This window comes from Streptomyces sp. NPDC002076, assembly GCF_053593835.1.
The window spans coordinates 563,960-620,527 of sequence record NZ_JBSFDI010000001.1; the positions used below are offsets into that span (position 1 = coordinate 563,960).

The 56,568-nt window shown below is 70.8% G+C and carries 55 protein-coding genes, 1 tRNA gene and 1 pseudogene (2 of these 57 only partly in view); 18 read left to right on the plus strand and 39 right to left on the minus strand.

The features are described 5' to 3' along the window. Positions 1-35, plus strand: the 3' portion of a protein-coding gene (locus ACWCQS_RS02585) for a WhiB family transcriptional regulator (RefSeq protein WP_388619730.1). It extends 295 nt beyond the left edge of the window; 35 of the gene's 330 nt are visible here — the last part of the coding sequence; its start codon lies off the left edge, out of view; its stop codon occupies positions 33-35. Between the two features lie 176 nt (positions 36-211). On the opposite strand, the gene ACWCQS_RS02590 is transcribed toward ACWCQS_RS02585, so the two are convergent. Further along, entirely contained in the window at positions 212-1,111 is a 900-nt protein-coding gene (locus ACWCQS_RS02590; protein ID WP_451002765.1) for a LysR family transcriptional regulator, read from the minus strand. 80 nt (positions 1,112-1,191) lie between these two features. Between ACWCQS_RS02590 and ACWCQS_RS02595 the strand changes: the two genes are divergently transcribed. From ACWCQS_RS02595 to ACWCQS_RS02605, 3 genes are all read left to right on the plus strand, one after another. Further along, entirely contained in the window at positions 1,192-1,860 is a 669-nt protein-coding gene (locus ACWCQS_RS02595; RefSeq protein ID WP_451002766.1) for an MOSC domain-containing protein, read from the plus strand. Positions 1,861-2,542: 682 nt separating this feature from the next. Then, complete coding sequence (locus tag ACWCQS_RS02600; protein WP_388619723.1) at positions 2,543-3,316, plus strand: SDR family NAD(P)-dependent oxidoreductase; 774 nt, start codon at positions 2,543-2,545, stop codon at positions 3,314-3,316. 578 nt (positions 3,317-3,894) lie between these two features. Beyond that, positions 3,895-4,602, plus strand: coding sequence for an ester cyclase (locus ACWCQS_RS02605; protein ID WP_451002767.1), 708 nt, complete (start codon positions 3,895-3,897; stop codon positions 4,600-4,602). A 653-nt stretch (positions 4,603-5,255) separates the two neighbouring features. Here the strand turns inward: ACWCQS_RS02605 and ACWCQS_RS02610 are convergent. Next, on the minus strand, positions 5,256-8,087 hold the full coding sequence (locus ACWCQS_RS02610; protein ID WP_451002768.1) for a putative dsRNA-binding protein: 2,832 nt from the start codon (positions 8,085-8,087) through the stop codon (positions 5,256-5,258). Positions 8,088-8,422: 335 nt separating this feature from the next. On the opposite strand from ACWCQS_RS02610, the gene ACWCQS_RS02615 reads away from it, so the two are divergent. Beyond that, on the plus strand, positions 8,423-8,734 hold the full coding sequence (locus ACWCQS_RS02615) for a hypothetical protein (protein ID WP_451002769.1): 312 nt from the start codon (positions 8,423-8,425) through the stop codon (positions 8,732-8,734). Here ACWCQS_RS02615 and ACWCQS_RS02620 read toward each other — a convergent pair. The 6 genes from ACWCQS_RS02620 to ACWCQS_RS02645 form a co-directional block, all read right to left on the minus strand. Then, complete coding sequence (locus ACWCQS_RS02620; protein ID WP_451002770.1) at positions 8,712-8,969, minus strand: Txe/YoeB family addiction module toxin; 258 nt, start codon at positions 8,967-8,969, stop codon at positions 8,712-8,714. The genes ACWCQS_RS02615 and ACWCQS_RS02620 overlap by 23 nt on opposite strands. Further along, on the minus strand, positions 8,966-9,244 hold the full coding sequence (locus tag ACWCQS_RS02625) for a type II toxin-antitoxin system Phd/YefM family antitoxin (protein WP_451002771.1): 279 nt from the start codon (positions 9,242-9,244) through the stop codon (positions 8,966-8,968). Before ACWCQS_RS02625 ends, ACWCQS_RS02620 begins: the two co-directional genes overlap by 4 nt. Positions 9,245-9,453: 209 nt before the next feature. Then, positions 9,454-11,079, minus strand: a complete 1,626-nt coding sequence (gene groL / locus ACWCQS_RS02630; RefSeq protein WP_450984263.1) for a chaperonin GroEL — start codon at positions 11,077-11,079, stop codon at positions 9,454-9,456. Positions 11,080-11,203: 124 nt separating this feature from the next. Further along, entirely contained in the window at positions 11,204-11,512 is a 309-nt protein-coding gene (groES, locus tag ACWCQS_RS02635) for a co-chaperone GroES (protein WP_039652762.1), read from the minus strand. 324 nt (positions 11,513-11,836) lie between these two features. Beyond that, a complete protein-coding gene (locus ACWCQS_RS02640) occupies positions 11,837-12,637 on the minus strand; it encodes a polysaccharide deacetylase family protein (protein ID WP_451002772.1) in 801 nt (266 codons plus the stop codon). 59 nt (positions 12,638-12,696) lie between these two features. Next, positions 12,697-13,644, minus strand: a complete 948-nt coding sequence (locus tag ACWCQS_RS02645; protein ID WP_451002773.1) for a polysaccharide deacetylase family protein — start codon at positions 13,642-13,644, stop codon at positions 12,697-12,699. Positions 13,645-13,734: 90 nt separating this feature from the next. Here ACWCQS_RS02645 and ACWCQS_RS02650 point away from each other — a divergent pair, with 90 nt between their 5' ends. Then, positions 13,735-14,922: a THUMP-like domain-containing protein gene (locus ACWCQS_RS02650; RefSeq protein WP_451002774.1), complete on the plus strand. Its 1,188-nt coding sequence runs from the start codon at positions 13,735-13,737 to the stop codon at positions 14,920-14,922. Here the strand turns inward: ACWCQS_RS02650 and ACWCQS_RS02655 are convergent. The 6 genes and pseudogenes from ACWCQS_RS02655 to ACWCQS_RS02680 all read right to left on the minus strand — a co-directional run bounded on the left by ACWCQS_RS02655 (position 14,906) and on the right by ACWCQS_RS02680 (position 21,243). Further along, positions 14,906-16,906, minus strand: a complete 2,001-nt coding sequence (locus ACWCQS_RS02655) for a cell wall-binding repeat-containing protein (protein ID WP_451002775.1) — start codon at positions 16,904-16,906, stop codon at positions 14,906-14,908. The genes ACWCQS_RS02650 and ACWCQS_RS02655 overlap by 17 nt on opposite strands. A gap of 91 nt (positions 16,907-16,997) precedes the next feature. Then, positions 16,998-18,272 (minus strand): RNA polymerase sigma factor, encoded by a 1,275-nt coding sequence (locus tag ACWCQS_RS02660; protein ID WP_451002776.1) that lies wholly within the window; start codon positions 18,270-18,272, stop codon positions 16,998-17,000. 42 nt (positions 18,273-18,314) lie between these two features. After that, a complete protein-coding gene (locus tag ACWCQS_RS02665) occupies positions 18,315-18,671 on the minus strand; it encodes a YciI family protein (RefSeq protein ID WP_451002777.1) in 357 nt (118 codons plus the stop codon). 148 nt (positions 18,672-18,819) lie between these two features. Next, on the minus strand, positions 18,820-19,863 hold the full coding sequence (locus ACWCQS_RS02670) for an LCP family protein (RefSeq protein ID WP_451002778.1): 1,044 nt from the start codon (positions 19,861-19,863) through the stop codon (positions 18,820-18,822). 74 nt (positions 19,864-19,937) lie between these two features. Continuing rightward, positions 19,938-20,096 (minus strand): annotated as a pseudogene (locus tag ACWCQS_RS02675) (endo-1,4-beta-xylanase); the annotation flags it as partial. Between the two features lie 121 nt (positions 20,097-20,217). Continuing rightward, complete coding sequence (locus ACWCQS_RS02680) at positions 20,218-21,243, minus strand: LacI family DNA-binding transcriptional regulator (protein ID WP_451002779.1); 1,026 nt, start codon at positions 21,241-21,243, stop codon at positions 20,218-20,220. 128 nt (positions 21,244-21,371) lie between these two features. Here ACWCQS_RS02680 and ACWCQS_RS02685 point away from each other — a divergent pair, with 128 nt between their 5' ends. Both ACWCQS_RS02685 and ACWCQS_RS02690 read left to right on the plus strand, forming a co-directional pair. Beyond that, positions 21,372-23,681 carry a beta-xylosidase/alpha-l-arabinosidase gene (locus tag ACWCQS_RS02685; RefSeq protein WP_451002780.1) on the plus strand — a complete coding sequence of 770 codons (2,310 nt, stop codon included), beginning with the start codon at positions 21,372-21,374 and terminating at the stop codon, positions 23,679-23,681. Between the two features lie 157 nt (positions 23,682-23,838). Then, positions 23,839-24,708 (plus strand): COG4705 family protein, encoded by an 870-nt coding sequence (locus tag ACWCQS_RS02690; RefSeq protein ID WP_451002781.1) that lies wholly within the window; start codon positions 23,839-23,841, stop codon positions 24,706-24,708. A gap of 40 nt (positions 24,709-24,748) precedes the next feature. Here ACWCQS_RS02690 and ACWCQS_RS02695 read toward each other — a convergent pair. The 5 genes from ACWCQS_RS02695 to tsaB form a co-directional block, all read right to left on the minus strand. Beyond that, a tRNA-Gly gene (locus tag ACWCQS_RS02695) sits at positions 24,749-24,821 on the minus strand. Between the two features lie 88 nt (positions 24,822-24,909). Next, a complete protein-coding gene (locus tag ACWCQS_RS02700) occupies positions 24,910-25,167 on the minus strand; it encodes a hypothetical protein (protein ID WP_451002782.1) in 258 nt (85 codons plus the stop codon). Beyond that, the gene (gene tsaD / locus ACWCQS_RS02705; protein WP_451002783.1) at positions 25,164-26,261 is read right to left on the minus strand and encodes a tRNA (adenosine(37)-N6)-threonylcarbamoyltransferase complex transferase subunit TsaD; all 1,098 of its coding nucleotides are present in this window, start codon (positions 26,259-26,261) and stop codon (positions 25,164-25,166) included. Before tsaD ends, ACWCQS_RS02700 begins: the two co-directional genes overlap by 4 nt. Further along, positions 26,254-26,739, minus strand: coding sequence for a ribosomal protein S18-alanine N-acetyltransferase (gene rimI / locus ACWCQS_RS02710; RefSeq protein ID WP_451003015.1), 486 nt, complete (start codon positions 26,737-26,739; stop codon positions 26,254-26,256). Before rimI ends, tsaD begins: the two co-directional genes overlap by 8 nt. Before the next feature lie 17 nt (positions 26,740-26,756). Continuing rightward, positions 26,757-27,413: a tRNA (adenosine(37)-N6)-threonylcarbamoyltransferase complex dimerization subunit type 1 TsaB gene (gene tsaB / locus ACWCQS_RS02715; RefSeq protein WP_451002784.1), complete on the minus strand. Its 657-nt coding sequence runs from the start codon at positions 27,411-27,413 to the stop codon at positions 26,757-26,759. Between the two features lie 125 nt (positions 27,414-27,538). On the opposite strand from tsaB, the gene ACWCQS_RS02720 reads away from it, so the two are divergent. Further along, the gene (locus ACWCQS_RS02720) at positions 27,539-28,090 is read left to right on the plus strand and encodes a hypothetical protein (RefSeq protein WP_451002785.1); all 552 of its coding nucleotides are present in this window, start codon (positions 27,539-27,541) and stop codon (positions 28,088-28,090) included. Positions 28,091-28,393: 303 nt separating this feature from the next. On the opposite strand, the gene tsaE is transcribed toward ACWCQS_RS02720, so the two are convergent. The 6 genes from tsaE to ACWCQS_RS02750 all read right to left on the minus strand — a co-directional run bounded on the left by tsaE (position 28,394) and on the right by ACWCQS_RS02750 (position 34,540). After that, positions 28,394-28,939, minus strand: a complete 546-nt coding sequence (tsaE, locus tag ACWCQS_RS02725) for a tRNA (adenosine(37)-N6)-threonylcarbamoyltransferase complex ATPase subunit type 1 TsaE (protein ID WP_451002786.1) — start codon at positions 28,937-28,939, stop codon at positions 28,394-28,396. Beyond that, positions 28,905-30,158, minus strand: a complete 1,254-nt coding sequence (locus ACWCQS_RS02730; protein WP_451003016.1) for an alpha/beta fold hydrolase — start codon at positions 30,156-30,158, stop codon at positions 28,905-28,907. Before ACWCQS_RS02730 ends, tsaE begins: the two co-directional genes overlap by 35 nt. 208 nt (positions 30,159-30,366) lie before the next feature. Then, positions 30,367-31,530 (minus strand): alanine racemase, encoded by a 1,164-nt coding sequence (gene alr / locus ACWCQS_RS02735; RefSeq protein WP_451002787.1) that lies wholly within the window; start codon positions 31,528-31,530, stop codon positions 30,367-30,369. Positions 31,531-31,591: 61 nt separating this feature from the next. Continuing rightward, positions 31,592-32,512, minus strand: a complete 921-nt coding sequence (locus tag ACWCQS_RS02740; protein WP_451002788.1) for a L,D-transpeptidase family protein — start codon at positions 32,510-32,512, stop codon at positions 31,592-31,594. A 177-nt stretch (positions 32,513-32,689) separates the two neighbouring features. Further along, a complete protein-coding gene (locus ACWCQS_RS02745; protein WP_451002789.1) occupies positions 32,690-34,123 on the minus strand; it encodes an NAD(P)H-hydrate dehydratase in 1,434 nt (477 codons plus the stop codon). A gap of 45 nt (positions 34,124-34,168) precedes the next feature. Next, positions 34,169-34,540 carry a holo-ACP synthase gene (locus ACWCQS_RS02750; protein ID WP_365580314.1) on the minus strand — a complete coding sequence of 124 codons (372 nt, stop codon included), beginning with the start codon at positions 34,538-34,540 and terminating at the stop codon, positions 34,169-34,171. Between the two features lie 92 nt (positions 34,541-34,632). Here ACWCQS_RS02750 and ACWCQS_RS02755 point away from each other — a divergent pair, with 92 nt between their 5' ends. Beyond that, entirely contained in the window at positions 34,633-35,412 is a 780-nt protein-coding gene (locus ACWCQS_RS02755) for an SDR family NAD(P)-dependent oxidoreductase (RefSeq protein WP_451002790.1), read from the plus strand. A 145-nt stretch (positions 35,413-35,557) separates the two neighbouring features. Here ACWCQS_RS02755 and glmS read toward each other — a convergent pair whose 3' ends face one another. Continuing rightward, positions 35,558-37,405, minus strand: coding sequence for a glutamine--fructose-6-phosphate transaminase (isomerizing) (gene glmS, locus ACWCQS_RS02760; protein WP_451002791.1), 1,848 nt, complete (start codon positions 37,403-37,405; stop codon positions 35,558-35,560). Positions 37,406-37,639: 234 nt separating this feature from the next. Between glmS and coaA the strand changes: the two genes are divergently transcribed. Beyond that, entirely contained in the window at positions 37,640-38,608 is a 969-nt protein-coding gene (gene coaA / locus ACWCQS_RS02765; protein WP_388621021.1) for a type I pantothenate kinase, read from the plus strand. Between the two features lie 65 nt (positions 38,609-38,673). Here the strand turns inward: coaA and glmM are convergent, their stop codons facing one another. From glmM to rplM, 3 genes are all read right to left on the minus strand, one after another. Then, entirely contained in the window at positions 38,674-40,032 is a 1,359-nt protein-coding gene (glmM, locus tag ACWCQS_RS02770) for a phosphoglucosamine mutase (RefSeq protein WP_451002792.1), read from the minus strand. Positions 40,033-40,178: 146 nt separating this feature from the next. Beyond that, positions 40,179-40,691, minus strand: coding sequence for a 30S ribosomal protein S9 (gene rpsI / locus ACWCQS_RS02775; RefSeq protein ID WP_003998795.1), 513 nt, complete (start codon positions 40,689-40,691; stop codon positions 40,179-40,181). Positions 40,692-40,733: 42 nt separating this feature from the next. Next, a complete protein-coding gene (gene rplM, locus ACWCQS_RS02780; protein WP_030345455.1) occupies positions 40,734-41,177 on the minus strand; it encodes a 50S ribosomal protein L13 in 444 nt (147 codons plus the stop codon). A gap of 257 nt (positions 41,178-41,434) precedes the next feature. On the opposite strand from rplM, the gene ACWCQS_RS02785 reads away from it, so the two are divergent. The 7 genes from ACWCQS_RS02785 to ACWCQS_RS02815 all read left to right on the plus strand — a co-directional run bounded on the left by ACWCQS_RS02785 (position 41,435) and on the right by ACWCQS_RS02815 (position 50,332). Then, positions 41,435-42,310: a hypothetical protein gene (locus ACWCQS_RS02785; protein WP_451002793.1), complete on the plus strand. Its 876-nt coding sequence runs from the start codon at positions 41,435-41,437 to the stop codon at positions 42,308-42,310. 65 nt (positions 42,311-42,375) lie between these two features. Then, positions 42,376-42,831: a hypothetical protein gene (locus tag ACWCQS_RS02790; protein WP_451002794.1), complete on the plus strand. Its 456-nt coding sequence runs from the start codon at positions 42,376-42,378 to the stop codon at positions 42,829-42,831. A 10-nt stretch (positions 42,832-42,841) separates the two neighbouring features. Then, the gene (locus tag ACWCQS_RS02795; RefSeq protein ID WP_451002795.1) at positions 42,842-44,212 is read left to right on the plus strand and encodes a glycoside hydrolase family 26 protein; all 1,371 of its coding nucleotides are present in this window, start codon (positions 42,842-42,844) and stop codon (positions 44,210-44,212) included. A gap of 242 nt (positions 44,213-44,454) precedes the next feature. After that, a complete protein-coding gene (locus ACWCQS_RS02800; RefSeq protein WP_451002796.1) occupies positions 44,455-45,906 on the plus strand; it encodes a glycosyltransferase family 2 protein in 1,452 nt (483 codons plus the stop codon). Positions 45,907-45,927: 21 nt separating this feature from the next. Further along, on the plus strand, positions 45,928-47,154 hold the full coding sequence (locus ACWCQS_RS02805) for a glycoside hydrolase family 113 (protein ID WP_451002797.1): 1,227 nt from the start codon (positions 45,928-45,930) through the stop codon (positions 47,152-47,154). Between the two features lie 14 nt (positions 47,155-47,168). After that, positions 47,169-48,269: a sugar phosphate nucleotidyltransferase gene (locus ACWCQS_RS02810; RefSeq protein ID WP_451002798.1), complete on the plus strand. Its 1,101-nt coding sequence runs from the start codon at positions 47,169-47,171 to the stop codon at positions 48,267-48,269. A gap of 35 nt (positions 48,270-48,304) precedes the next feature. Next, a complete protein-coding gene (locus ACWCQS_RS02815) occupies positions 48,305-50,332 on the plus strand; it encodes an acyltransferase family protein (RefSeq protein ID WP_451002799.1) in 2,028 nt (675 codons plus the stop codon). Between the two features lie 4 nt (positions 50,333-50,336). On the opposite strand, the gene truA is transcribed toward ACWCQS_RS02815, so the two are convergent. The 10 genes from truA to secY form a co-directional block, all read right to left on the minus strand. Then, on the minus strand, positions 50,337-51,176 hold the full coding sequence (gene truA, locus ACWCQS_RS02820) for a tRNA pseudouridine(38-40) synthase TruA (protein WP_451002800.1): 840 nt from the start codon (positions 51,174-51,176) through the stop codon (positions 50,337-50,339). Positions 51,177-51,250: 74 nt separating this feature from the next. Further along, a complete protein-coding gene (gene rplQ / locus ACWCQS_RS02825; protein ID WP_450984236.1) occupies positions 51,251-51,745 on the minus strand; it encodes a 50S ribosomal protein L17 in 495 nt (164 codons plus the stop codon). Positions 51,746-51,862: 117 nt separating this feature from the next. Next, on the minus strand, positions 51,863-52,885 hold the full coding sequence (locus ACWCQS_RS02830) for a DNA-directed RNA polymerase subunit alpha (protein WP_003966937.1): 1,023 nt from the start codon (positions 52,883-52,885) through the stop codon (positions 51,863-51,865). 154 nt (positions 52,886-53,039) lie between these two features. Beyond that, positions 53,040-53,444 (minus strand): 30S ribosomal protein S11, encoded by a 405-nt coding sequence (gene rpsK, locus ACWCQS_RS02835; RefSeq protein ID WP_003956432.1) that lies wholly within the window; start codon positions 53,442-53,444, stop codon positions 53,040-53,042. A gap of 65 nt (positions 53,445-53,509) precedes the next feature. Beyond that, positions 53,510-53,890 carry a 30S ribosomal protein S13 gene (rpsM, locus tag ACWCQS_RS02840; protein WP_009300593.1) on the minus strand — a complete coding sequence of 127 codons (381 nt, stop codon included), beginning with the start codon at positions 53,888-53,890 and terminating at the stop codon, positions 53,510-53,512. Between the two features lie 190 nt (positions 53,891-54,080). After that, entirely contained in the window at positions 54,081-54,194 is a 114-nt protein-coding gene (rpmJ, locus tag ACWCQS_RS02845; RefSeq protein WP_003998809.1) for a 50S ribosomal protein L36, read from the minus strand. A gap of 59 nt (positions 54,195-54,253) precedes the next feature. Next, positions 54,254-54,475, minus strand: coding sequence for a translation initiation factor IF-1 (infA, locus tag ACWCQS_RS02850; RefSeq protein ID WP_003948620.1), 222 nt, complete (start codon positions 54,473-54,475; stop codon positions 54,254-54,256). Positions 54,476-54,622: 147 nt separating this feature from the next. After that, positions 54,623-55,459, minus strand: a complete 837-nt coding sequence (gene map / locus ACWCQS_RS02855; protein ID WP_451002801.1) for a type I methionyl aminopeptidase — start codon at positions 55,457-55,459, stop codon at positions 54,623-54,625. 99 nt (positions 55,460-55,558) lie between these two features. Further along, a complete protein-coding gene (locus tag ACWCQS_RS02860; RefSeq protein WP_388619636.1) occupies positions 55,559-56,221 on the minus strand; it encodes an adenylate kinase in 663 nt (220 codons plus the stop codon). After that, positions 56,221-56,568, minus strand: the 3' portion of a protein-coding gene (gene secY / locus ACWCQS_RS02865) for a preprotein translocase subunit SecY (protein WP_388619634.1). Its footprint extends 966 nt past the window's final position; 348 of the gene's 1,314 nt are visible here — the last part of the coding sequence; its start codon lies beyond the right edge, outside the window; the stop codon is at positions 56,221-56,223. Before secY ends, ACWCQS_RS02860 begins: the two co-directional genes overlap by 1 nt.

Genomic DNA, 56,568 nt, shown 5'->3' on the forward strand with positions numbered 1-56,568 from the left:
CGACCGCCGGCGCGGACACCGCCCCGAACCACTGAAGGAACGTTTCAGCACCTACAGCCCGCTGGGTGCGCTCATTTCCACCACCCCAGGGCACGCTGCGTCACCACGTGCGTGCCCTTGACCCTGCCGAAGCCCCCTGCAGAGGCGTGCCTCCGGTCGCACCGCCGGATGGGATGCCCGCCTCGGACGGACGGGATGCCCGCCTCGCCGGTCAGCCGCGCCCCGTCGCCCGGGCCAGTTGTTCCAGCGTCGCCGCCACGGCCGGCACCTGTGCCAGGTCGGGCAGGGTGAGGGCGACGATCTCGCGCCGTACCGCCGGTTCCAGCCGCACCGTGCGCACGCCCCTGGGCCGCACCGACTCCACCGCCAGCTGGGGCAGTACGGCGACGCCCAGGCCCGCGCCGACCAGGCCGACCACCGCGGGATAGTCGTCGGTGGCGAAGTCGATGCGCGGGGTGAAACCGGCCCCCTCGCACACCTCGACCAGCTGACCGCGACAGCGCGGGCAGCCCGCGATCCAGGGCTCCTGGGCCAGCTCTCCGATGCCGACGCTCTCCGCGCGCGCGAGGCGATGCCGCTCGGGCACCAGCGCCACCAGGCGGTCCATCAGCAGGGGCCGTACGACCAGGTCGTCCCAGTCCTCGGCGACAGCGGCGCCCTCGTAACGGAAGGCCAGGGCCAGGTCGCAGTCGCCCTCGCGCAGCAGCTCGACGGACCTCGGGGGCTCGGCCTCCTCCAGGGAGACACGGGTGCCGGGGTGGGCGGCGCGGAGGGCGGCCAGGGCGGTGGGGACCAGGGTGGAGCTGCCGCTGGGGAAGGAGACCAGCCGGACCCGGCCGGCTCGCAGGCCCGCGATCGCGGCGACCTCCTCCTCGGCCGCGGTGAGCCCCGCGAGGATGCCGGACGCGTGCCTGACGAGGGCTTCGCCGGCCTGGGTCAGGCGCATCTCGCGGCCGGTGCGGACCAGCAGCGGGGTGCCGACCGAGGTCTCCAGGGCCTTCATCTGCTGGCTGACGGCGGGCTGGGTGCAGCCGAGCTCGCGCCCCGCCGCCGAGAAGGAACCGGTGGCGGCGACGGCGCGCAGGACACGGAGATGACGGGCCTCGATCACCGTTCGAGCATAAGGGCATCTTGGGGTCGGCGTGCAATATTCGCTCGACGCTTTGAGGTGTGGTCCCGTACCGTGCGGTCATGAAGCTTCTCTCGGTCAATCTGGGCCGCCCGCAGCCGGTGCCGTACACGGACCAGGCGGAGGGCGTGACAGGCATCGACAAGAAGCCGGCCGACGGGCCGGTGCGGGTGGCGGCGCCGGGCCCCAAGGGCGTCGGCGCGAGCGGGCTGGCCGGGGACGCGGTGTGCGAGCTGCGGCACCACGGCGGAGACGACCAGGCGGTGTACGCCTACGCGCGCGAGGACCTCGACGACTGGGAGCGCGAACTCGGCCGGTCGCTGGCCAACGGCTGCTTCGGCGAGAACCTGACGACGGACGGTCTTGACGTCTCCGGGGCGCTGGTCGGCGAGCGCTGGCGGATCGGTTCCGGGGTGGTGCTGGAGGTGACCTCGGGCCGGATCCCGTGCCGTACGTTCCAGGGCCATCTGGGCGAGCGCGGCTGGGTCAAGAGGTTCACACGGAAGGGCGCAACGGGTGCCTACCTCCGGGTGATCGAACCGGGTGAGATACGGGCGGGCGACCCGATCGAGATCGTGCACCGGCCGGATCACGGGGTGACGGCCGCGCTGCAGTTCCGCGCGGTCACCACCGAGCGGGAGCTGCTGCCGCGGCTGCTCGCGGCGGGCGAGGCACTGCACCCGGAGTCATTGGAGAAGGCCCGCAAGTACATGGCGGAGCAGCAGGGCTGAGCAGCCGTCAGCAGTGATACCCGGCGGTCCGCGCAAGCCGACCAGGCCAACCAAGCCGACTGGCCGTCGCGTCCGGCCGGGAGGCCCGGCACGGCGGCCGTCAGCCGCGGACACGGCGGACCGACCGGGGTTCGACCAGACCGACCGGGAGGCCCATCACAGCGCGAGCCCTCCGTCAACCGGAAGGCCCGACCCAGGGCATCCACCAACCGGGCGGCCCGACACGGACCAGGCGCGCCCGCCGGCCGGGAGGCCCGGCACAGCGCAAGCACCCGTCAACAGGGCGGCCCGGCACAGACCGGGGCGCGCCCCCCCCGACGAGAGACCCCGCGCAGGGCAGAGCATCCGGCAACCGGAAGGCCCGACGCAGAGCGCCCACCGACCTGGCGGCCCGACACGAACCAGGGCGTGCCCGCCGTCCCAGAGGCCTCGCGCAGACCGGGGCCAGCTCGCCGACCGAGAAGCCCCGCACAGCGCAAAGCCCCCGTCAACCGGGCGCGCCCGGCGCCGGGCGGCGCGTCCTTCGCCCCGGAGACGGGCGCAAATCAGGCGCCCCGCATCGGCCCCGCCCCGCCAGGGCCCTGCACACACCGTCGTACGGGCCGTCACCCGAACCCACACCGTCCAACTCCCGTGTCCGAGGGGAGCGGACGCGCTCGCTCCGGGTCAATACCCTTGGGCCATGACAACGGCTCTGATTACGGGATCGACCGCGGGAATCGGTGCCGCGTTCGCGCGGCGGCTGGCGGCTGACGGGCACGACCTCGTCCTGGTGGCCCGGGACACCAAGAGACTGCACGAACAGGCGACCGAACTGCACGACCGGCACGGCATCGAGGTGGAGGTGCTGACCGCCGACCTGTCCGAGGACAAGGGCATCGAGACGGTGGCCGGCCGCCTCGGCGACCGGAAGAACCCGGTCGACCTGCTGGTCAACAACGCCGGGTTCGGCAACAAGGGCCGCTATCTCGAGGTGCCCATGGCCGACGAGCTCAAGATGCTCAAGGTGCACTGCGAGGCGGTGCTCCGGCTGACGTCGGCGGCGACCGAGGCGATGCGCGAGCGGGGCCGGGGCGGAGTCGTCAACGTCGCCTCCGTGGCCGCCTTCGTGCCCCGGGGCACCTACGGCGCCTCCAAGGCCTGGGTCGTGCAGTTCACCCAGGGCGCGGCGAAGGACCTGGCCGGCAGCGGCGTCCGCCTGATGGCCCTGTGCCCCGGCTTCGTGCGCACCGAGTTCCACCAGCGGGCCGGGATGGGCACGGACAACATCCCCGGCTGGATGTGGCTGGACGCCGACAAACTGGTCGCGGCGGCTCTGTCCGACCTGGCCCGCGGCAAGACCCTGTCGATCCCCGACCCCCGCTACAAGGCGCTGATGGGCCTGGTGAAGGTCACCCCGCGGGGGCTGCTGGGCGGGATCACGTCGAAGACGGGGCGGAAGTACGGGCCGCAGTAGGCGCGGCCCGGGCCTCGGCAGGCGCCCTGTGTCCGCCGCTCATGGCGGCCAGAGCGATCTCCGCCATGCCGGGGTCCGTTGCCGGCAACTCGGGAAGGCACCGTGGCCACCAGCCACGCTCCAGAGCCAGACCAGGTGCACCCTCGCCCGGGGCCCTGTCACGGTCCGGGCGAGGGTCAGATGCGCCCTGGCCGCCTCCCGTCCCGTGCCGATCCCCCGAGCCAGGTGTTCCGCCGGCTCGGATGCGCCGTGCAGGACACAGGCGTCCACCAGATCGGCCTGGGCCGTCGCCCTGTCGGACAAGCCCGGGACTCTGTCTGCAAGCGAGTCCGCGCGGTCAAAGTCCCCGAGCGCGACCGTCGCATGCACCAGGTCCCGCACCACCATGCGGTTCGCCCGGCCTCCCTCGATCAGCTCTTCTGCCTGGCCAGTTCCCCCGAGCATGCATGACGTCATAGTGGCAAAGGACGGCAAGCGGTCGGCCCGGATGTGGCATCACAGAGCGCTAAGCGACAAAAACCCGCCAGTGAGACAATTGTGCCGTCCTATCCCAGCGAAGGGAGCCGGGAGGCGGCGTCATGACCTTCGTACAGCTCATCGAGTGCAGGACCAGCCGGCTGGACGAGATGAACCGGCTCATGGACGACTGGGTCGAGCAGACCAAGGGGAAGCGGACGGCGACGCACGCGCTGGTCGGGAAGGACCGTTCGGACGCGTCGCACATCGTCGAAGTGGTGGAGTTCCCGTCGTACGAGGACGCGATGCGGAACTCGAAGCTGCCGGAGACCGACAAGATCTTCCAGGGGATGGTCGCCCTGTGCGACGAGGTGCCGACGTTCATCGATCTGGACGTCGTACGGGACGAGCGGCTGGCCGAGGACACGGTACGGCGGTTCTACGCGGCGCTGGAGTCCTCCGGCGAACTGCCCCCGCTCAACGACCTGCTGGACGAGGACATCCACAGCCACGATCCGGTGAACCCGCAGGACACCATCGGACTGGACAACGCCCGCAGCGAATTCCGGATGTGGCGCGGGGGCTTCGACTTCACGTTCACGGTCGAGGACGTGTTCACCCAGGGCGACCGGGCCTGCGCCCGGTGGACCTGGAACGCCACGCACAACGGCGACTTCCTCGGCATCCCGCCCACCGGCAGGCAGGTCACCATGACCGGGATGACGCTGTTCCGCCTCACGGACGAGGGCAAGATCGCCGAGATGTGGTGGCAGCACGACCAGCTGGGGCTGATGCAACAGCTGGGGGCGTTGGACGAGTTGGAGCAATAGAAGGCACACACCCGGGAGCCCCCGGCATCGGGGGCTCCTCCATGACTGCGCACGCCTGCGCTTCGCTCTGCCGACCCCGAACCGAATGTCATAGGGGCGGAACGGGTGGGGCAGCGGGTCGTCGAACTGGCGGAACGGTCGGGTCCGCGTGCCGTCCTGCTCGCCCATGAGGCGGGGCTGATCGCCCGGTGCTGGGAGGCGGGAGGCCGGGAGCTGCTGGCCTCGCTCCGGATCCACGGGCAACGCCGACGCTGGACGGACGGACCGTGGAGGTGGTGGACCGGGCCACGGAGTGGGAGGTGTCGGGCGGGCTGTTTCTGAAGGACCTCCGATCGAGTCCCGTCCGCTCGTGAGGGCATACACCCGAGTGGCTTGTTCCACTCCGTGATTGCCCGGTTTCGCTTGCCAACTGCCGTTACCGGCGACTCACTTGCATGAAGTCCGGGTCCCTACCTCCCCGGATACAGCAAGGCGGCTGACAGATTCGGCTTCGCCCCGTACCGGAACACCTGGCCGGAGGCAGTGAGCCGGGCGACGGCCCTGGCGAAGCCGGGCGAGGAGCACAAGAAGAACCCGTCAACCGGGATGTGGCGCCTGGTACACCAGATCGTGCCCGCTCACCGCCAGGTCCGACCGCAAGGGGTGCCAAGGTCCTACCGTGCCAGGTAGGCGTCCAACCCGGCCGCAGCCAGTGCCGAGAGGGCCTCGCGTTCGGGCCGGCTGCGCAGTCGGACCAGTACGTGGTCGTCGTCGACGAGACAGTCGGTGTACGGCAGCGTACGCGAGAGCAGTTGCGCGAAATCGTCGCAGGCGGCACGCACGTCGACGCCGTCCAGCCCGATCCACACGTGCAGGGTGCCGTCCTGGACGGATAGTTCGACATCAACCGGCGTACCAGCCGCGCCGGCCGCCTCTCCGCACCACCGCAGCGTCTCCTCCAGCGCGGCGAGCTGCGTCGGCAGCGGCTCGAACTCCTCCCGGCGCATGTCGTCGCGGACCGAGACACCGGTGCAGATCGCCTGGTCACACCACCAGTCCTGGACGATGTCACGCACCGTTTTCTCCGGCAGAGGGGCGTCGAGGACTCGCAGCACGGCGTCCGCCGCCAGGCGCCGGACGGTGCTCGCTCCGTCGGTTCCCTCCTCGGCCGTCATCCGGCACAGGGGCGAACGCGGGCCACGGCGGGAGTCGGCCACGACCTGTCGGTACAGCTCGCGCAGTGTGTCGGGCACGTCCACGCCCGGCCCGCCGAACAGAGGGTCGACACGTCCGGACCAGGCCTGGAAGGCCTCGGTGTCCCCGGTCGCGAGGAGGTCGGTGCCGAGGTCGCCCCGGCTGAGCATGCGGGCGCGCTGCCGTTCGGTGGTCTGCCCGAGTCCTTCGATCTGGGCGCGGAGCAGGTAGGCCAGTAGCTCGGTTTCGTCGGGGGTGAGTGCATCGACGAGATCGTCGGCGGGTGCGGCGAGCACGTCGAGGACGTCCTGCGCGGTGGCCTTGTCCGCGTCGGTCTTGGAGCAGGGCCCGCCCGCGGGCACGGTCCACCGGTGGGCGCGGCCTCGCGCGTCGTGCAGCACGACGGTCGAGGTGTGGGCCTGCAGGTGCCCGGTCCCGGAGGCCTCGTGCTCGAAAGCGCAGGTGAGCCCGAACGAGCTCGCCATGGCGGTGAGCACGGTCACCGGGTCGTGCCGGTGCTGGAGTCCGGTGAGCCAGTCGTCGAGGAGGACCGGCCTGCGGTGTACCAGGCGCGTCCCGTGCATGCGCCAGGCGGTGGCGACGACGGCCTGGGCGGCGTCGGCGACCATCGTTTCGCGCATATTGACCGCTCCACGGCCGGTCAGGAGGCCTTCGGCCAGGGCGAGCGCGTCACCGAGCCGGGAGGTGTCGTCGTTTGCGGGCGTGTGGATGCGGGCTTCGTCCTCGTCGGGCAGCAGCCCGTGGGCCAGCACTCGGTGGGCTCTCGCGAGCGTGGCCAGGTGATCGAGGACGACGGAGCCGTGGTGGGCGAGCAGCTGGTTGTCGCGCTGGTGGACGGCGGTCACGTCGGCCTGGTGCTCGTAGGCGTACGAGGCGTGGGTGAGGGCCTGAGCGAGCAGCCCGTCGACCCTGTTGCCAGTGAGTTCGAACATCGCCTTGAGGTCGGCGACGGCGTCCTTGTGCATCAAGGGCGGGGTGAGGTACGGCTGCGGTACGGCGGTGGGCCGTGGGACTGCGGGCCGGGCGGGCGCACCCGTTCCGGCCGTGCCTGCCAGCGGGTATGCACGCAGCAGGGCGCGGGCGGCGGCTGTCCGTGCGGCCTTCTTCGACGGGCCCGTGCCGTCGGCGGTGCGACCGCCGCGCGTACGGGCGACGGCCGTGAAGGTCTTGCTGTGATCGGGCCCCTCCTCGGTGAAGGCGTAGGTCAGATCCTCCTTGGCGAAGCGGACCTGCGCCGCGGTGACAGGGTCGGCGGTCTCGTCGTCAGCGGGCGCGTCCAGGCCGGTGCAGACCGTCCTGACCAGTCGCCGCGCGATGTCGTGGGCGCCGACGAGGCTGAGCGTGCCGAGGATCTGCGAGGCGACGGTCTCCGTGACCGAGGGCGCCGGGTTCTGCGCCTCACCGGCTCCCATGCGGACGAGGCCGTGCTCGGCCGCCCACCGGGCGAGCGTGCTCCGGGCGACCGCCAGGCGCCGGTGGTGTTCGGAGGACTGCGCTCCGACCTTCGCCGGCTGGTTCGCCTTCGTGTAGGCGTCGATCAGGATCACACTGAGGGTGGTGCGGCCGAGCCGGTCGAGCACGCCCAGCACATACGGGCTCACGGCTGTGCGGGCCGACCTGCTCTCGTAGAGGTGACTGCGGTGCTCGGCGGCGAGCCCCAGCCAGGCGATCACGTCATGGCCGGCGTTCCACGAGCCGACGGCCTGCTCCACGGCCGTGTGGACTGTCTCACCGAACGTCCCCACCAGCGCGGCGGGCGGCTGGGACAGCGCAGGATGGGTGACATCGGTGCAGTTCAGCTGTCGTACGACACGGATGTACGGCTGGATCGGTTCGGGAGGTGGCTGGTGGCCTGGGCGGGGCCGGAGCGTGGGGGTCGCCCGGGCGGGGGTGGCTTTCTTGCGGTGCGTGGGCTCGGGCCGACGACGGATGGGGCGCGCGGATGACGGCTTCTGCTTCTGGATGCGCCTGCCGGCGGGCCGGCCGTCCCGATCAAGGGCGTCCTGGAGGTGTCCGGTGAGCCAGCGGGGCAGGTCGACGGGGGGCACACCGCCGTCGAAGAACTTTCCGGCCAGGTCGACGCAGTACGACCATCGGTCCCACTCGGACCTGGCCGCGCACTCCTGACCGACCCTGCGCAGGGCGGCTCGCATGCGGGCGTACGAGACCTGCCGCCCGGCGAGGCTGTACGACGTCCGATGCCGCGCAGCCTCAATGGCGAGCGCGATCCTGTGCACGGGTGTCGGCGCCGCGGTCTCCCGCAGCGACACGATGCCGACCCAGCGGTTCATGTCCCTCCCGGTCCCGGGCCGCTGAACCTCGCCCGGCGTCTCGACGGGTGGCGTCGGCACGCTCCCCGGCGTCGCACGCACAGGCTGTGTCCGCCGACCCGCTGTTCCCCCTCCTCGTTCCGCCGTACCTGGCCATCGCTCGGCAAGTCCGGTGGAACCCCCAGGTGAGCGTATGTCTCCGCCGACCGGTTCGGGGAGGGTTCAGCGAGACGGATCACCACGGCGCGCGGGTCTGGCCTACGAGGGCTGGCTGGGCGTGCCGGTGTCTCAAGTCGTGCCGCTGCCGGCCGTCCTGGGCTTCTTCGACCGCGGACCGCTGGACCGACCTCGAAGCGGTGCGCGGCGAGGAGCGGCTGATCTGCGAGGCCAAGGGTCGCACCAGTGAGAAGGGCATCGACGCCGACATCGCCTACGGGCAGTTGCTGCGCCGCATGACGAGCCAGGACGCCCGGATACGGTACGCACTCGTCGTGCCGTCCTCCTCCGTGAAGGCCGTCGAGCGCGTTCCGGGCCACGTCCGCGATCTGCTGCGGATCGAGGTGTACGAGGTGACGGACGACAACAGGGTGCGTCGACTGTCCACGCCGTCGTACCCACCGGTGTCCCGGTGGCACCCCGTGGACGTCAGTAGCGGTACCGGGCCTTGATGATCACGACTTCCTTCTCGGTGGCCCGGTAGACGAGTCGGTGCTCGTCGTCGATCCGGCGGGACCAGTAGCCGGACAGGTCACCCTTCAGTGGTTCCGGTTTGCCGATACCGGTGAAGGGGTCGCACTGAACCTCGCCGATGAGGCGGACAAGCTTCCGGAACAGCTTCTTGTCAGCTTCCTGCCAGTACAGGAGGTCCTCCCACCCCGTGGGACGGAACCGTACGTCCCTCACTCGCCGTCCTCGGCCAGGGCCTGCAGTTCCTCCATGCTCTTGGTGATCACCGGAGTGTCGGCAGCCTTGTCGGCCGCGACGGCTGCCATGAGGTGGGCGGCGTTGACCGGCGAACGCAGCAGGTAGACGGTCTCCTGCCAGGAGCGGAAGTCATCGGCGGACATCAGTATGGCGTTGCCGCTCCTGGAGGTGATCTCGACGGGCTCGTGGTCGTCGTTGACCTGCTGGATCAACGGGAAGAGCCTGGCTCGGGCCTCGCTGGCGCTGATGGACATGGCCATCTCCCTCCACAGGAACGGCAGGACCGGTACGGGAATGCCGTACCAGTCGCATGGTACAAGCATGTGGTACCAGTCGCACTCACCTCATGTATCAGCCGGTACGTTTCGTCAGGGGCGTCCACGAAGTCGGCACAGGCACAGGGTCAAACGCACGGTGCCCAGTCCCCCGTAGGGAACTGGGCACCGTCGGCTCAGCGCAGCGCTCAGTGGGCGTGGCCGTGGCCGTGGCCCGCGGCGGCCGGCTCTTCCTCTTCCTTCTTCTCGACGACCAGGGTCTCGGTCGTGAGCAGCAGGGAGGCGATGGAGGCGGCGTTCTCCAGGGCGGAGCGGGTGACCTTGACCGGGTCGATGACGCCGGCCTTGATCAGGTCGCCGTACTCGCCGGTGGCGGCGTTGTAGCCCTGACCCTTCTCCAGGTCCTTGACCTTGGAGACGATGACGTAGCCCTCCTGGCCGGCGTTCTCGCCGATCCAGCGCAGCGGCTCGACCACGGCGTTGCGGACGACCGCGACACCGGTGGCCTCGTCGCCGGCCTTGTCGAGGTTGCCCTCGAGGACCTTGGAGGCGTGCACCAGGGCGGAGCCACCACCGGAGACGATGCCCTCCTCGACCGCGGCGCGGGTCGCGGAGATGGCGTCCTCCAGACGGTGCTTCTTCTCCTTCAGCTCCACCTCGGTGGCGGCGCCGACCTTGATCACGCACACGCCGCCGGCCAGCTTCGCGAGGCGCTCCTGGAGCTTCTCACGGTCCCAGTCGGAGTCGGTGTTCTCGATCTCGGCCTTGATCTGGGCGACGCGGCCGTGGACGTCCTCGGACTTGCCGGCGCCGTCGACGATCGTGGTGTCGTCCTTGGTGACCGTCACACGGCGGGCGGAGCCCAGCACGTCCAGGCCGACCTGGTCGAGCTTGAGGCCGACCTCCTCGGAGATGACGGTGGCGCCGGTGAGGATCGCCATGTCCTGCAGCATCGCCTTGCGGCGGTCACCGAAGCCGGGGGCCTTCACCGCGACGGCGTTGAAGGTGCCGCGGATCTTGTTGACGACCAGGGTCGACAGGGCCTCGCCCTCGACGTCCTCGGCGATGATCAGCAGCGGCTTGGAGGCGCCGGCCTGGATGACCTTCTCCAGCAGCGGCAGCAGGTCCTGGATGGAGCTGATCTTGCCCTGGTTGATGAGGATGTACGGGTCGTCGAGGACGGCCTCCATACGCTCCTGGTCCGTCACGAAGTACGGCGACAGGTAGCCCTTGTCGAAGGCCATGCCCTCGGTGAAGTCCAGCTCCAGACCGAAGGTGTTGGACTCCTCGACGGTGATGACACCGTCCTTGCCGACCTTGTCCATCGCCTCGGCGATGAGCTCGCCGACCTGCTGGTCCTGGGCGGACAGCGCGGCGACGGCGGCGATGTCGGACTTCTCGTCGATCGGGCGGGCCGAAGCGAGCAGGTCCTCGGAGACGGCAGCGACGGCCGCGTCGATGCCCTTCTTCAGGGCGGCCGGGGAGGCGCCGGCGGCAACGTTCTTCAGACCCTCGCGCACCAGCGCCTGGGCCAGCACGGTGGCGGTGGTGGTGCCGTCACCAGCGATGTCGTTGGTCTTGGTCGCCACCTCCTTCACCAGCTGGGCGCCGAGGTTCTCGTACGGGTCCTCGATCTCGATCTCGCGGGCGATCGTGACACCGTCGTTGGTGATGGTGGGGGCGCCGAACTTCTTGTCGATGACGACGTTGCGGCCCTTCGGGCCGATCGTCACCTTCACCGTGTCGGCCAGCTTGTTGACGCCGCGCTCGAGGGCGCGACGGGCGTCCTCGTCGAACTTCAGGATCTTCGCCATGACAGCGGGAGCCCTCTCGGAAATCTGTGGGTGAAAGACGAACTGCGCCCCGGGCGCCCGGCTTCGTTATCGGTCGCGGGGGCCAGGGGCGCAGCTCAAAAGCAATGGATTGCTTCGAGGTGGACTACTTCTCGATGATCGCGAGCACGTCGCGAGCCGAGAGGACGAGGTACTCCTCGCCGTTGTACTTCACCTCGGTGCCGCCGTACTTGCTGTACAGGACGACGTCGCCGACCTTGACGTCGAGCGGAAGGCGCTCGCCGTTCTCGAACCGGCCCGGGCCCACGGCGAGGACGGCGCCCTCCTGGGGCTTCTCCTTCGCGGTGTCCGGGATGACCAGGCCAGAGGCCGTGGTCTGCTCGGCGTCCAGCGGCTGGACCACGATGCGGTCCTCGAGCGGCTTGATGGCAACCTTGGAGCTGGCGGTCGTCACGATCCGACCTCCCCCTTCGGAGATCTCACGGGGTTAACTGTCTGAGGTGGCGACCAGGTCGATCCGTCGTCGCGGGTGCCGGACCTGCCCGTCGCTTTGTTGGCACTCTCACCTGCGGAGTGCCAGAGCCGAGACTATGACCGGGGTTAGCACTCGGTCAAGCGGAGTGCCAATGCCGTGCGGCGCGTCGGCCGAATCCTGCCCGCGCGGGGTTACTGGTGGCCGGTGTTGCCCTGCCGTCCTGGGGCTGCCGCCCCCAGACCCCCGCGTCGGGCCTGGCGGCCCTCGTCCTCGAACGCCGGACGGGCTGACTGATGCCGCCGATCAGTCCAGGTAGTCCTCCAGCCGCCCCACCGTCAGCCCCCGCTGCTGCACCCTGCGCAGCACCCGCGCCGTGCGCTCCCGCAGGCTCGGCCCTGTCGTCTCGTCCGGGCCGACCAGGATGATGTCGCCGGGGCGCAGGTGATGTTCGCCGTGGATGTAGACGAGGTCGGTCGGGGTCATCGCGGCTCGCCACAGGACGACCGTGGAGATGCCGCAGCCGGCCGCCGCACGCAGGGTGGTGATGTCGTACGCGCCGTACGGCGGGCGGAACAGGCGGGGGCGCAGGCCGAGGCGGGATCTGAGCCGTTCCTGCTGGCCGCAGATCTCGGCGCGCTGTCCGGCGTACGGCAGTCCGGCGAGCGCGCGATGGTCGAGGGTGTGGTTCTGGATGCCGGCGCCGAGCCGGTGCAGACGGGCGAAGTGGCCGTAGGCGGGGCCGGCGATGCTGTCGGTGAGGAACATGCTGACCGGCAGTCGCAGTTCGCGGACCATGTCGACGAAGCGCGGGTCCTTCTCGGCGCCGTCGTCGTAGGTGAGGAACACGACCCGGTCGTGGGTGGGGACGTGGTCCACGACGCCGGGCAGGGCGCGGCCCCCGTGCTGCGGGGTGAGGACGAGGGCGCGGGCGGCGGGCCGCGGCGGGCGGGCGAGGGGCTCGGTCAGGCCCCAGCGGCGGTAGGTCTGGTCGGGGCCCGGCCCGGGCGGGTGCACTCCTTCGGCGGCCTTCTTGCCGAGGCGTTCGATGGGGTCGACGGACTGGGCGCAGCCGGTGAGGAGGAGGGCCGCGGCGAGGAGCGCCACGGCGTACCGGCCCGGGCGGCACCGCCGGGGGCCCGCTCCCCGGTACCCCGCCCCCGGCCTCACAGGTAGTCCTCCAGGCGGGCCACGGCGTAGCCCTCGCGGGTGACCTTGTCCAGGAAGCGGCGCATGTCGTCGACCATCGTGCCGTTCCAGTCGGAGCGGCCGCGGAAGTGGGTGAGGACGATGTCGCCGGGGCGCATCTTCTGGTCGTCCTCGCGGTACTCCCAGTGGTCGACGTAGACCTCCTCGTTCCAGATCGGCGCGTATCTGATGCCGCAGGCCTTGGCGGCGCGCAGGGTGTCCTGGTTGTAGTTGCCGTAGGGGGGCCGGAAGACCGTCGGGCGGCTGCCGAACTGCTTCTCCATGATGTCCTGCATGCCGCAGATCTCGGCCTTCTGCTCCTCGTAGGACAGACCTGGCAGATAGGGGTGGTGCAGGGTGTGGTTGTCGAGGGTGTGGCCGTAGGACTGCATCCTGCGGAAGTAGCCGTAGTCGTCCTTGATCAGGTAGTTGCTGAGGAAGGCGGTGTACGGGACCTTCAGGTCCTGCATCATCCGCAGGAAGCCGGGGTCCTTCTCGGAGCCGTCGTCGATGGTGAGGAAGACGATCTTCTGCCTGGTGGGGATCGTGGTGAAGACCGGGGGCAGGTCCCAGTCGCCCTGGTGGCTCACCTCGAAACCGGCCCGCGCGGTGATCTCCGGTTTCGTCCTGGGTGGCGGTGGTGGCGTCAGCGGGGCCTCCGCCAGCCCCCAGCGTCTGGCCGCCGCGACCAGGCGGGCATGTTCCACGGCCTGGCGGGCCTGGGGGCTCAGGGCCTGTGCGGGGCCGCCCCGGCCGGACGCGGGGCGGGTCACGCCGGGGCCGGCCTGGCTGGACGGGGGGCGGGTCGTGTCGGGCCCGGCGCAGCTGGTCAGAACGGCGGAACAGGCCAGCGCGGCGGCTCCGCAGCCGAGGACCAGACATCCACGGCGAGCCCGGTTCTTATCGTTTTGTACGACAGCTCGCATGACGCCGGATCCTCCCAGGACGGTGCCCGGAGCCCGGGCCGACACCGCCGCCGGAGGCGCACGATCCATCGACTGGCCCACAATGACCCGGTGAACGACCTCGCTCTTCTCCTCACCCCCGAAGGCCGTGCGCTCCTCGACGAGGTCCGCGACACCGCCCCGGCCGACGAACTCGCCGTCGCCACCCGGCTGCGCCGCGAGCACCCCGCCGAGCTGGTGTCGGCCGCGCTCGGCCAGGCCCGGCTGCGGCAGCGGGCGGCGGCGAAGTTCGGGACGGCGGACGCGGGCCGGATGTTCTTCACGCCGAACGGGGTCGAGCAGTCGACGCGGGCGGGCGTCGCCGCCTACCGGGCCGAGCGGTTCACGAAGCTCGGCGTGACCTCGGTCGCCGACCTGTGCTGCGGGATCGGCGGGGACGCGATCGCGTTCGCCCGGGCGGGGATCCGGGTGCTGGCCGTGGACCGGGATCCGGTGACCGCCGCCGTGGCGCGGGCGAACGCCGAGGTGCTGGGGCTGGGCGAGCTGATCGAGGTCCGCGAGGCGGACGTCACCGAGGTCGACACGGGCGGCTACGACGCCGTGTTCGTCGACCCCGCACGGCGGGGCGGGCGCGGAAGGATCTTCGACCCGGAGGCCTACTCCCCGCCCCTGTCCTGGGCGATCGGGGCCGCCCGCACGGCACCCCGCGCGGCGCTGAAGGTGGCGCCCGGCATTCCGCACGAGGCGGTGCCCGCCGACGCCGAGGCCGAGTGGATCTCGGACGGCGGGGACGTCAAGGAGGCGGTGGTGTGGTTCGGCACCGAGCCGGGCGCGGTGCGCGCCACCCTGCTGCCCGGCCCGCGCACGCTGGTCGGCAAGGGGCTGCCCGACCCGGAGGTCCGGCCGGTGGGGCGCTATCTGTACGAGCCCGACGGCGCCGTCATCCGCGCCCATCTGGTCGCCGAGGTGGCCGAACACCTGGACGGCGGGCTGATCGATCCCACCATCGCCTATGTCACCGCCGACGAACTGCGCCCCACGGCGTACGCCTCCGCCTACCAGATCAGCAACCAACTCCCGTTCAACGTCAAGAAGTTGAAGGCCCTGCTGCGCGAGCGCGAGGTCGGCACGCTGACCGTGAAGAAGCGCGGGTCGGCCGTCGAGCCGGAGGAACTGCGCAGGAAGGTCAAGCCGCAGGGGCCGAACGCGGCGACGGTGTTCCTCACCCGGGTCGCGGGGGCGCCGACCATGCTGATCGGGGCCCCCGCGACACCGCCCGCGGCTACTGCGCTGCCGTAGCGCGCAGCGCGCCGAGGTCGGGCGAGACCGTGGCCGCCCGCTGCGGAGTGGCCGGCGAACTCGTCGCCGGCTCCAGGCCGTTGTAGTACGGCGTGTACGTCCACTGGCTGCTGCTCGCGCTGATCGCGGTGCCCGCGGAGTTCAGCGCCGCGGTGGACACCGAGCCGGTGCCGCCGAAGGCCGCCACGCCGTTGATGTTCGCGGCGCCCTTGACCAGGTAGGACTTGGTGTCGGCGGACAGCGGGTCGGCGGACGTCCACAGCAGCGGGCCGAAGACGTTCATCGCCGCGGCGGCCGTCGTGCCGTCGCGCCAGCTGCCGGTGGAGACGAGGACCGCGTTGCCGGGGCCGGACCACCAGAACCGGGCGAGCGCGGCGGCGGTGCCCTCGTGGGTGCTCGCCGTGACCGGGTAGTAGGTGTACGTCGACGGCCAGTTGGAGAACGACGTGTGCGTGAGCGCGTACTTCGCCGAGGCGCCGACCGGGATCATGTAGGTGTTCCGCGGGTCCAGGCCGTTGAGGTACGACTTCACGGACGAGGTCAGCGAGTTGTCGTCGTTGAGCACGACGACCGCCTTGCTGCTGGTGCCGTCCGCGCCGGCGGCCGCCGCGGCGGCGAGCGCCGAGTGGTAGTCGGTGCCGGTGGCGATGAAGACGTAGTCCGGGGCGCTGGTGACCGACTTGGCGACCGCGACCGACGTCGAGTAGCGGGAGGTGCCCGCCAGCCGCTTCGGGGTGAAGCCGAGCGAGCTGACCTTGGAGGCGACGCTGCTGCTCAGGATCGACGTGCCGCCGATGAGATAGACGCTCGCGCCCGGCTTGAGGATCCGCTTGAGCTCGGTCTGCACCGACGAGTCCAGCGCACTGCCGGAGGTCATCAGGACCGGACCGTGCTTCTTGCCCGCGAGGGCGGGCGCGGTCAGCGCGTACGCCTGGCTGTCCTTGGAGACCAGGACGGCGGAGGAGGCGTTCATCAGGCCCGGCTCGCTCTTGCCGAGGGTGTTCCAGGTCCAGCGGGACCCGGCGATGTTGGTGCCCTGGACATCGGCGCCCCAGACCCGGCCGAGCGCGTTCTTGCGCAGCGGCTGCCAGGCGAGGTCCGACTTGGTGGTGGTCGGCGAGTCGTAGAGGACCTTGGTGGTGCCCGTGGACAGGTCGAGGACCTGGTCCTGGTGATCGCCGGAGGCCGTGGTCAGCTCGTACGCCAGCCGGGTGCCGTCGGGCGACCAGGCGGGCCGCGCGATGGTGCCGGTCTCGTCGGGCAGCCGCGGAGTGACCGTGCCGGTGGCCACGGCGACCGTGTACAGCTTGCCGCCGACGGTGTAGGCGACCGTGGTGCCGTCCGGGGAGATGGCCGGGGCGTTCGCCTTTCCGGTGACCAGCTGCTTGAGGCCGCCGGTCGCGCCGTCGTACAGCCACACGGCGCCGTAGCGGGTGTCGCCGCTGCACGTGCTGCCCGAGCGGATGAACGCCAGCTTGCCGTCGACGGCGCCGCTGGGCTGGCTGTCGCAGCCCTCCTGCGCGGTGGCGAACAGGTGCCGCTGGATGCGGCTGCCGTCGGACGGGGCGACCCGCAGCCGCCCGCTGAGCGTGAAGACGACCTGGCTGCCGCCCCACAGGAAGGTCGGGTCGTCGGCGAGGATCGAGTTGGTCGTGTTGACCGGAAGCTCCACCGGCCCCGCGAAGTCGTGGCCGACGACGTTGACGCGGCCGGTCGACTGGTTGACGTACGCCATGCGGCTGCCGTCGGGCGACCAGGCGGGCTTCATGGCGTTCTTCACCCGGGCCACGGGCGCGGTGCCGTCCTCGTACAGCTGCGAGACGGTGCCGTCCAGGTCGGCGGTCAGGATGCCGCCGGTCGCGGTCCAGCCGGAGGCGCCGGCCGACGCGCCCGGGGCCAGCGCCACGCCGGTGCCGGCGGCCAGGGCCGTGGCGACGGAGAGCGCGACGGCCCTGCGCCGCGCGGAGGATCTGAGATACGACAAAGGGTGTACCCCCCCACAGGTAGCGGATGATGCTGCCCAGCCTGCGGAAGGTGACACGCAGGTTGCGTGGCAGCCGCGCAACTGTAAACCCTCAGTGATCAGGAAGGGAATGCGCTTTCGCGAGCAACAGCTGCCGCTCGCGTTCGTTGCGTGTGAGGGCCACCGCCCGCTCGAACTCCGTCCGCGCCTCCGCCGTGCGGCCGAGGCGGGCCAGCAGGTCACCGCGGACGCTGGGCAGCAGGTGGTAGTCGCGCAGGGCGGGTTCGGCGGTCAGGGCGTCCACCAGTTTCAGGCCCTCGGCCGGGCCGTCGGCCATCGACACGGCGACCGCGCGGTTCAGCTCCACCACCGGGGACGGGGCCCGGGCGGCCAGCAGGCCGTACAGGGTGGCGATGGCACGCCAGTCGGTCTCCTCGTAGTGGTAGGCGTGCGCGTGGCAGGCGGCGATGGCCGCCTGGAGGGCGTACGGCCCCGGGGCCCCGGTGGAGGTGGCGCCGGCCCGGTCCAGGGCGCGGATGCCGCGGGCGATGAGCATGCGGTTCCAGCGGCGGCGGTTCTGGTCCTTGAGCAGGACGGGTGCGCCGTCGGGGCCGGTACGGGCGGCCGTGCGGGAGGCCTGGAACTCCAGCAGCGCGGTCAGCCCGTGCACCTCCGGCTCCTTGGGCATCAGCGCGGACAGCACGCGGGCCAGGCGCAGCGCGTCCTCGCACAGGCCGGGGCGGAGCAGGTCGTCACCGGCGGTGGCCGCGTACCCCTCGTTGAAGATCAGGTAGATGACGTCCAGGACGGAGCCGAGGCGGGCCTCGCGGTCGGGGCCGCAGGGCACCTCGAAGGCGACGTTCCTCCTCGCCAGGGTGCGCTTGGCGCGGACGATGCGCTGGGCGATCGTCGGCTCCGGGACGAGGTAGGCGCGGGCGATCTCGGCCGTGCTCAGGCCGCCGAGCAGGCGCAGGGTGAGCGCGATGCGGGCCTCGGGCGAGAGCACCGGGTGGCAGGCGGTGAAGACGAGCCGGAGCAGGTCGTCGTCGATGTCGTCCGGGTCGGCGGGAGCCTCCGGTGGGGCCGTCGTCTCCAGGTCCCGGCCGATCTCGGCGAGCTTGCGGGCGTAGGTCTCGCGGCGCCGGATCAGGTCGACGGCGCGGTGCCGGGCGGTCGCCATGAGCCAGGCGCCGGGGTTGTCGGGCACACCGTCGCAGGGCCATTGCTCCAGGGCGGCGACCAGCGCGTCCTGCGCCAGTTCCTCGGCGATGCCGACGTCCCGGACGATCCGGGCGACACCGGCGATGACGCGGGGCGACTCCAGACGGAAGACGGTCTCGATGGCATGGGCGGTGCCGGGCTGTGCCGGGGTGGGCTGTGGTTCCACAGCCCACCATGCAACACCGCCGTACGACACGACGCCAGGCACTCAGCCCTCGGCGATCTCCCGCACCTCACAGGTCACGGTCCAGAAGTCCTCGTGGACCTGCAGGAACCGCTTGGCCCACTCCAGGGCCTCGGCCTTGTCCTTGCACTGCATGATCGCGTAGCCGCCGACCGCCTCCTTGGTCTCGGTGAACGGCCCGTCGGTGACGGAGATCTTGCCGCCCTCCCAGCGCACCTGGGTGCCCTGGGCCGACGGGGTGAGCCCGGCGGTGTCGAGCATGACGCCGGCCTTGGTGACCTCCTCGATCAGCTCGCCCATCCGCTGCATCAGCTCGGGGCTGGGGCCCTCGGCGGGGGCGGCGGACTCGTCGATGCGCACGAGCGACAGATAGCGGGGCATGGTGGCTCCTTCGGTCGGGCGGCGGGGCCTGTCCCCGCCGCTCACCCATGCGTCGAACGGCAGACACCCGGATCGACACAATCCCCGAAGTTTTTTCCGGCGGATTTCTCCGCTCTTCCTTCTCCGCTCGTCGTCGGGCCGTACCGGCTCAGCGCAGGGACGCCCACAGCCTGGTCGCCGCCGGCTCGTTGGCGATCACCCGGTTGTGGTCGGAGGGGGCGGTGACGACCGGCATCATCACCGTCTTCACATGGTCGGCGGTCAGGCCCTTGAGGCTCTGGCCGAGCCGCGTCAGCTCGCCCAGGGAGCCCAGGCCGGTGTCCGTGGTGAGGCTCGCGGTCACCGCGTCGGCGACCCGGTACAGCTTGGCCGGGTCGGTGAGCAGGTTCGTGGCGGCCATCTGCTCCAACAGGGCCTTGACCAGCATCTGCTGCAGCCCTATGCGGCCGAGGTCGCTGCCGTCGCCTATGCCGTGCCGGGTGCGGGCGAGCGCGAGGGCCTGCTTGCCGTCGAGGTGGTGGGGGCCGGCCTTCAGGTGCAGATGGCTCTGGTCGTCGTCGATGTTCTGCGTGGTGGTCACGTCGACCCCGCCGAGCGCGTCGACCAGCTTGGCGAAGCCGGAGAAGTCGATCTCGATGTAGTGGTCCATGCGGACGTTCGTGATCGACTCGACGGTCTTCACCGCGCACACCGGCCCGCCCACCGCGTATGCGCTGTTGAACATCGCGCCGTAGGCCACCGCCGTCGAGCCGCCGGAGGCGAGCGGACAGGACGGGCGGGTGACGAGGGTGTCGCGCGGGATGCTGACCACGGTGGCCCTCGTGCGGCCCGCGTCGAGGTGCACGACCATCGCCGTGTCCGAGCGGGCACCGGAGCTGTCGCCGCCGCCGAGCTCCTGGTTGGCCTTGCCGCTGCGCGAGTCCGAGCCGAGGACCAGGATGTTCAGGGAGCCGGTCGGCAGCGGGGCGGCGGTGGCCGCCGGGGCGATCACCGCCTTCGCCGGGCGGTCGTCGCCGAGCGCGCTGTTGATGTCGACGCTCTTGATGTTGTGGTTGAGATGCCAATACGCATAGCCGGCCGCGGCCGTGCCCAGCACCAGGAATCCCGCCAGAGTGAGGCCGACGGCCTTCAGCGCTCTCCGCCGTCGGCCCACTCGTCTGCCCGCGTCGCCTTGCTCCTCTTGTCGCGTCACGGGCAGGAACGTAAGTCCGAATTATTAGGGGACTGTTAGCGGAAGCTGCGAGAACCCGCTTTCTTGGGAAATTCTCATCCCAACGCCACCGTGGGTAGCGGATTGCTGCCGTTCCAGGACGCGTTGACGCCGAACGTCACCGAACCGCCGTCCGGCACCGAGCCGTTGCAGGAGGTGTTCGCCTGGCCGGCGAAGCCGGTGTTCCACTCGCTGCTCACCTCGTGGGACGCCGAGCCGAGTCTCAGAGTTCTCATTCCGGTGCCCCGAAAGTTTCGGTTGAACAACCGATTGACTTCGGAAGAGTGTGGAGGCGCCCACCCCACCCGTCAATACGTCACCCTCCGGCCAACGGCGTCACACGGCCGCGGGCGCCGCCGTACTGCTGCGGACGACGAGGCTGGTCGCGAGCTCCACCCGGGTCGCCGCCCGCTCCTGCGGCGCGCGCCCCATCTCCAGCACCAGCCGGGCCGCGGCCTCGGCCATCTCGGTCAGCGGCTGCCGTACGGTCGTCAGCGGCGGGCCGACCCAGCGGGCCACCGGCAGATCGTCGAAGCCGACCACGCTGAGGTCCTCCGGGATGCGCAGGCCCAGCTCACGGGCGGCCTCGTACAGGCCGAGCGCCTGCAGGTCGTTGCCCGCGAACACGGCCGTCGGCCGGTCGGGGCGGCGCAGCAGCTGCAGGCCCAGGCGGTAGCCGGCGTCGTGGTGGAAGTCGCCGGCCACGACCAGCGAGGGGTCGACGGGCAAGCCGGCCGTCTCCAGGGCGGCGCGGTAGCCGTCGACACGGGCCCGGCTGCACATCATCCTCGACGGGCCGCTGATCGCGCCGATCCGGGTGTGGCCGAGCTCGACCAGATGGCGGGTGGCGGCGAGCCCGCCCTGCCAGTTGGTGGCGCCGATGGACGGCACGTCCGGGCCCGGGTCGCCCGCCGGGTCCATCACCACGAACGGGATGGACCGGCTGGTCAGCAGCGCCCGCTGGGACTCGTCGAGCCCGGACAGCACCAGCACCACCCCGTGCGGGCGGCGCGCGGCGACCTGGTCGGCCCAGGTGCGGCCCGGGGTGAGCCGGCCGGCCGACTCGGACAGCACGACGCTCAGCCCGGCGTCCCGGGCCACGTTCTCCACGCCCCGGATCACCTCCAGCGCCCAGGCGCTCTCCAGCTCGTGGAAGACCAGGTCGATCAGCGGGGAGCGGGACGCCTCGGCGCGGCGGCGCCGGTAGCCGTGGGCGCGCAGCAGTTCCTCGACCCGGGTGCGGGTCGCCGGGGCGACATCGGCGCGGCCGTTGAGCACCTTCGAAACAGTCGGAGCCGACACCCCGGCCTCACGGGCGATCTCGGCGAGGGTCGCCGTTTCTGTGGGCTTCGAAGGCTTCATGCCCCCGATCGTATCGTCGCGGGCCCCTTGACGAAGGCTTGCGCGCACCATAGGTTCCCGGAACATTCGGTGCCTTTATCGAAACATTCGGGATATTCGTGAGCGACAGTCAGAGTGACGGGAGTTCCATGACCACCGCTCCTTGGCGCGACCCCGCCCTGCCCGCCGACGCCCGTGTGAGCGACCTGCTCTCCCGGATGACCCTGGAGGAGAAGGCCGCCCAGCTGTACGGCGTGTGGGTGGGCGCTGCCACGGACGGCGACGGGGTCGCCCCCCTGCAGCGCGAGATGACCGCCGACTTCGACTGGGACGAGCTGATCGCCCACGGCCTCGGCCAGCTGACCCGCTCCTTCGGCACCGCCCCTGTGGACCCGGCGCTCGGTGCGCAGGCCCTGGCCCGCGCCCAGCGCAGGATCGCCGCCGCCGGCCGCTTCGGCATCCCGGCCGTCGCCCACGAGGAGTGCCTGGCCGGTTTCACGGCCTGGCGTGCCACGGCCTATCCGGTGCCGCTCGCCTGGGGCGCAGCCTTCGACCCGGCACTGGTGGCGGAGATGGGCCGGCGCATCGGCCACGACCTGCGCGCCTGCGGCGTCCACCAGGGCCTCGCCCCCGTCCTGGACGTGGTCCGCGACCCCCGCTGGGGGCGGGTCGAGGAGACGATCGGCGAGGACCCGTATCTGGTCGGCACGATCGGCACGGCCTATGTGCGGGGCCTGGAGTCGGCCGGGGTCGTCGCCACGCTCAAGCACTTCGCCGGGTACGCGTCCTCGGCGGGCGCTCGCAATCTGGCGCCGGTACGGGCGGGCGTCCGGGAGTTCGCGGACATCACCCTGCCCCCCTTCGAGATGGCGCTGCGCGAGGGCGGGGCCCGCTCGGTGATGGCGGCCTACACCGAGACCGACGGCGTGCCCGCCTCCGCCGACCCGCGCCTGCTGACCGAGCTGCTGCGCGAGGAGTGGGGCTTCACCGGCACCGTGGTCGCCGACTACTTCGGCATCGGGTTCCTTCAGACCCTGCACCGGGTCGCGGCGGACGAGGCGGAGGCCGCGCACCGGGCGCTGGCCGCCGGCATCGACGTCGAGCTGCCGACCCTGAAGTGCTACGGCACCCCGCTCGTCACCGCCGTACGTGAAGGTCGTATCCCGGAGTCGCTGGTGGACCGGGCGGCCCGCCGGGTGCTGCTGCAGAAGTGCGAGCTGGGTCTGCTGGACCCGGACTGGCGGCCGGAGCCGGCGGGGCCGGTGGACCTGGACTCGGCGGAGAACCGGGCCGTGGCCCGGCGGCTGGCCGAGGAGTCGGTGGTGCTGCTGGACAACCCCGACGGGCTGCTGCCGCTGGCCCCCGGCACCCGGATCGCGGTGGTCGGCCCGCGCGCGGCGGACGCGCTCGCCATGCTCGGCTGCTACTCCTTTCCCTCCCACGTCCTCACCCACCACCCCGACGTCCCGCTCGGTATCGGGATTCCCACGGTCCTGGACGCCCTGCGCGCCGAACTCCCGGACGCCAAGGTCACGTTCGCCGAGGGCTGCGGCGTCCTGGAGCCGGACACGGCCGGCTTCGCGGAGGCGGTGGCGCGGGCGGCGGAGGCGGACGTGTGCGTGGCGGTGCTCGGTGACCGGGCGGGCCTGTTCGGCCGGGGCACCTCGGGCGAGGGCTGTGACGTGACCGACCTCCACCTTCCGGGCATCCAGGCAGAGTTGCTGGACCGGCTGGTGGCGACGGGCGTACCGGTGGTGCTGGTCCTGCTGACCGGGCGGCCGTACGCCCTGGGCCGCTGGCATGGCCGGCTCGGCGCGGTCGTCCAGGCCTTCTTCCCCGGCGAGGAGGGAGGGCCTGCGGTGGCCGGGGTGCTGTCCGGCCGGGTGAACCCTTCCGGGCGGCTTCCGGTGAGCGTGCCGCGCGTGCCCGGCGGCCAGCCCTGGACCTATCTCCAGCCCCCGCTGGGCCTGGCCGGCGAGGTCAGCAGCCTGGACCCGACCCCGCTGTACCCCTTCGGCCACGGCCGCTCGTACACGACGTTCGCCTGGGAGGACGTCCACGCCCCCGAGGCCGAGATCCCGACGGACGGCGCCTGCGACCTCTCCGTCACCGTCCGCAACACCGGCGACCGCGCCGGCGCCGAGGTGGTCCAGCTGTATCTGCACGACCCGGTGGCGAGCGTGACCCGGCCCGACGTACGGCTGATCGGGTACCGGCGGGTGGAGCTGCCGCCGGGCGCGTCCCGCCGGCTGACCTTCCGCTTCCATGCCGACCTGTCCTCGTTCACGGACCGCACGGGGGCACGGGTGGTGGAGCCGGGCGCGCTGGAGCTGCGACTGGCCGCGTCGAGCACGGACGTACGGCACCGGGTGCGGCTGCGGCTGACGGGGCCGGTCCGGGCGGTCGGGCCCGACCGGCGACTGCGCTGCGATGTGGTGGTGTCCCAGGGAACTGATTGAACCTCAGGGGCCGGGTGGAACGTATGGAGTCATGGCGGAAGCACAGCGAACGCGCTTTCGCAAGACCTCTGACACGGGCGTTCAGGATGCATTCAGGTTGCCCCTGGCAGGGTCGTTGATCACCTGACACCCCCTCACAGGAGCAACCTTGACGCCCATGGCGACCACGAAATCCGTCATGAAGAAACTGCCCGAGGTCACCCTCGCGTTCTGGATCATGAAGATCGCGGCGACGACCCTGGGCGAGACCGCGGGCGACCTGTTCGCCCAGACGCTCAAACTCGGCTACTTCCTCACCACCATCGCCCTGTTCCTGGTCTTCGTGGTGACGCTGGTGGTCCAGCTGCGCTCCCGGCGCTACAACCCGTTCTTCTACTGGACCGTGATCCTGTCGACCTCCATGGCCGGCACCACCATGTCGGACTTCATGAACCGGGACGCCAGCGAGAAGTACCTCTCGAACGGCGCGACGAAGCTGGGCTGGGGCCCGCAGGGGCTGGGCCTCGGCTACCCGGAGGGCGCCGCGATCCTGATCTCGATCCTGCTGCTGATCTTCCTCGGCTGGAAGCTGAGCGGGATGACCTTCCAGATCACCGAGATCGTCACCTTCCGGGGAGAGGCACTGTTCTGGTCGGCGATCCTGGTCTCCAACACCCTCGGCACCTCGATGGGCGACTTCCTGTCCGACAGCTCGGGCCTGGGCTACCTGGGCGGCGCGTCCCTGGTGACCGGCGTGCTGCTCGTCCTGGTCGCCCTGATGAAGGTTCCCGCCGTGCCGAACGTCCTGCTGTTCTGGATCGCGTTCGTGCTGACCCGCCCGCTCGGCGCCACGGCCGGCGACCTGCTGACCAAGCCGGTCGCCAAGGGCGGCCTCGACCTCGGTACGGCCGGTTCCTCGGCGGTGCTGCTCGCAGTGCTGTTCGGCCTGATGGGGTACGCGCACCTGAAGGAACGGCGGGCCACGGCCGCGGAGTTCGCGGGCCCCGAGGCGGAAGCGGCCGAGCCGCAGGAGGCCGGGCGCCGGTAACGCGAAACCCCGCCCCGGGAGTCCCGGGACGGGGTTCGACTGGAGCGCCGGGCAGGCCTTGCACCTGCATCTCCCCGCAGGAAGCGGGGCGTCTTTCCTTGGACCACCAACGCACTGCGTCCGGGCCGTTCTTCCGGCCGTTCGCTGTGTGATGATCATAGCGCAGGGCGGGGGGACCTTGGCAACTCAGCCCTTGGCGACTCAGACCTCGGCCACCGACTCGAACCGCCACCGGTGCACCGGCCGGGTCACCCACTCGGGGCCGGGCTCCGGCAGTTCGGGGATCCCGGCGTCGTACGGCGCGTCCCACCAGGTGATGACCAGTACCCGGTCCTCGGGCGCGCGGAAGGTCTCCCGGCGCAACGGCTCGGGCGCCAGCGGCTGTTGCTGTACCCAGGCCAGCAGCTCCTCGCCCCGGCCCGCGACGGCCCGGGCCTCCCACATCAGCGCGACGGTCACGAGTACAGGTTCTCCTTGCTGACCTCGTGCACATGGTCGTGGTTGCCCGGGACATGCGCCTCGGTGACCGGCAGCGAGGAGTCGGCCGACAGGTCCAGGCTGGAGGTGGCCCGGCCCCGCGCGACCATCTCGGCGCCGAGTGCGGCCACCATCGCGCCGTTGTCCGTGCACAGCTTGGGGCGGGGCACGCGCAGCCGGATGCCGGCCTTCTCGCAGCGCTCCTGGGCGAGGGCGCGCAGCCGGGAGTTGGCCGCGACACCGCCGCCGATCATCAGGTGGTCGACGCCCTCGTCCTTGCAGGCGCGGACGGCCTTGCGGGTCAGGACGTCGACGACGGCCTCCTGGAAGGAGGCGGCCACATCGCGGACCGGTACCTCCTCGCCGGCCGCGCGCCTGGCCTCGATCCAGCGGGCCACGGCCGTCTTCAGACCCGAGAAGGAGAAGTCGTACGCCGGGTCGCGCGGGCCGGTCAGGCCGCGCGGGAAGGAGATCGCCTCCGGGTCGCCCTCGCGCGCGTACCGGTCGATGACCGGGCCGCCCGGGAAGCCCAGGTTCAGCACCCGGGCGATCTTGTCGAAGGCCTCGCCGGCCGCGTCGTCGATGGTCGCGCCCATCGGGCGGACGTCGGAGGTGATGTCCTCCGACAGCAGCAGGGAGGAGTGGCCGCCGGAGACCAGCAGGGCCATGGTCGGCTCGGGCAGCGGGCCGTGCTCCAGCTGGTCGACGCAGATGTGCGAGGCGAGGTGGTTGACGCCGTACAGGGGCTTGCCGAGGGCGTAGGCGTACGCCTTGGCCGCCGAGACGCCGACGAGCAGGGCGCCCGCGAGCCCGGGCCCCGCGGTCACGGCGATGCCGTCGAGGTCCCTGGCGGAGACGCCGGCCTCCTTCAGCGCGCGGTCGATGGTCGGGACCATCGCCTCCAGGTGCGCCCGGGACGCCACCTCGGGCACGACTCCGCCGAAGCGGGCGTGCTCGTCGACGCTGGAGGCGACGGCGTCCGCCAGCAGGGTGGTGCCGCGGACGATGCCGACGCCGGTCTCGTCGCAGGAGGTCTCGATGCCGAGTACGAGAGGCTCGTCGCGTGAGTCAGTCATTGCTCTCGGTTTCCTGTACTGGTGAACGTACTGATGAAGAGGGGTCGCTCAGGCGCATCACCAGGGCGTCCACGTTGCCCGGCTGGTAGTAGCCGCGGCGGAAGCCGATCGGCTCGAAGCCGAAGCGCTCGTAGAGCTTCTGCGCGCGGACGTTGTCGACCCGGCATTCGAGCATCACCTCGTGGCACTCGAAGGCGGTGGCCGCGCGCAGCAGCTCGGTCAGCAGCCGGCCGCCCAGGCCGGTGCCCTGCTGGTCGCGGGCCACGGCGATGGTCTGGATGTCGCCCTGGTCACCGGCGGCGACCAGTCCGGCGTAACCGACGATACGGCCGCCGGTCTCGGCCACGAGATAGCGCCGGGTCGCCTCGGCGCCCCGGGCGTGGGCCAGCTCGGACCAGAACATGCCCCGGGACCAGGCGTCCTCGGGAAACAGGTCCTTCTCCAGCTCCAGGACCGGGTCGATGTCCCACCAGCGCATCTCGCGCAGTCGTACGGTCACTTCGGGGTGACCACCTTGTAGTTCTTGGGAACCTGGGCGTCCGGGCGGCGCAGGTACAGCGGCCGGGGGGCCGGCAGCTCCTCGCCGGCGGCCAGCTTCTCCACGGCGAGCGAGGCGAGGGCGGCGGCCGAGACATGCTCGGGCTCGTGGGCGCTCGGGAACGTGTCCGGGTAGAGCAGCGCGCCCGCGCCGACCGCCGGGAGCCCGGCGACCTGCTCGGCGATGTCGCCGGGCCGGTCCACGGCCGGTTCGGTCAGCCGGGTCCGCGAGTCGGCGTACATCGCCCAGTAGACCTCCTTGCGCCGGGCGTCGGTCGCCACGACGAAGGGGCCCTTCTCGATGTCGGCGGCGTAGGCGAGGCCGTCCAGCGTGCACACGCCGTGGACGGGGACGCCGAGCGCCAGACCGAAGGTGTCGGCGGTCATGAGGCCGACGCGCAGGCCGGTGTAGGGGCCGGGGCCGATGCCGACGACGACGCCGGTGACGGCGTCCAGCCTGAGCCCGGCCTCGGCGAGCACACGGTCCACGGCCGGCAGCAGCAGCTCTCCGTGCCGGCGCGCGTCCACCTGGCTCGACGAGGCGACGACGCCCGTGCCGTCGTGCAGCGCGACGGTGACGGCGGGTGTTGCGGTATCCAGAGCGAGCAAGAGCACGCGAACAGCCTACGGCGCCTGCGCCGCAAGCATCGCCGTCCTGGTCGTACGGTCACCGGCTGCTACGGTCTGTACGAAGTACGACATATCGCACGAGGCATATCGCAGGGCAGAGGTGGGCACACGTGGCAGGGACCAGCTCGGCGATCGTGGCCGGCCTCACCGCGGCGGCCGTCGGCACCGTCGGCTTCCTCGCCTACCAGGCCCAGGCGAACGCGCCGGCGAGCCTGAGCGGCAGGCCCGGGCCGAACGCGTCCCCCTCGGTGAGCGCGGGCAGGGCCGCCCGGCACAGCACGACCGCGGTGCCGGGCGGGTCCGGCACGGGTGAACGGGTCGTGTACTCGCTGGACGACGACCGGGTCTGGCTGGTCGACGGCGGGAACCGGTTGGAGCGCACCTTCAAGGTCGACCCCGGCACGGTCGACCCGCTGCCCGGCTCCTACTGGGTCACGTCCCGGTCGAGCGCGACCACCGGCACGGACGGTGTCCCGGTCGAGCACGTGGTCCGGTTCACCACCGTGGACGGGCTGACCATCGGGTTCAGCGCGGCGGTCGCTCCGCGGGCGGCCGGCGCCGAGCCGGGGGTGCGGACGGGAGGGATCCGGGAGACCCGGGCCGACGGGGACACGATGTGGGCCTTCGCGACCATCGGGGTGCGGGTGGTGGTGATGCGCTAAGCCGCGTCGGGGTGCTCTGTGGGGACGCCGTTCGTCCGCGGCTCCGTCGTGGCCGGTCGCGCCCCTTCGGGGCGGTCCTCAGGGGCCCGGGGCGGACGGGAAACCGCCTTCGCCGCCTCGCACGATGCCAGGAGGTCGCGCATGGACACGATGGTGGGACCGGACTCGGTCATGGGGCGCCTCCTGAAGTGCGGGGGCGGCATAGTTAGGTACGCCTAACTACGGGCTGGATACCATGTGACCACGCCCGGGACGTCCTGCGCAACATGTTGCCGACGGCTTGTCGGAATCCTGGTGCGGCGCTCAGGCCGTGAGTGTCTCCAGGCCCGCGTCCGCCCAGCGCTCACCCAGGCCCGTCAGGGTGACGTGCCGTACCTCGTCTGTGCCCGGAGGTTCGGGGGTGTCCCCCGGAAATGTCGCAGTGCCGACGGCGCGGTGGATGACGACCTGGAGCCGGTCCTCGGTCAGCTCCTCGACCTTGCCCTCGCCCCACTCCACGACGATCACCGAGTCGGGCAGGTTGACGTCGAGGTCCAGGTCCTCCATCTCGTCCAGGCCGCCGCCGAGCCGGTAGGCGTCCACGTGCACGAGCGGCGGGCCGTCGCCCAGGGAGGGATGCACCCGGGCGATCACGAAGGTCGGCGAGGTGACCGCGCCGCGCACGCCGAGCCCCTCGCCCAGCCCGCGGGTCAGCGTGGTCTTGCCCGCGCCCAGCTCACCGCTCAGCATCACCAGATCGCCGGCCCGCAGCAGCTTGGCCAGCCTGCGGCCCAGTTCTCGCATCTGCTCGGGCGAAGTGATCGTCAGCCGGGTCTCAGCGGGGTTCCGCGGTGCTGCTGGTGCTTCCATAGCCCATAACCGTAGCTCCTGCGGGCACCGCACCGGCGCGGGTGAGCAGGTCGGCGAGCCGGTCGGTGACCACTTCCGGGTGTTCCAGCATCACCAGGTGCCCGGCGTCCGGGACGAGCACCAGCTCGGCGTCGGGCAGCAGGTCGGCTATGGCCTCGCTGTGCTCGCTGGGCGTGACCAGGTCCCGGACGCCGGCCAGGACCAGCACCGGCATGTCCCGGAAGCAGGCGAGCGCCTCGGTCTTGTCGTGGTCGGTGAAGGCCGGGTAGAACTCGGCGACCACGTCGATCGGCGTGGACTCGATCATCCGCTCCGCGAACCGCTCGACGGCCGGGTCGACGTCCCGCCCCGCGAACGAGTACCGCTTGATGATCCCGGCGAACAGCTCGGCGGTGGCCCGGCGCCCCTTCTCCACCAGCTCCGCCTGCTGCCCGAGCGCCTTCAGCACTCCGGGCAGGATCCGGCGCACCGCGTTGACGCCGGCGACCGGCAGCCCGAAGTTGACCTCACCGAGCCGCCCGGACGAGGTACCGACGAAGGCGGTGGCGACGACCCGCTCGCGGATCAGCTCCGGATGCTCGGAGGCGAGCGCCATCACGGTCATCCCGCCCATCGAATGGCCGACCAGCACGATCGGGCCCTGCGGTACGGCGGCGTCCAGGACGGCCTTCAGATCGCGGCCGAGCTGGTCGATGGTGAGCGGCACCCGGTCCCGGGTCTGGGCCACCCCCCGCCCGGAGCGGCCGTGGCTGCGCTGGTCCCAGTGCACGGTCCGGACGACCCCGCGCAGGGCCGCGCGCTGGAAGTGCCAGGAGTCCTGGCTGAGACAGTAGCCGTGGCAGAAGACCACGGTGACCGGGGCGGGGGCCTTACGGCCGAACAGCCGGCGCCGGCGCGGGGAGACGTGACCCGGGTCGGGCTCGACCTCGTCGACCTCGTAGTACAGCTCGGTGCCGTCGTCCGCGATCGCCGTGCCCGGGGTGCCGCGCAGGGTGCCGTAGGGGCCCGCGGAGTCCAGCGCCAGCCGGGCCTTCCTGCGCATCCCGCGGCCCACCGTCATCCGCTCTATGGCGACGCCGGCCGCGGCGCCCGCGGCCAGCACGCCTATCGCGGCACCGGCGATGCCGGTCGCCCTGCGCAAGCTTCCGGCCGCCCCCGCGGCGGAGGCGGCGGCCGAGGCGACGACGTCCGCCACGGCCTCCGCACTGCTCTCGCTCACGTACCGCTCCTCTTCGCCGTACTGCAGTTCGCTCATGGGTGCGACCGATGGTGCCCCTGCTGCCGCCGTAACAGGTATGACCGGTGTTACACGTGATCCGGGTCGCGCCTCTCGAACGGGTTACCGGAGTCCTTCCCCGTTCACATGTACGCCGTCACATGGCGCGTGGCATGGACGCGTTGACGCAGAGACATTTACCCGGAGGCAATTACTCGGAGGCATTCACATAGACGCGCGGAACCCGGGTTCCGATCCGCGTGACGATCTCGTACGCGATCGTGCCGCAGGCCTGCGCCCAGTCCTCGGCGGTCGGCTCGCCCCGGTCGCCGGGCCCGAACAGCACGGCCTCGCTGCCCACCGCGGGCTCGTCGCCGCCGAGGTCCACCACGAACTGGTCCATGGCCACCCGGCCGGCGGCCGTGCGCCACTTGCCGTCGACCAGCACCGGGCCGGTGCCCGAGGCGTGCCGGGGGACGCCGTCGCCGTAGCCGATGGGGATGAGGCCGAGGGTGGTCTCGCCGGGGGTGACGTAATGGTGGCCGTAGCTGACGCCGTGCCCGCCCGGCACACGCTTGACCAGCGCCAGCGAGGCGCTGAGCGTCATGACCGGGCGCAGCCCGAAGTCGGCCGGGGCGCCGATCTCCGGGCTGGGCGAGATGCCGTACATGGCGATGCCGGGGCGGACGAGGTCGAAGTGGGTCTCGGGGAGGGTGAGCGTGGCCGGGGAGTTGGCGATGTGCCGCACCTCGGGGCGCACGCCCTGCTCCTCGGCGTACGCCAGCATCTCCCGGAAGCGGGCGAGCTGGGCGGCGATGGAGGGATGGCCGGGCTCGTCGGCGCAGGCGAAGTGGGACCACAGCCCGGTGACGCGGACGAGACCGTCGGCCTCGGCGCGCAGGGCCTCACGGACCAGCTCGGCCCAGTCGTCCCCGGGCTGGCAGCCGTTGCGGCCGAGCCCGGTGTCCGCCTTGAGCTGCACGCGCGCGGTGCGCCCGGCCTCGCGGGCGGCCGCGACGGCCTCCCGCAGCGCCCACATGCCGCTCACCGACACGTCGATGTCGGCCTCGACCGCCTGCCGCCAAGGGCCGCCCGGCACCCACAGCCAGCACAGGATGCGGCCCGGCAGCCCGGCCGCGCGCAGCGCGAGGGCCTCCTCCGGCGTGGCCGTGCCAAGCCAGGTCGCACCCGCCGCGAGGGCCTCGCGGGCGCACGGCAGCGCCCCGTGGCCGTAGGCGTCGGACTTGACGACGGCCATCAGGGCCGCGTTCGGCGTCCGGGCACGCAGAGCACGCACATTGGCCCGCAGGGCGCCCAGATCGATCTCGGCGCGGGCGCGCAGGGGGGCGGTCGGTACAGTCGCAGTCTCACTCATCGCGCCCCCAGTCTCTCAGAGGGCCGTTCGGGCCCCGGCCGCAGTCCCGGCCACCTGGCTCTCAGGTACCTGGCCGCCGCCCCCACACGTAGACGCGGTCGCCGTTCTTCAGCACGTTCCACAGGGTGCGCGCGTCGCCGAGCGTCAGATTGACGCAGCCGTAGGAGCCGACGGTGGTGTAGATGCTGCCGTAGACGGCGTGGAACGCCTCGCCGCCGTCGAAGAACTGGGCGTACGGCATGGGCTGGTTGTAGAGGGTGGACCAGTGGTTCTTGTGCCGCCAGTAGATGGCGTGCCAGCCCTTGCGGGTGACGTGCCCATTGCGCCCGCTGCGCATGGGCACCGGCCCGAACACCACCTTGGAGCCCTTCTGCACCCAGGTGAGCTGACGGTCCAGATCGACGCAGGCGACCTTGTACGACCGGACGGGGCACTTCTTGGCGGCGTTCGGGTTCCTCCTCGCCGAGACGAGCATCATGGTCGACCAGGTGACGGGTCCGGCGAACCCGCTGGCGGGCTTGATCTTGTACGCGATCTGGAACGCCCGGATGGCCTTGCAGTCGGCGGCGGACTGCTTCCCGTCGCCCCTCAGCTTCAGCCACCGCTCGACCTGCCGCTGATAGGGCCCGGTCTGCCTGCTGCAGGTCACCCTGGCGACGGCGTCGGCGAGCGGCACGTACTCGATGAGGTCGTACGTACCCGGCGCCGCGGCCTTGGGTTCCACGGCGTCCTCTTGTGCGGTGGGCGTGTACACCCTCGGCGGCAACGCCTGGTCGGGCGTGTCGATCTGCCACGCCCGCCCGGGCGGGGGCGCGACACCGGGGACGAGCTCGGGGGCGGGGGCCGGGGCCGGGGGCACGGGGGTGCCGGCCGCGGCGATGCCGGCCGGTGGGGAGGCCACGGCGGTGCCGGCCACCGGGAGGGCGGTCGCGGTGGCGAGCAGCACCGCGACGCCTCTGGACGCGATTCGTCTGCTGATCATGCGATCAGCCAAGCGCGGGGCTCCGTCGCATCGGGGGTGCCGCGCGGGAGGGTCACCCGGGGGGCGGACCTGGATACGGCGGTCGTCGGCCCCCAGCGGGTGGGCGCAGGCTGCACCTTGCCGACGCCGGTGAGCGACCCCACCCCCGGCCGGCCGCGGCGCCGGACGCCCGGTCAGCTACAGCGCGTGCACGTCCCGCCAGGCCTCCGGGATCCGGTCGGAGACGTCATGTGCGCCCACCGGTGCCCCGTCCGCCGCGAACCGCCCGGCCAGGCCGTGGAGGTACGCCGCCGTGCTCCCCGCGTCCAGCGCCGAGAGCCCCGATGCCAGCAGCGACCCGGCGAGGCCCGACAGCACGTCGCCGCTGCCCGCCGTGGCCAGCCAGGACGTCCCCGTGGCGTTCACCCGCACCGCCCCGCCCCCGGCGTCGGCGACCAAGGTCGTCGACCCCTTCAGCAGTACCGTCGCCCGGTACACCGCCGCCAGCTCCCGCACCGCGGCCAGGCGAGCCCCCTCGACCTCCTCCCGGCGCACGCCCAGCAGCGCGGCCGCCTCTCCGGCATGGGGTGTCATCAGGGTCGGCGCCGTACGCCCGCGCACCACGTCCCGCTCGGCCAGCCGCAGCCCGTCCGCGTCGATCAGTACCGGCACATCCGCCCCGAGCACCTCGGTCACGGTCGCCGCGTCCTCCCCGGCCCCCGGCCCGACCACCCAGGCCTGTACGCGCCCCGCCTTCGCCGGCCCCTGGTCGGACACCAGCGTCTCCGGGAAGCGGGCGATGACCGCGTCCCCGGCCGGCCCGACGTACCGTACGGCCCCCGCCCCGCCCCGCAGCGCGCCGGAGACGGCGAGCACGGCGGCGCCCGGATAGCGCGCGGACCCGGCGGCGATCCCGACGACCCCGCGCCGGTACTTGTCGCTCTCCGCGGCCGGAACCGGCAGCAGCCGTGCCACGTCGGCGTGTTGCAGGGCTCGGAGCTCGGGCCGGCCGGGCAGTTCGAGACCGATGTCGACCAGCCGCACCACCCCGGCGTACTCACGCCCCGGATCGATCAACAGCCCCGGTTTGTACGTCCCGAAGGTCACCGTCAGATCGGCCCGGACCGCGGCCCCCCGCACCTCCCCGGTGTCCGCCTCGATCCCGCTCGGCAGGTCCACGGCCACCACCGCGGCCCGGGACCGCGCGGCGATCCCGGCCAGGACCTCGGCCTCGGGCCGCAGCCCGCCCTTGCCGCCGATCCCGACGATCCCGTCCACGACGAGGTCGGCCCGCTCGATCAGCCCCTCGGCGGAACCGGCCGCGGCGACCGTGCCGCCCGCCCGCCGCAGCGCGGCCAACCCGCCGGTGTGCGCCCGTTCGGGCGTCAGGAGCACGGCCGTGACCCCGGCGCCGCGCCGGGCCAGCCGGGCCCCCGCGTACAACGCGTCCCCGCCGTTGTCGCCGCTGCCGACGAGCAGCACCACCCGGCTGCCGTACACCCGTCCGAGCAACTCGGCGCAGGCGGCGGCCAGCCCGGCGGCGGCCCGCTGCATCAGCGCACCCTCCGGCAGCCGCGCCATCAGCGCCCGTTCGGCCGCCCTTACCGTCTCCACGCTGTACGCACTCCGCATGGCACCGAGTCTGCCCCGGAACGGCCGTCGCCCACACCCGGGCGTTCAGCCCTCGGCGACCACCACGGCCGAGGCGACGCCCGCGTCATGGCTGAGCGACACATGCCAGGACCGCACGCCCAGCTCCGCGGCCCGCGCGGCCACGCTGCCCGTCACCCGCAGCCGGGGCTGTCCGCTGTCCTCGACATACACCTCGGCATCGGTCCAGTGCAGCCCGGGCGGCGCCCCCAGCGCCTTCGCCAGGGCCTCCTTGGCGGCGAACCGGACCGCGAGCGAGGCGATCCCGCGCCGCTCCCCGCTGGGCAGCAGCAGCTCCCGCTCCACGAACAGCCGATCGGCCAGCCCGGGCGTCCGCTCCAACGACGCGCGAAACCGGTCGATCTCGGCGACATCGATCCCCACTCCGATGATGCTCATGCCGGGCAGCCTACGATCGCGGACCCGGCGGCACCCGCCCACCTGGCGAAATCCAACTGCCGCGCCGGGCGCGTGCCGTCTACGCTCCGTCCATGACGACCCAGGCCCATCTCTCCCGACTCTTCTCGCTGGACGGCCGTGTCGCCGTGGTGACCGGAGGCAGTTCAGGCATCGGCCGGGCCATCGCCGGGGCGCTGGCGCGGGCCGGCGCGAGCGTGGTGGTCGTGGCCCGCACCAAGGAGCAACTGGAGGAAACCGTCGCAGAGTTGACGGCCGACGGCTGCCGGGCCGCCTGGATCTCGGCGGACCTGAGCACCCGTGACGGTGTGCGTGCGGCGGCCGAGGAGGCGGCCGGTGTCTTCGGTGAGCCGGACATCCTCGTCAACTCCGCCGGGATCAACCTGCGACCGCCGATGGGTGAGCTGGGCGAGGACGTGTGGGACACCACCATGGCCGTGAACCTGGAGGCCCCCTTCCTGCTGGGGCAGCGGTTCGGGCCCGGCATGGCGGAGCGCGGCTTCGGCCGGATCATCCACATCACCTCGCAGCAGGCCCACCGCGCCTTCGTGCAGAGCGGGGCGTACGGCGTCTCCAAGGGGGCGCTGGAGTCGCTGGCCCGCTCGCAGGCCGAGGCCTGGTCGCCGTACGGCGTCACCGTCAACACCCTGGTGCCGGGGTTCGTGATGACCGCCCTCAACCGGCGGCTGTCGTCCGACCCGCAGCAGGTGGCCGCCCTGGCCGCCCGCACGATGACCGGCCGCAACAGCCTCGCCGAGGACTTCGAGGGCGCGGCCGTCTTCCTCGCAAGCCAGGCCTCCGCCTACGTCACAGGCCAGTCGATCTTCATCGACGGCGGCCTGTCGGTCCATTGAGCAACGCCCCGAAGCCGACAGCCCCGCAGCCCCCTGGGGGGCGCGGGGAACTGCGCGACCGGGCCCATCGGACCCGCAGTCGGCGGACAACGGTGGTCAGCTGACGAATCGCCGCTCTTCGGCCGCATCCCCCGGAGGGACGGTGCTACTCCACCGTGACCGACTTCGCCAGGTTGCGCGGCTGGTCGACCTCGTTGCCGCGGGCGGTGGCCAGTTCGCAGGCGAAGACCTGGAGGGGGACGGTGGCGACCAGCGGCTGGAGCAGGGTGGGGGTGGCCGGGATGCGGATCAGGTGGTCGGCGTACGGCACCACCGCCTCGTCGCCCTCCTCGGCGATGACGATCGTGCGCGCCCCCCGCGCCCGGATCTCCTGGATGTTGGAGACGATCTTGTCGTGCAGGACCGAGCGGCCGCGCGGGGAGGGGACGACGACCACGACCGGCACGTCCTCCTCGATCAGCGCGATCGGACCGTGCTTCAGCTCGCCCGCCGCGAAGCCCTCGGCGTGCATGTAGGCCAGTTCCTTGAGCTTCAGGGCGCCTTCGAGGGCGACCGGGTAGCCCACGTGCCGGCCCAGGAACAGCACCGTGTTCTTCGACGCCAGGCTCCGGGCCAGCTCGCGCACCGGCTTCATCGTCTCCAGGACCCGCTCGACCTCCACCGAGATCCGGGACAGGTCCTTGATCACGGCCTGGATCTCGTCGCCCCACTTGGTGCCGCGCACCTGGCCCAGATACAGCGCCACCAGGTAGCAGGCCACCAGCTGGGTCAGGAATGCCTTCGTGGAGGCGACGGCGACCTCCGGCCCGGCGTGCGTGTACAGCACCGCGTCCGACTCGCGCGGGATCGTCGAGCCGTTGGTGTTGCAGATCGCCAGCACCTTGGAGCCCTGCTCGCGGGCGTGCCGCAGCGCCATCAGGGTGTCCATGGTCTCGCCGGACTGGGAGATGGCGATGACCAGGGAGCGGCCGTCCAGGATCGGGTCCCGGTACCGGAACTCGCTGGCCAGCTCCACCTCACAGGGGATGCGCGTCCAGTGCTCGATGGCGTACTTGGCGATCAGGCCGGCGTGGAAGGCCGTACCGCACGCGACGATGACGACCTTGTCGATCTCCCGCAGCTCTGAGGGCGAGATACGGACCTCGTCCAGCGTCAGCGAACCCGACGGGTCGATGCGGCCCAGCAGCGTGTCGGCGACCGCCTTGGGCTGCTCGGCGATCTCCTTGAGCATGAAGTAGTCATAACCCCCCTTTTCCGCGGCGGAGGCGTCCCAGTCCACGTGGTAGCTGCGGACCTCGGCCGGGCGGCCGTCGAAGCCCGTCACCGTCACGCCGTCGCGGCGCAGCTCCACCACCTGGTCCTGGCCCAGCTCGATCGCGGAGCGCGTGTGGGCGATGAACGCGGCGACGTCCGAGGCCAGGAACGCCTCACCCTCTCCAACGCCCACCACCAGCGGCGAGTTCCGGCGCGCGCCGACGACCACGTCCGGCTCGTCGGCGTGCACCGCGACCAGGGTGAACGCGCCCTCCAGCCGCCGGCACACCAGCCGCATGGCCTCCGCGAGGTTCGCGCAGGCGGAGAACTCCTCGGCGAGCAGGTGCGCGACGACCTCGGTGTCCGTCTCGGACGTCAGTTCGTGGCCGCGCTCGGCGAGTTCGGCCCGCAGCACCGCGAAGTTCTCGATGATGCCGTTGTGGACGACGGCGACACGCCCCGCGTTGTCGAGATGCGGGTGGGCATTGGCGTCCGTCGGACCGCCGTGCGTGGCCCAGCGGGTGTGGCCGATGCCCGTCACGCCCGTCGGCAGCGGCCGTTCGACCAGCTCCTTCTCCAGATTGACCAGCTTCCCGGCCTTCTTCGCCGCGGCCAGCCCACCGTCGGCCAGCACGGCGACACCCGCCGAGTCGTAACCCCGGTACTCCAGCCGCTTCAGCCCGGCCATCACGACATCGAGCGCCGACTGTGACCCTACGTATCCAACGATTCCGCACATGGGCCGCAGCCTACGACCCGAGAACGGCCCGAACTGCCCTCCGTCTGCCCGAATTCGGAAATTCCCACCGTCGTACGAAGGCCGTTTCCGACCCGCCGGTCCGCGCGGACGCCGGAAGCGGAGGTCACCACCGACCACACCCCGACCCGGTCGGTCGCGCGGGCGTGACACACCCCACCCGCCGCCTCGTTCAAACTCCGTTAACAATGGACTGTGATCTCACCGGTCTCCTCGATGCCCCGGAGCGCCCACCGGCACAGGCCGGAGGCGACTCCCTACGTCGACCTCACCCGCGCCGAGTGGAGCGCGCTGCGCGACAAGACGCCGCTGCCGCTCACCGCCGAGGAGGTGGAGAAGCTGCGCGGTCTGGGCGATGTGATCGACCTGGACGAGGTGCGGGACATCTACCTCCCGCTCTCCCGGCTGCTCAACCTCTACGTCGGCGCCACGGACGGACTCAGAGGTGCGCTCAACACCTTCCTCGGCGAGCAGGGCTCCCAGTCCGGCACCCCGTTCGTCATAGGCGTCGCCGGCTCGGTGGCCTGCGGCAAGTCCACCGTCTCCCGCCTTCTGCAGGCCCTGCTCTCCCGCTGGCCCGAGCACCCGCGCGTGGAGCTGGTCACCACGGACGGCTTCCTGCTGCCCACCCGGGAGCTGGAGGCGCGCGGCCTGATGTCGCGGAAAGGTTTCCCCGAGTCGTACGACCGCCGCGCCCTGACCCGTTTCGTCGCCGACATCAAGGCCGGCAAGGACGAGGTCACCGCCCCCGTCTACTCCCACCTCATCTACGACATCGTCCCGGACCAGAGACTCACGGTCCGCCGCCCCGACATCCTGATCGTCGAGGGCCTGAACGTCCTGCAGCCCGCCCTGCCCGGCAAGGACGGCCGCACCCGGGTCGGTCTCGCGGACTACTTCGACTTCAGCGTGTACGTCGACGCGAGCGCCGAGGACATCGAGCGCTGGTACCTCAACCGCTTCAAGAAGCTGCGCCAGACGGCCTTCCAGGACCCCGACTCGTACTTCCGCAAGTACACCCAGGTCTCCGAGGAGGAGGCCCTCGACTACGCCCGCACCCTGTGGCGGACGATCAACAAGCCCAACCTGGTGGAGAACATCGCCCCCACCCGCGGCCGGGCCACCCTTGTTGTCCGCAAGGGCCCGGACCACAAGGTGCAGCGGCTGAGGCTGCGCAAGCTGTAGGCACGGGGGCCGCCTCACAATCAGTGACCAGGTACGCACCCTTGGTCACTCCGGGCGGCCCCGGGTCAGCCCAGCGCCGACTTCACGGCGTCGGCCAACCGCCCGGCGACGGACCGGGCCTGGTCGATGTCCGCGGCCTCGACCATCACCCGCACCAGCGGCTCGGTTCCGGAAGGCCGCAGCAACACCCGTCCCGTCTCACCGAGTTCGCGCTCGGCCTCGGTCACCGCGGCAGCGAGCTCCGCGGACGTCCGCACCCGCGACTTGTCCACGTCCGGCACATTGATCAGCACCTGCGGCAGCCGCTCCATCACGGACGCCAGCTCCCGCAGCGAGCGGCCGGTATCGGCGACCCGCGCCGCCAGCAGCAGCCCGGTCAGCGTGCCGTCGCCGGTGGTCGCGTGGTCGAGGATGATGACGTGCCCGGACTGCTCGCCGCCGAGCGCGTACCCGTGCTCCTTCATCTCCTCCAGGACATACCGGTCGCCGACGGCGGTCTGCACCAGGTTTATCCCGGCCTTCTCCATCGCCAGCTTGAAGCCCAGGTTGGACATCACGGTGGCGACGACCGTGCCGGCCCGCAGCGCGGAGCGCTCCCGCATGGCCAGCGCCAGCACGGCGAGGATCTGGTCGCCGTCGACCTCCTCGCCGGTGTGGTCCACGGCCAGACACCGGTCGGCGTCGCCGTCGTGCGCGATGCCGAAGTCGGCGCCGTGCTCGACCACCGCGGCCTTGAGCTGGTCCAAGTGGGTCGAGCCGCAGCCGTCGTTGATGTTCAGACCGTCCGGCTCGGCGCCGATCGTGACGACCTCGGCGCCCGCCCGGGAGAACGCCTCCGGCGAGACCCCCGAGGCCGCGCCGTGCGCTTCGTCCAGGACGATCTTCAGTCCGTCGAGCCGGTTCGGGAGGACGGACAGCAGATGGCCGACGTACTGCTCGAAGCCCTCGTCGTAGAACCGCACGCGGCCCACGCCCGCGCCCGTCGGCCGCTCCCACGGCTCGCCGTGCCGGTGGGAGTCGTACACCGCCTCGATCCGGTCCTCCAGCTCGTCGGCGAGTTTGTGGCCGCCGCGGGCGAAGAACTTGATGCCGTTGTCCGGCATGGCGTTGTGGCTGGCGGAGAGCATCACGCCGAGGTCGGCGCCGAGGGCGCCGGTCAGATGCGCCACCGCGGGCGTCGGCAGCACGCCGACGCGCAGCACGTCCACGCCGGCGCTGGCCAGGCCCGCGACCACGGCCGCCTCCAGGAACTCCCCGGACGCCCGCGGGTCCCGGCCGACCACCGCCGTCGGCTTGTGGCCCTCGAAGGTGCCCGCCTCGGCCAGCACGTGGGCCGCCGCAACGGACAGGCCGAGCGCCATCTCGGCCGTCAGGTCCGCGTTGGCCACACCACGCACGCCGTCCGTGCCGAAGAGTCGTCCCACTTGTCCTCCTGAGGAAACTGCGATCACACAAGCCGTTGAGCGGCTGAGCGTCTCGGGTCGTTATACGCCCTTGCCTGGGATAAACGAACGCCCCGACGGCACAAGTGGCGTGCCGCCGGGGCGTTCGGAGTACGAGCAGGCGACGCTTAGCGCTTGCTGTACTGCGGAGCCTTGCGGGCCTTCTTCAGACCGGCCTTCTTCCGCTCGACCGCGCGGTCGTCGCGGCGCAGGAAGCCGGCCTTCTTCAGGGGGCCGCGGTTGTTGTCGACGTCGGCCTCGTTCAGGGCGCGGGCGACACCGAGGCGCAGGGCACCGGCCTGACCGGAGACACCGCCACCCGCGATGCGGGCGATGACGTCGTAACGGCCTTCCAGCTCGAGCACCTTGAAGGGCTCGTTGACTTCCTGCTGGTGCACCTTGTTCGGGAAGTAGTCCTCGAGGGTGCGACCGTTGATCTTCCACTTGCCGGTGCCCGGGACGATCCGGACGCGGGCGATGGCGTTCTTGCGGCGACCCAGGCCGGCGGCCGGCTGGGGCTCGCCGAAGCGGGAGGCCAGGGACTCCGAGGTGTACTCGCCCTCGACGGGGACCTCGGACTCGGTGGTGTAGCTGTCGATGTCAAGCTCTTCGAGCGGCTGCTCGGCAGTGGTCTCGGCCACGATTCTCCTCAGATTCTGTTCAGTCTTAGGGGGTGGCCGGACTTACTGCGCGACCTGGGTGATCTCGAACGGCACCGGCTGCTGGGCAGCGTGCGGGTGCTGGTCACCCTTGTAGACCTTCAGCTTCGACAGCATCTGACGGCCGAGGGTGTTCTTCGGGAGCATGCCCTTGACGGCCTTCTCGATGGCCTTCTCGGGGTTCTTGTCGAGCAGCTCGTCGTAACGGACGGAGCGCAGACCGCCCGGGTAGCCGGAGTGGCGGTACGCCATCTTCTGGGTCCGCTTGTTGCCGGACAGGTGCACCTTGTCGGCGTTGATGATGATGACGAAGTCACCAGCGTCGACGTGCGGCGCGTAGATCGGCTTGTGCTTGCCCCGGAGAAGGGTCGCTGCAGTGGTGGCGAGACGGCCCAGGACAACGTCCTGAGCGTCGATGACGTGCCACTGGCGCGTCACATCGCCGGGCTTGGGGCTGTACGTACGCACGGTTCGTAGCCTTCGCTTCGAGTGAATGGTCCTGAACAGGTCACCGAAACGATCACGACAGCCTTGACCGCACGGCGGCGACGCAAACCGCGTACATGGGGTCGCTGGTCATCGGCCCGGTGGACCGGTGTAAGGGCCCGTCCCGTGAGAATGAGCAAGCCAATACACAACGAACAAGCAGAATACCGGGGTCGTCGGCGAGGGTCAAAACGGCCGATCGGCGTGCTCACCCGCGCCCCCCGTCTAAGATGCGCCCCATGAGTTACGGGCAGGGGGGACCCCAGTCTCAGTGGGATCCCTGGAAACCGCATTCGCAGCAGTCCTGGAACAGCGGTGGTGACGACGGGACCCCGGACTGGGCGGCGCTCGCCGAGGCCTCGGAGACCCGGAACAAGCGCCGCAGACTGCTGTTCATCGGCGCCGGCGCCGTCGCCACGATAGCCGTCGGCACCGCCGTGGCCATGGCCGTCGTCTCCGCGAACAGCGGCACCGACGCCTCCGGCGGTCCCACCGGCCTGCCCGCCAGCGCCTCCGTGCCCAGCGGCTCCACCACGCCGTCCTTCGCGTCCACCAGCGCCCCGCCGCCGCTGGACCCGAGGGACTTCATAGCCAGCGCCAAGAAGGACACCGCCCCGCTCAGCGCCGACACCCTCTTCCCGGGCACCCAGCTGACCATGGGCGAGACCGTGTACAAGAAGGGCGCGACGGCCGACACCACGAACTGCGCCTCCGCCGCCAGCGGCAACCTGCCGAAGATCCTCACCGCGGGCGGCTGCACCCGCCTGATCCGCGCGACCTACACCAACGGCGGCGTCGCGATCACCGTCGGCGTCGCCGTCTTCGACGAGCAGGCGCAGGCCACGAAGGTCAGGAAACAGGCCGCCAAGAAGGCCGTGGTGCGCTCCCTGCCCGGCAAGGGCGTCAAGAACTTCTGCGACTCCGCGATCTGCCTGACGACCACGAACGCCGTGGGCCGCTACGCCTACTTCACCACCGGCGGCTTCCTCAACGGCAAGAACGTCACGAACAAGGACACGGCGGTCTTCCGGGCCGGCACCGACCTGCAGCAGTTCGTCTTCAACCAGATCTACCGCCGCGGCCAGGCCCAGGCGTCGGCAGCCGCCAACGGATGACCCGGACGGGTCAGCCTCTCCCCCGCACACCGGCCACCACCACAAACACCCGGGGGAACCGGCCCATGCCCATACACCCGCGGACGACCGCGCCGACCACCGACGGAAGCAGGCGCACGGGCACCGGCGCGGACGGCGGCACCGCCCGGGGCGCCGGCGCGGTCCGCCCGGACACCCCTACCCCTGCCCCCGCCGCCCGCGGCACCTTCCGCGACGACCAGGCCGACGCCTCCTGCGCCCTCGGCGCCGAAGGCGTCACCAGCGACGCTCTGCCCGCATCCCCCGCGCGCCACGACGACAACGGCACCGCAACCAACCACCCCCTCCGCATCCCCCGGAACACCAGGCACAGCAAGCTCCCCCGATCCACCACCGCTCCCGCGGCAGTCGCCGACGCAGACCTGAACCCCGGCGCCACCCTCCGCGACGTCCGAGCCGGCGGTCGCCGCGCCCTCGGCGTCGAAGGCGTCACCCGAGGCAATCCGGCCGTCGCTGCGCCGCTCCTGCTGAAAGTCGCGTGACTCTGTGCGCATGCGAGGGCGGGTCGGGCTGCTGGGGGCCGCGGCGGGAGTCGCGTTGGGTGGGCCGGCGGCGGTGTGGGCCTGGTCCGAGTGGGCCGGGGGCGACGGACGGGCGCCGGTGCTCGTGCCCGGTGATCTGCGGCATCGCGATCCGCATGCCACCCCCGCCGCGCACCGGGTGTACGCGCTGCTGGCCGGGCTGGAGAACGACGCGCGCCGGGGTCGCCCCAGCCGGACGGTGATCGGGCAGCACGTGGAGCTGCACAACGAGCGGTACAACGCGGACTACGGCGACTACCGGGGGACTAAGCAGCCGGGCTACTACTACCGCAAGGCCCGGGACATCACCGGCCGGCTGCCCGGCTTCGTGGAGCTCGACCTGGGGCCGGGGTACGGGCAGCCGGGCTGGGCGGTGGGTGAGGCACGGTCCTACTCGCGGGCCTGGCCGAGCTGCCGCCGTATGTGGGGCTACGCGGAGGACGCCGTCGACCTCGCCGTGGGCGTGTGGGCAGGGCTGCCCCGCCCGGCGGACGGCTCGTACCGCCCCTCCGGCACGCACACGGAATGCGCCTCCGGCACGGAGGTCGCCCTGCCCCACAACGGCGGAGCCCCGGCGGGCATCGTCGGCTTCTCCTTCCACCAGCCCTATCCGGGCAGTCCGGTCAAGGGCTTCCCGCAGACCCTGCACCGCAACTCGCCCGCTGTGCACGATCCCGGCTGGTTCGGCCGGGTGATCACCGAGGGCACCGCCGAGCACGGGGCCCTCCTGCACGACCTGGACTATCTCGCGGACCACCTCGGCTACCTGGGCGCCAAGGGCGTACCGGTGCTGCTGCGGCCATACCACGAGATGAACACGAAGCCCGGCCACGGCTTCTGGTGGGCGGGGCAGGACCCGGACGGGTACCGGAGGCTGTGGCGGCTGACGCACGACTACCTGGTGCACCACCGGGGCCTGCACAACCTGATCTTCGTCTGGGCCCCGAACTCCTGGGACGGCTCCTACGGCACTCCGCCCCGGCCGTACTACCCGGGCGGCGCCTACGTGGACGTCGTGGGCGTCGACGACTACAGCGGGAGCCCGGCCCGGCCGTACGGGCGCGGCGCCTGGACCGAGGTCTGGTACCGAGGCCTGGAGGAGTACGCCAGGCCCCGGATCGTCGCCGAGTCCTTCTCCGTGCCCCTCAACGCGCACCAGCCCCGGACCCTGTCCCGCACACCGTGGGTGCTGTGGACGGTGTGGGGGCAGGCGCTGACGTACGAGAACGTCTCCGAGCCGCGGCACAGGAACACGGTGGCCGATGTGAGACGGACATATACCTCTTCGGACGTGATCACCGCCGAACAGTGGAGGTCACTCCACAAGGCATCACTTGATTAAATTTTGAACACATGCACCTCACACCTGTTCCTTGCCGCGCACATACATGCAAGGATCATGTATCTGTTCGGCCAGTGGTTTGGGCGCCTGGGGGGGCATCTGAGCGGCGAGTGGCCGAGACGCCGAAGAAGGCGTCGGGGGGCAGTGAACCCTGAGTAGAAGTGCCGTGGTGCGCCTCGCACCACGGCCGAGATCTGCTGCCTCGACGCGCCGACCGATCTCACGGGAGTTCCGCAGTCGTCATGGCATCGACACTGGTCGACGGGGGGATGTCGCATTCGCGGCACAGCTCCAAGCTGGCGAAACGTACCGCCGCATGGAAGCCGGGCATCCTCCCGTTCCTGATCCCGCTGGTCCTGCTGACCGCCTTCAGCCTGTGGTCGTACACACCCAGTCACTCGCCGCTGGCCTGGTTGATCACCATCTGCTGGGCCCTTCCGGTGCCCGGGGTGCTCGTCTCCGTCCAGGGCTTCGTGCTCATCCGCCGCCGGCTCCGCAAGGCCCATCTGATGACCCCGCCCGCCCTGGTCGAGCAGGACTTCCTGATCGTCCTCGTGCCCACCATCGGGCGACACGACACCTACCCGGCCCTGGAGCGCTCGGTCCTCTCCTACGTGGAACACCTGCCGGAATGGTTCCCGTACATGCGCGTGGACGTCCTCACCGAGGAGGGCTGCGAGGCCGCCGAGCGGATCGACGAGCTGGCCGCGAACAGCCATCTGATCCGCGTGGTCACGGTCCCGAAGGCCTACCAGACCAAGAACGGCACCCGGTTCAAGGCCCGCGCGAACAACTACGCCCATGAGCTGCGCATCGAGGAGGGCGAGGCCCTCGACAACGTGTGGGTCCTGCACATGGACGACGACACCGGTGTCGGCCCCGACACCTCGGCGTCCCTCGCCCAGTTCATCAACCGCCAGCGCCGCGCGACCCCCGAAGAGGTCAAGCACATGGCGCAGGGCATCCTCACCTACCCGCGCGAGAACGCGGTGAGCCTGCTCACCTGGTTCGCCGACGCCATCCGCCCCGCCGACGACATCGCACGGTTCCGCGCCTTCACCGGCCTCGGCACCCCGGCCGCCGGTGTGCACGGCGAGCTCCTCGTCATCCGCGCCTCCATCGAGGCCGAGATCGGCTGGGACTTCGGCCCCAAGGAGATCGTCGAGGACGCCCGGCTGGCCCTGACCTTCTGCCGCCTCTACCCGGGCCGCAGCGACTGGTTCAACGGCCGCTGCTACGGCGCTTCGCCGGCCAACACCAAGGACTTCGTCAAGCAGCGCGAGCGCTGGGCCTGGGGCCTGGTCGCCCTCTGCTTCAACCGCAAGGTCCCGCTGCGCTACCGCTGGTTCCTGACCATCTGCGTGACCAGCTGGATCCTCGGCCCGCTGCAGCACGTCGGCACGATCCTGTTCGTGGCGTGGTTCATCGGCGACATGAACACCTCGCCCGTGACCCAGTCGGTCGTCCTGTTGTGGTCGATCAGCTTCGCCTACGTGATCTGGGCGTACTGGGAAGGCCTGCGCCTCAACGCGATCGCCTCGGTGAACGGCAGGCGCAAGTGGTGGGAGCCCATGGCCGTCCTGCTCCTGCTGCCCTACTTCTCCCTCATCGAGGGGCTCGGCGGCATCAAGGGCCTGTGGAAGTTCGTCCGCCGCGAGGAGAACAAGTTCGTCGTCATCGCCAAGCCCGCCTGACCCGGAAGAGATCACACACCCATGAAGCGCGCACGCCTGCCCATGCTCGCCGTGCTCCCCGTCGCCGTCATCTCCTTCGTGATCGCGGTCCCCTTCGTGATCGGCGACCACCCGCTGCAGTGGTCGTCGGGCTCGCTCGCGCCACACCTGGTGCTCGACGGCAAGGAACCCACCGGGCCGGCCGGCACCAAGGGCGGTGACGGCCAGACCTCCGCGGCCACCTCACCGACCACCGAGGTCGCCAAGGTGGACAAGGAGTGGAAGAAGGGCATGCCGCAGTGGGGCGCCCAGCTCTACTGGGAGGACAACCCCGGGCACTCCCTCACCTATGTCGAGAAGCAGGCCCGGCTGCACGCGAACTACCTGGTCGGGCTGCACGCCAACTCCGTCAGCGTGTCCTTCCCGTTCTTCACCGGGAACCGCTCGTCGACGAAGATCAGCCGCGGCGCCAAGACACCGACGCCCGAACGGCTCGCCCGTGTGCTGCAGATCTTCCACGAGGCCGGGCTGCGCACCACCGTCCGGCCCCTCATGGACGAGCACTCCCTGACCGCGGAGAACGGCTGGCGCGGCAACATCAGGCCCGCCGACCGCGACGCCTGGTTCACCTCGTACGAGAAGTTCCTCACCCCGTACCTGAAGGCCGCGGACGGCGAGAAGGCGGCCACCTTCGTCATCGGGACAGAGCTGAACTCCTTGGAGGGCGACCCGCACTGGGACCGTGTCGTGGCCGGCGCCGAAAAGCTGTTCGGCGGCGAAGTCGCCTACGACGCCAACTACGACGCATACGTCCGCGGCCCGGTGACCATGCCGGTCACCCACCTCGGGGTCGACGCCTACTTCCCGGTCAAGGTCGGCGACGACGCCTCGGTGGGCACCCTGGTCGAGGGCTGGAACAAGTGGCTCGACAGGAAGTCCACCGGCCCCCTGCCCAAGATCACCATCGCCGAGGCGGGCATCGGCGCGATGCACGGCGCCTACCACGCCCCCGGCGACTTCTACACCAAGCGCGCGGTCAACCCCCAGGTGCAGGCGAACTGGTACACCGCCGTCTGCCGGGTCGTCCAGGAGCGGCATATGAGCGGCGTCTACTGGTGGTCGATCTACTTCGACGACGATCCGAACACCAAGCCGGACGACAGGGTCGCCTCCCGGCTCGACTTCGCCGGACGCCCCCTCACCGAGAAGGCCGTCAAGTCCTGCTTCACCTCCGATTACGCGGGACCCGGGACCGCCACCACAAGCTGACCGCGGAGGCAGTCATGCAAGAAGCCATCATCCTGGTGGGCGGCAAGGGAACTCGCCTGCGCCCGCTGACGAACCACACCCCGAAGCCGCTGCTCAACGTCGCGGGCTCCTCCTTCATCCGGCACCAGATGGCCCGGCTGATGGACGCGGGCGTCGAGCACGTGGTGTTCGCCACCTCCTATCTCGCCAGCCTCTTCGAGGAGGAGTTCAGGGACTTCTCGCAGGATCTGGAGATCTCCTACGCCGTGGAGGAAGTCCCGCTCGGCACCGGCGGGGCGATCCGCAACGCCGCGCGTCTCCTGCGCGGCGGTCCGGCGGACGGGCCGGTCCTCATCCTCAACGGCGACATCCTGACCGGCCTGGACCTGGGCGCCATCCGGGCGCGGCACGAGGAGCGGGAAGCGGAGGTGACCCTGCATCTCACCCGGGTTCCCGACCCGCGCGCTTTCGGTCTCGTCCCCACCGACGAGGCCGACCGGGTGCTGTCCTTCCTGGAGAAGCCCAAGACGCCGGAGGAGTGCGTCACCGACCAGATCAACGCCGGCTGCTATGTCTTCAGCCGGTCCGTCCTGGACGCCATCCCGGCCGACCGCGAGGTCTCGGTCGAGCAGGAGACCTTCCCGCAGCTCGTCGCCCAGGGACGGCGCGTGTTCGGCCACACCACGGAGGACTACTGGCGCGACCTCGGTACGCCGCTGGCCTTCGTCCACGGCTCCGCCGACCTGGTCACCGGCAAGGCGGCCTCCCCCCTCGTGGCGGGGCCGGCCGAGGCCCTGATCCATCCCACCGCCGTCGTCGACCCGACCGCCCGCGTCACGGGGGGCTCGACCATCGGCCCGTACGCGGTCATCGGTCCGCAGGTGGTGGTCGAGCGCTCCATCATCGGCCGCGGCGTCACTCTGGCCGAGGGTGCCCGGATCCACGAGTCCGTGGTGGACCACGACTCGTCGATCGGCAGCGAATCGTTCCTGCATGAGGCCGTGGTGGGCTGCCACTCGCACGTCGGCGCGCAGAACGAGCTGCCCGCCCAGCTGCGGCTGTCGTGCGGCATCCGCATTCCCGCCCAGGGGGTGCGCGTCAGCGGTACGGCTGTCGCCTGCCCGACGGTCCACTGAAGTCGCCGGCCAGCCCGGACAGTTACTGGAGAACCGTGACCCGCCATCGCTCAACGGCCGCGCAGACGGAGCGTCTTCGCAAGTACCGGCCGGACATTCAGGGCCTGCGTGCCGTCGCCATCATGATGGTCGTCACCATGCACTGCGGCATCATCGACATCCACGGCGGCGTGGACGTCAGCTTCGTGCTGAGCGGCTTCCTCATCGGCAGCCAGCTCCTGGCCGAGATCGACAAGACCGGCAAGGTGTCCCTGAGCAAGTTCTGGGCCCGCCGGATGCGGCGACTCGCCCCGGGCATGGCCGTCGTCGTCGTCACCACGGCGATCGTGGCCTGGCTCTACGCCAGCCCGCTCAGGTTCCGCGACACCATGCGGGACGGCCTCAGCGCGGCGCTCAGCTTCATGAACTGGCGCCTCGTCGAGACCGGCACCGACTACTTCGCCAACAACGGCACGCAGTCCCCGTACCAGCACTTCTGGTCGCTGGGCATCGAGGAGCAGTTCTACGTCGCCGCCCCGATCGTCCTCGTCGTCACGGTCTGGCTCTCCCGCAGGCTCTTCCGCAACCGCGCCCTGGTGGCGCTGTTCCTGACCGCCGTGATCGGCGGGTCGCTGTACCTGTCCGTCAAGCAGACCGCCGAGAACCAGCCCCTCGCCTACTTCGGCACCCAGACCCGTATCTGGGAACTCGCCTCGGGCATCCTGCTCGCCCTCGGCGCACCGCTGCTGTCCCGCATGAACCAGGGGCTGGCCGCCGTCATCTCCTGGCTGGGCCTGGCCACCACGATCGGCACCGCCCTCCTCATCACCAAGGAGACACCCCTTCCGGGGTACGCGGTGGCCGGACCCGTGCTGGGCGCCTGCATGATCATCGCCGGCGGCTGCGCCAATCCCCGCCTCGGTGTGGAGACGATCCTGCACAACCCGGTGACCGACTACGTCGGAAACGTCAGCTACGGCTGGTACCTCTGGCACTGGCCGATCCTGATCCTCTGGCCGTTCGTGGTGGGCCGGGACATCACCTACTCGGACCGCTTCCGGGTGCTGTCCCTGTCGTTCATCCTGGCCGTCCTCATGTACTACGTCGTGGAGCTGCGCTTCAGGAACAACGCGCAGCTGGTGGCGACCCCCTGGAAGGGCATCTTCGCCGGCGGCACGGCCACCGCGGGAGCGGCCGCGGCCACGGCCTGCGCCATGTTCATCCCGCTCAACCTGGCCACCTCGGCCTCCGCCGCCAACGGGGACGCGGGTGGGTACGCCGGTGCGGCCTCGGTGCGGAAGGCCGTGCTCCAGAAGGAGCTCTCCGCGACCGCGCAGAGCGCTCTGCCGGGCTCCCCCAAGGACATGACCCACTACGGCTGCATCGACAACACCGACGTCAAGAAGTTCGTCATGCGCGACAACTGCGTCATCGGCGACAAGCAGGGCAAGAGCTCGATCGTGGTCATCGGGGACTCCCACGCCTGGCAGTGGGGCGACGCCTTCGACGCCCTCGGGAAGTCGCTGCACGTGAAGGTGGTGACCATGGCGAAGGGCGGCTGCTCGCCCGAGGTCTACGCCATCAAGAACCCCGAGCTGAACCGCGAGTACTCCGAGTGCGACAGCTGGCGGACCTCGGCGTTCAAGAGCATCGGGGACCTCAAGCCCGACGTCATCGTCGTCACCAGCCGCATCCGGCGCGAGGTGACCGAGGCCGGTGCCGAGCAGGCCTTCAAGGTCTTCGAGGCCTCAGGCGCCCAGCTCGTCTACATCACGGACACCCCGCAGCCCGGCAGGAACGCACCGGACTGCCTCGCCACCCACATCCACGACGTCTCCGCCTGCAACCCCACCGAGGACAAGGCCGTCGAATACCGTGACCTCCGCGCCGTGGAGCAGAAGGTCGCCGAACGCCATGGCGCCCGGGTCCTCGACTCTCTGCCGGCGTTCTGCGCGGACAGCGTCTGCCCGACGGTGATCGCCGACCGGATCGTCTACTTCGACGCCAGCCACATGACGGCGGGCTACGCCAAGTCGCTGGTGCCCTTCATCAAGCCGACGCTGGAGAAGGCCCTGGCCGGCTGAGCCGTCAGTCGGCCCGGACCCTCAGCCGGCGTGCCTGCCGCTGACGCTCCAGAAGCCGGTCGTCCGCCGGATAGGCGACCTCTTCCAGCGTCAGCCCGTGCGGGCGGACGACGTGCACGGCGCTGTCCCTGACGCCCGCGTCGAGGACCCGCCGCGGCCACTCCACATCGCGGTGGCCGTCGCCCACGAACAGCAGCGCGCCGACCATGGAACGCACCTGGTTGTGGCAGAAGGCGTCGGCGCGGACCTCGATCTCCACGATGCCGTCCGCACACCGGCGCACCCCGAAGTCGAGGATCTCGCGGATCGTCGTCGCCCCCTCGCGCTTCTTCGCGTAGGCCGCGAAGTCGTGCTCCCCCACGAGGGACTTGGCGGCGGCGTCCATGACGGCGACGTCCAGGGGCCAGTCGTGCCAGAGGACGTGGTTGCGCAGCAGGGGGTCCACTCCCCCGGGGTTGTCGGTGACGCGATACACGTAGCGCCGCCAGATGGCGGCGAAGCGGGCGTCGAAGCCGCTCGGCGCCTCCCTGAGCGCCCAGACCCGCACGTCCTTCGGCAGCCGTCCGGCGAGTCGCTTGAGCAGCTTCTCGTGGTGCTCCCGCCAGACCTCCTCGGGCAGATCCACGTGCGCGACCTGTCCCCGCGCGTGCACCCCGGCGTCGGTGCGTCCGGCGACGGTCAGCTCGTACGTCTCCCGGGACCGGGTGACGGTCCGCAGCGCGTCCTCGATCTCCCCCTGCACGGTCCGCCTGCCGCCGGCCTGCTTGGCCCAGCCGTGGAAGTCGGTGCCGTCGTAGGAGACGTCGAGGCGGACGCGGACATGACCGGGCTGTACTTCACTCACCCTTGGATCCTCTCAGGTACGCGAAAGCGGGCCCGCCCGGGTGAAGGGCGGACCCGCTCAGCTCAGGCGGAGCCTCAGGCCTCCGTCGACTCCTCAGCGGGAGCCTCGGCGGCGTCCTCGGCCTTGGTCTCCTCGACCTTGGCCTCCTCGGCCTCCTTGACCGCACGCTTGGTGGCGGCCTCGGCCTCGCCCACGGCCTTCTGCTGCACCGTCAGCGCCTCGACCAGCTCGATGACGGCCATGGGCGCGTTGTCGCCACGGCGGTTACCGATCTTGGTGATGCGGGTGTAGCCACCGGGACGGTTCTCGTACCGCGGGCCGATCTCGGTGAAGAGCGTGTGGACGATGCCCTTGTCCGTGATGACCTGGAGCACCTGACGGCGGTTGTGAAGGTCGCCCTTCTTCGCCTTGGTGATCAGACGCTCGGCGTACGGGCGCAGGCGACGGGCCTTCGCCTCGGTGGTGGTGATACGACCGTGCTCGAAGAGGCTCTTCGCCAGGTTCGCGAGGAGCAGCTTCTCGTGCGCGGCGCTGCCGCCCAGACGGGCACCCTTGGTGGGCTTCGGCATTGTTCTTCTCCTGTGTGTCTGCCCCGGCCGTGTCAGGTACCGGGGTCAGTATCTGAGCAGACGGTTGTCTGTCAGAGATCCGGGGTCCGCCGACGCGAACCCCGGAGGCTGTGGAGATCAGTACTGCTCGGTCTCCACGAAACCCGCGTCCGCGTCGTCGTCGGCGCCGAAGGCGTCGGCCGCGGCCGTGGGGTCGAATCCGGGCGGGCTGTCCTTGAGGGCCAGGCCCATGCCGGCCAGCTTCGCCTTGACCTCGTCGATGGACTTCGCACCGAAGTTGCGAATGTCGAGGAGGTCGGCCTCGGAGCGCGCGACCAGCTCACCCACGGAGTGAATGCCCTCACGCTTGAGGCAGTTGTAGGAGCGGACCGTGAGCTCCAGCTCCTCGATCGGCAGCGCCAGGTCGGCGGCCAGGGCGGCGTCCGTGGGGGACGGGCCCATGTCGATGCCCTCGGCGTCGATGTTCAGCTCGCGGGCGAGACCGAACAGCTCGACCAGCGTCTTGCCGGCCGACGCCATCGCGTCACGCGGACGCATCGCCTGCTTGGTCTCGACGTCGACGATCAGCTTGTCGAAGTCGGTGCGCTGCTCGACACGCGTGGCCTCGACCTTGTACGTGACCTTGAGAACCGGCGAGTAGATCGAGTCGACCGGGATACGGCCGATCTCCTGGCCCACCTGCTTGTTCTGCACGGCGGAGACGTAACCGCGGCCGCGCTCGACCGTCAGCTCCATCTCCAGCTTGCCCTTGCCGTTGAGCGTGGCGAGGACGAGGTCGGGGTTGTGCACCTCGACACCGGCCGGGGGCGCGATGTCGGCGGCGGTGACCAGACCCGGGCCCTGCTTGCGCAGGTACATCACGACCGGCTCGTCGTGCTCCGAGGAGACGACCAGCTGCTTGATGTTGAGGATCAGGTCGGTGACGTCCTCCTTGACGCCCGGCACGGTGGTGAACTCGTGCAGGACGCCGTCGATGCGGATGCTGGTGACAGCAGCGCCGGGGATCGACGACAGGAGGGTACGGCGGAGGGAGTTGCCGAGGGTGTAGCCGAAGCCCGGCTCCAGCGGCTCGATCACGAACCGGGAGCGGAACTCGTCGACGACCTCTTCGGTCAACGAGGGACGCTGAGCGATCAGCATGTGTGGATCAGATCCTTCATTCGTGGACGCCCGCTATTTGACGTCCGACGGAAACCGCACCCGTGAAAAGTGCGGGTACTGCAAGGGTACGGGCGGTACGACCCTTACGGAGCCGTACCGCCCGGAACCCACAGCCAGACGAAGCTGCCAGGCGTCAGACGCGGCGGCGCTTCGGCGGACGGCAGCCGTTGTGCGGGGTCGGGGTGACGTCCTGGATGGAGCCGACCTCGAGGCCCGTGGCCTGCAGGGAGCGGATTGCGGTCTCACGACCGGAGCCCGGGCCCTTGACGAACACGTCGACCTTGCGCATGCCGTGCTCCTGGGCGCGGCGGGCAGCCGACTCGGCGGCCATCTGCGCGGCGAACGGCGTGGACTTCCGGGAGCCCTTGAAGCCGACGTGGCCGGCGGAGGCCCAGGAGATCACGTTGCCGGACGGGTCCGTGATGGAGACGATCGTGTTGTTGAACGTGCTCTTGATGTGCGCGTGGCCGTGAGCGACGTTCTTCTTTTCCTTGCGGCGCACCTTCTTGGCAGCGCCCTGACGTCCCTTGGGGGGCATCTACTAACTCCTACGGGAGGTGGTCGGTCCTACAGCGAAGACCGTGGACAGGTGTCCGCTGCGGACTACTTCTTGCCCGGCTTCTTCTTGCCGGCGATGGCGCGACGCGGGCCCTTGCGGGTACGGGCGTTGGTGCTGGTGCGCTGACCGCGGACGGGCAGACCGCGACGGTGACGCAGACCCTGGTAGCAGCCGATCTCGACCTTGCGGCGGATGTCGGCCTGGATCTCGCGACGGAGGTCACCCTCGGTCTTGATGTTGTTGTCGACGTACTCACGAATCGCGACGAGCTGCTCCTCGGAGAGGTCGCGAACGCGGGTGTTCGGGTCGACGCCGGTCGCAGCCAGCGTCTCCTTCGAAAGGGTCCGGCCGATGCCGAACACGTAGGTGAGGGCGACCTCCACGCGCTTTTCGCGCGGGATGTCAACACCGGAAACGCGTGCCATTCAATGGCTCCTGGTGATCTTCGGAGGTCTTCCGCAGAACCGGCTCCCAGCCGCCGTATCAGGTACGAACTGGGTCCCCGGCCTCCGAACCGGGGGTGTCGAGCTGGTTGGCTCGGGTCCTGCGTATGAACATATTCAGCTCGCGTCGCGCGAATCTCTGCGATAGAGGTGCAGAGGGTTAGGTCGTGCGTCAGCCCTGGCGCTGCTTGTGGCGCGGGTTCTCGCAGATGACCATGACCCGACCGTGACGGCGGATCACCCTGCACTTGTCGCAGATCTTCTTGACGCTCGGCTTGACCTTCATTGGATTGAGGTTCTCCGGGTCAGTGCCACCACCCCGTGGGAGCGGGATGCGGGCAAGATCTACTTGTAGCGGTAGACGATCCGGCCACGCGTCAGGTCGTACGGAGACAGCTCCACCACGACCCGGTCGTCAGGGAGGATGCGGATGTAGTGCATACGCATCTTGCCGCTGATGTGTGCCAGGACCTGGTGGCCGTTCTGGAGCTCGACCTTGAACATCGCGTTCGGAAGAGACTCGACGACAGTGCCCTCGATCTCGATGGCACCTTGCTTCTTGGCCACGCTTCGCCCTTCGAATCGACTACCTTGTTCGACTCACGTGGCGGTCTCACGCTTGCAGGCATGAGGGTGCACAAGAGCCGACGACTCAGTCTACGTCGGCGCACCGTGAAAGGCGAATCGAGACAGTCTGCCCCAGCCGGGAGATCACTAACCGAGCGGATCGGGAGCAGCGGTGATCCCGTACTCCGCCAGCTTGGCCCTGCCTCCGTCCGGTGCGGTGAGGACCAGGGGTCCCTCCGCGGTCAGGGCGACCGAGTGTTCCCAGTGCGAGGACCAGGTGCCGTCCGTCGTGATGACCGTCCAGTCGTCCGACAGGACCTCCGTGCGCGGGGTGCCGAGGGAGACCATCGGCTCGATCGCGAGGCAGAAGCCGGGCACCAGCTTGGGGCCCTTGCCGCGGCGGCGGTCGACGTAGTTCAGCAGATGCGGGTCCATGTGCATCTCGGTGCCGATGCCATGGCCGCCGTAGTCCTCGATGATCCCGTACTTGCCGCCGCCCGGCTTCGGCTGCCGCCGGATGTACGTCTCGATGGCCTTGGAGACGTCGACCAGGCGGTTGCCCTGCCTCATGGCCGCGATGCCGGCCCACATCGACTCCTCCGTCACCCGGGAGAGCTCGATCAGCTCCGGAGCGTGACCGGAGCCCACGAACGCCGTGTAGGCCGCGTCGCCGTGCCAGCCGTCGACGATCGCGCCGCAGTCGATGGAGATGATGTCGCCGTCCTTGAGGACGACCTCGTCGGAGGGGATGCCATGGACGACGACGTCGTTCACGGACGTGCAGATGGTGGCGGGGAAACCGCCGTACCCCAGGAAGTTCGACTTGGCGCCGTGCTCGGCGAGAACCTTGCGGGCGACCTCGTCCAGGTCCTTGGTGGAGGCGCCGGGCACCGCGGCCTCGCGGGTGGCCGCGTGGATGGCGGCGACGACCAGGCCCGCCGCACGCATCTTCGCGATCTGCTCGGGCGTCTTGATCTGCACCATGGGGGCCTGCGCTCTCCGTCACTCACATCGGCTGGGGTATCTGTACAACAGTACGGCCGCGGCACCCGGGAGGGCGCCGCGGCCGTAAGAGCCGGGATCTTAGCTCTCGGCCTTCTCGCGCTTGAGGGCCTCCAGGGCCCGCTGCGTGATCTCGTCCACGGGACCCAGGGCGGAGATCGTCACGACCAGGCCCTGCGCCTTGTAGTAGTCGATGATCGGCTCGGTCTGCGTGTGGTAGACCTCCAGCCGCTTGCGAACGGTGTCCTCGGAGTCGTCGTCGCGCTGGTACAGCTCACCGCCGCAGACGTCGCACACGCCCTCCTTCTTCGGCGGGCTGTACGTCACGTGGAAGACGTGCGCGGACTCGTTGCGGCAGACACGCCGGCCGGCGATCCGCTTGACGACCTCGTCCTCCGGGACCTCCAGGTCCAGGACCGCGTCCAGCTTGATGCCCTCGGTCTCCAGGAGCTGGTCCAGCGCCTCGGCCTGCGACACATTGCGCGGGAAGCCGTCCAGCAGGAAGCCCTTCTCGGCGTCCGGCTGCTCCATGCGGTCCTTGGCCATGGCGATGGTGACCTCGTCGGGGACGAGGTTGCCGGCGTCCATGTAGGACTTCGCGAGCTTGCCCAGCTCGGTCTGCTGGCTGATGTTGGCCCGGAACAGGTCGCCCGTGGAGATGTGCGGGATGGCCAGCTTCTCAGCGAGGCGGACGGCTTGCGTTCCTTTACCGGCACCCGGCGGCCCGACGAGGACGATACGCATCAGCGGAGGAACCCTTCGTAATTGCGCTGCTGGAGCTGGCTCTCGATCTGCTTCACCGTCTCGAGACCGACACCCACGATGATCAGGATGCTGGTTCCGCCGAACGGGAAGTTGTTCGTCGCCCCGAACCCGACCAACGCCATTGTTGGCACGAGAGCAATCAGACCCAGATACAGCGAACCCGGCCAGGTGATCCGGTTGAGCACGTAGCTGAGGTACTCAGCGGTCGGTCGGCCAGCCCGGATGCCCGGGATGAAGCCACCATACTTCTTCATGTTGTCGGCGACTTCCTCGGGGTTGAAGGAGATCGCCACGTAGAAGAACGCGAAGAAAACGATGAGCAAGAA

Coding starts and splice junctions, on each gene's coding strand:
- ACWCQS_RS02625 (WP_451002771.1), bottom strand. CDS start 9,244: ATGTCCATCAGCGCCAGCGAGGCCCGAGCCAGGCTCTTCCCGTTGATC.
- rpsK (WP_003956432.1), bottom strand. CDS start 53,444: ATGCCCCCCAAGGGACGTCAGGGCGCTGCCAAGAAGGTGCGCCGCAAG.
- ACWCQS_RS02805 (WP_451002797.1), top strand. CDS start 45,928: ATGAAGCGCGCACGCCTGCCCATGCTCGCCGTGCTCCCCGTCGCCGTC.
- ACWCQS_RS02810 (WP_451002798.1), top strand. CDS start 47,169: ATGCAAGAAGCCATCATCCTGGTGGGCGGCAAGGGAACTCGCCTGCGC.
- ACWCQS_RS02605 (WP_451002767.1), top strand. CDS start 3,895: ATGACCTTCGTACAGCTCATCGAGTGCAGGACCAGCCGGCTGGACGAG.
- ACWCQS_RS02680 (WP_451002779.1), bottom strand. CDS start 21,243: ATGAAGCCTTCGAAGCCCACAGAAACGGCGACCCTCGCCGAGATCGCC.
- ACWCQS_RS02790 (WP_451002794.1), top strand. CDS start 42,376: ATGCCCATACACCCGCGGACGACCGCGCCGACCACCGACGGAAGCAGG.
- rpmJ (WP_003998809.1), bottom strand. CDS start 54,194: ATGAAGGTCAAGCCGAGCGTCAAGAAGATCTGCGACAAGTGCAGGGTG.
- ACWCQS_RS02800 (WP_451002796.1), top strand. CDS start 44,455: ATGGCATCGACACTGGTCGACGGGGGGATGTCGCATTCGCGGCACAGC.
- ACWCQS_RS02785 (WP_451002793.1), top strand. CDS start 41,435: ATGAGTTACGGGCAGGGGGGACCCCAGTCTCAGTGGGATCCCTGGAAA.
- ACWCQS_RS02595 (WP_451002766.1), top strand. CDS start 1,192: ATGAAGCTTCTCTCGGTCAATCTGGGCCGCCCGCAGCCGGTGCCGTAC.
- ACWCQS_RS02750 (WP_365580314.1), bottom strand. CDS start 34,540: ATGAGCATCATCGGAGTGGGGATCGATGTCGCCGAGATCGACCGGTTT.
- coaA (WP_388621021.1), top strand. CDS start 37,640: ATGCCCCGGAGCGCCCACCGGCACAGGCCGGAGGCGACTCCCTACGTC.
- ACWCQS_RS02795 (WP_451002795.1), top strand. CDS start 42,842: ATGCGAGGGCGGGTCGGGCTGCTGGGGGCCGCGGCGGGAGTCGCGTTG.
- glmS (WP_451002791.1), bottom strand. CDS start 37,405: ATGTGCGGAATCGTTGGATACGTAGGGTCACAGTCGGCGCTCGATGTC.
- map (WP_451002801.1), bottom strand. CDS start 55,459: ATGGTGCAGATCAAGACGCCCGAGCAGATCGCGAAGATGCGTGCGGCG.
- ACWCQS_RS02830 (WP_003966937.1), bottom strand. CDS start 52,885: ATGCTGATCGCTCAGCGTCCCTCGTTGACCGAAGAGGTCGTCGACGAG.
- rpsM (WP_009300593.1), bottom strand. CDS start 53,890: ATGGCACGCGTTTCCGGTGTTGACATCCCGCGCGAAAAGCGCGTGGAG.
- ACWCQS_RS02645 (WP_451002773.1), bottom strand. CDS start 13,644: ATGCGAGCTGTCGTACAAAACGATAAGAACCGGGCTCGCCGTGGATGT.
- ACWCQS_RS02610 (WP_451002768.1), bottom strand. CDS start 8,087: ATGAACCGCTGGGTCGGCATCGTGTCGCTGCGGGAGACCGCGGCGCCG.
- rimI (WP_451003015.1), bottom strand. CDS start 26,739: ATGCGCTGGTGGGACATCGACCCGGTCCTGGAGCTGGAGAAGGACCTG.
- ACWCQS_RS02860 (WP_388619636.1), bottom strand. CDS start 56,221: ATGCGTATCGTCCTCGTCGGGCCGCCGGGTGCCGGTAAAGGAACGCAA.
- rplQ (WP_450984236.1), bottom strand. CDS start 51,745: ATGCCGAAGCCCACCAAGGGTGCCCGTCTGGGCGGCAGCGCCGCGCAC.
- tsaE (WP_451002786.1), bottom strand. CDS start 28,939: ATGGAAGCACCAGCAGCACCGCGGAACCCCGCTGAGACCCGGCTGACG.
- ACWCQS_RS02740 (WP_451002788.1), bottom strand. CDS start 32,512: ATGATCAGCAGACGAATCGCGTCCAGAGGCGTCGCGGTGCTGCTCGCC.
- tsaD (WP_451002783.1), bottom strand. CDS start 26,261: ATGACTGACTCACGCGACGAGCCTCTCGTACTCGGCATCGAGACCTCC.
- ACWCQS_RS02755 (WP_451002790.1), top strand. CDS start 34,633: ATGACGACCCAGGCCCATCTCTCCCGACTCTTCTCGCTGGACGGCCGT.
- ACWCQS_RS02745 (WP_451002789.1), bottom strand. CDS start 34,123: ATGCGGAGTGCGTACAGCGTGGAGACGGTAAGGGCGGCCGAACGGGCG.
- ACWCQS_RS02665 (WP_451002777.1), bottom strand. CDS start 18,671: ATGCCCCGCTATCTGTCGCTCGTGCGCATCGACGAGTCCGCCGCCCCC.
- ACWCQS_RS02600 (WP_388619723.1), top strand. CDS start 2,543: ATGACAACGGCTCTGATTACGGGATCGACCGCGGGAATCGGTGCCGCG.
- ACWCQS_RS02690 (WP_451002781.1), top strand. CDS start 23,839: ATGGCGACCACGAAATCCGTCATGAAGAAACTGCCCGAGGTCACCCTC.
- ACWCQS_RS02685 (WP_451002780.1), top strand. CDS start 21,372: ATGACCACCGCTCCTTGGCGCGACCCCGCCCTGCCCGCCGACGCCCGT.
- groL (WP_450984263.1), bottom strand. CDS start 11,079: ATGGCGAAGATCCTGAAGTTCGACGAGGACGCCCGTCGCGCCCTCGAG.
- alr (WP_451002787.1), bottom strand. CDS start 31,530: ATGAGTGAGACTGCGACTGTACCGACCGCCCCCCTGCGCGCCCGCGCC.